Consider the following 55,306-nt stretch of genomic DNA (forward strand, 5'->3'; position numbering starts at 1 on the left):
CGGAAAGCCGGCACACCCTTCGGCGGGGATCGCCGCACTCTGGTCCGCGTCCCGTGACCGGATGGACGCCCGCACACCTCGGCGGCAGGACCCGCTCCTTCGTGCGGCCGTGTGGGATTCGTTGCGGACGTCTCTGTACGTCGGTGTCGCGACGGCGATACGCACACTGTGGCCGCGCCCGACTCCCGGTGTCACCTGGTACGGGCAACAGGAGGCACATCGGGTCGCGTACTACGACACGGTCCGACGCTTCGGCCTCGCGAGCTTCGAGTCGCGCGACGACGACCTCCTCGATCTTCAGGCCGCACTGGTCCGCGCCACCGGGTGGTGGTGGGCGTTCGGCGGAGTCTGCGTCATGGCCGAACGGCCTACCGCACTACACACCGAACCCACACCCGAGGGCGTCCACAACGAACGCCGCTTACACCACCCCGATCGTCCGGCACTCGAATTCTCGGACGGCAGCCATGTTTTCGTGCATCACGGCACCATCGTTCCCGATTGGGTCGTCCTCGATCCCACCGTCGAGCGGATCAACGACGAGCGCAATATCGAGGTCCGCCGATGCGCCATCGAGCGAATCGGCTGGGACAGGTACATCGACATGGCTGCGCTCGCACTCGTGGACCGTGCCGACGATCCGGGAAACCCGGGATGCACGCTCGGACTGTATGCATCCCCGACCGGTTGGGGTCGGCACGGCCGGATCCTGCTCGTCGTCAACGGTTCCGCCGAACGCGACGGGCAACGGCGCCGGTACGGCCTGCACGTCCCCGATTGGGTTCCCTCCGCACTGGACGCCGCGGGCTGGACCTACGGCATCAGCGGTACCGACTATGCCCAACTCGTTCGCCGAACCTGAACTCCACCAAGGTGATCCCATGCATTCCGAACTCGCACTGTCCGAACTCACACTGTCCGATCTCACGACTCTCAGCGGGTTGGACGTCCTCGACCACCTGGACCGGGAGGTCACCGTCCCGGTGACCGGTGGTCTCCAGGCTCAAGGCGATCTGATCGTCATCCCCTACCCGGTGGTCGGTGCCGCCGTCGAACGCACACCGTGGGCGCGCTCCCTCCGGGTGCCACGGTCGGGAGTGGAGTTGCTGCGGAGCGCCGCCGGCGGCAACCCGCACTCCCTCGTCGCCGACGAGGGCACCTGCACGTGGACGACCCCCGTCCGGGACACCATGGGTCTCGCTCTGGGCATCGTCGAGACCACCGGGACGGCGTATCTTCTTCACCCCGAGCACGGGGCGACGGGGATCGCTCCGGGTTGCTACGTGATCCGTCGACAACGCGAGCACGGCGCAGGACGGTACGGGTCGGCGCGACTGGTCGCCGATTGACCTGTACACGTCGCTCGATCGACGTCGCCGACCTGACGCGTCGCCGGTCCGCGCGGTCCGGAGGTGTGGCGAGCTCGCGGCGGTAGTCTCGGTGATCGTGATGGTGACCGGGAGCGTGGTCGCAGACGCCGGATGGGGCGAGTGCGTCCGCACCGGCACGCAGTGTCTGCCAGGGTTCGACCTGCTGGTGGCCGCATGGGCGGCGGCGGGAGTGTTCGTGCTGGTGTGGCTGGCCGCGGCATCGGCGGCCACCGTCGACGTCGCCGGCCTGCCGACTGGTGCAGGTCGCAACCGGAGGATTCCGACCGGATCATGAGAATCCCACACTGTGTCGACAAGGCTGTGTCGACATGACACAGGGCAGCTCTCGATTCAGAAGTGCCAGCCCAGTGTTGCGGGGCGGGCGACGTCGAATGCGCGGTCCAGGCCGGCGATGTCACCGGCGCTGTGCGCCTCCACCCGGCCGGCGGCGGCAAACGTGCGGGCCTTGTGCGCGCCGAGGTACAACGCGGACAGCGCGTCCAGGTCCAGCGTGATCACCGGCGCCGCGTCGGTGCGGACGCACCGGGCCCGGCCGTTGCGGACCGTCAGCGCGAAAGTGGCCCCGGCGCTGCGGAACGGGTCACGGACCGCCAGCACGGTGTCCAGGTCGGCGGCATAGTCGCGGGCGGTCAACGCGGCCGGCACGTCCATGATCCGCAGCCACAATTCGTCCACCCGGGCGGTCGTGCGCGGCAGGCGGTAGTCGGTCAGCAGCAGGCGCAGCGGATCGTCGGGATGCTGGACGGCTTCGATGCGGTGGGTCAGGTCCAGTCCGCACAGGGTGCGCCACAGCGCGGCGTGGGCGTCGTCGGTGATCGCGACCAGCTCCTCGACCACCGCGACCGGCTCGGCGTCGGATCCCTTGCGGCGGAAGGTGGCGTACCCGTCGGGGTGAACGAGGAAGAACAGCGCCGAGGCGCCGTCGCGGCGCTCCTCGGGATCGGCAAAAGTGTAGTCCCACTCGGCTTTCGGACGGGCCTGCGCTCCCGGCGTGCACAGCCGCCACCGGTCGTACAGTTCCGGCAACCGGACCGCCGCCGTCGCAGCGTCGGCAAGGACCACCCCGCCGGGATCGGGGGCGTCCTCGCGGAAGCGGGCGAAGCGCCGATCGACGGTGACCTCGGTGGCGACGGTGGCCGGACCGTATCCGAAACGCCCGTAGATGCCGGCGTCGCTGGCGGTCAAGGCGGCCAGCGGTGCCCCGGTCGCCTCCATCCGGCGGTGCAGCTCGGTGAACATCGACCGCAGCACGCCGCGGCGACGGTGCGTGGGAGCGACCGAAACCCAGCTGACACCACATGCCGGGACCTGGTGCCCGCCGGGCACAGTGATCTCCATGTCCAGATACAGCGCCTGACCGATCGGCGCGCCCCGCTCGGTCGCCACCACGATGTTCTCCGTGCGGAACATCGGACGAAGCAGTGTCCGATCGGCATCGATGGGGTGATACCCGAACGCCACCGAGTCGAGCAACTCCAGGGCCGGCCAGTCGTCGTCGGTGGCGGTACGGATGGTGAGGGCGTCGTGCACGGTCATGTCCGAGAGACTGACACAACCGGCCCCTCGAACGCGAGTGATTTGTCCGGTTCGGGCTCGGTGCGGAGACAGCCGCGTTTCCTCGGCGACGGACGCGGCGAGGCGCGCTCACGGCGGTTCCCCGTTCGTGGCCGGGAGGGTCATGTCGACGACCCGGTCGGAGATCGCATCCACCACGGCGCCGTCGTGGCTGATCATCAGCAGGGATATGCGTTGTGTTCGTACGAGATCGGACAAGATGTCGAGCACCCGCTGTCGGGATGCGGGATCGAGTCCCGTGGTGACTTCGTCGCAGATGAGCAGCGACGGCTCGACCGCCAGGCCACGGGCGAGGGCGGCGCGCTGGGCCTCGCCGCCGGAAAGGGCGGACGGATGCTGCCGGGTGATCCGTTCGGCCAGACCCACCTGGTCGAGCGCGCGACGGGCCGCCGCGGCCGATTCCGGGCCGGTGGCACCGCGCAGGCGTGCCGGACCGCGCAGGATCTGCTCCCACACGCTGCGATACGGGTCGAAGGCCGCCTTGGCGTCCTGGAAGACGTACCCGATCGCCGCCGTCTGGTGCCGGGTCCGTCGCCGTACCGATGCGGCCAACGGGTGACCGTCGAGAAGAACCCGTCCGGCCGTGGGTGGGTGCAAGCCCGCGACGACCCGGGCCGCGGTGGTCTTGCCGCAGCCCGAGGGGCCGTGAAGTGCCAGACATTCGCCGGGCTGGAGCGAGAGCGAAAAGCGTTGCAGAACCCGGTTGTTGCGGTACCCCGCCGAGACGGCGTCCAGGATCAACCGGGCGTCGGCCCGGGTCGGGCGGCGATCCGCAGTGTCGGCGCGTGTCTGCGGGATCCGCGGGGCGGCGACCGGCAGGATCCCGGCGTCACCGGTCTCGAGCACCCGGCCGCCGCCCATGACGATCACACGCTGGGCGACCGCGCGGACCGCGTCCAGGTCGTGGGTGACGAGCACGATCGTCAGGCCCTGCCGGGCAAGTCGGGTGATCTCGTCGAGGACCGCCGTCCGACGAGCCGGGTCCTGCCCGGTAGTGGGTTCGTCGAGGATCAGGCATGTCGGGTCGGTCAGCAGAGCCTGGGCGATGACCAGTCGTTGTTGCTGTCCGCCCGACAGTTGATGCGGGTAACGGCGCAGCATGCCCGGATCGTCGGCGAATCCCGCACGTTCGAGTGCGTCGGCCACGGTCACCGGATGCCCGTGCCGTCGGCCGGCACGAGCGATGTCGTCGAGCACGGTACCGATCCGCAGGGCCGGGTTCAGCGCCGAGGAGGGGTGCTGGGGCACGTACCCGAACCGTGCCCCGCCCGTGTCCAGAACGGTCGTGGTCACGTCGACCCCCGGGCGGCGCTCGCCCATCAATGCCAGCGCGGTGGTGGTCTTGCCGCTCCCGGAAGCCCCGACGAGCGCGGTGACCACCCCGGCGGGAATGTCCAGGTCGACGCCGTCGACCAGGAGCCGATCCCGTGTCCGTGCGGTCAGACCGCGCACTCGGATGGTGCTGCTGGGCACAGCGGCGGCCGGGGCCGCGGGGATTACCTCGGTCATCGCCACTTCCTCGTCGACACCTCGCGTGTTGCCGCGCGAGCACCGGAGTCGAACAGCAGATTCACCCCCATCGCCAAGGCGATGATCAGGGCCGCGGGCAGGACGACACCCCACGGGACGAGGGCGAGGCCCGCGCGGTTGCGGTCGATCATCACGGCCCAGTCGGTGCCGGCGGAGTCCGCGCTCACCCCCAGGAAGCTGGCCGAGGCGACCAGGTAGATCGCCCCGACGAACCGTAGCCCTGCGTCTGCCGCGAGGACCGGGAGCAGCGATCGTCCCAGATAGCCGAGGTGCCGGCGCCACCAGGTTTCGCGTTGCAGGAGCAGCGCCTCCATGGCCGGGGTGTGCGGTGTGCAGCGCCGACGCCCGCACCAGACGCGCCGCATCAGGGAACAGCAGCACCGCCACGGTGACTGTCAGAACGACCAGGTCGGCGTCGGTGAGCGCCACGGCCAGCAGCAGCACCATGATCGACGGCAGCGACAGCAGCAGATCCAGGGGGCGCATCAGCATCTCGTCGACGATCGGTACCCGAGCGGTCGCGGCAGCTATCCCCCACGGCACGGCGAGGAGGTACGTCAGGGCCACGGCCGCCGCGGCCACCAGCACCAGCGAACGCCCCCCGAGCAGGACCTGCGTGAGCAGGTCGCGCCCCTCGGAATCGGTTCCCAGAAGCCACTGGTCCCCGTAGGTGAACGCCGGGCCACGGGCACCGGGTTCGGTGAACAAGGGCCCCAGCAGCGCGACCGCGAGCGGGACCGCCGTCAGGGCAGCCCCGACGCGCACCCGGGACCGCCCACCCGCACGCTCGAGAAACGTGGAGCCGGTCACGATGCCGATCCGGCCGTGGGGTTGAGCTGGAACGCCGCGATGTCCGCGACCGTGTTCACCGCCACCGTGATCACCGCGAACACCGTCACCAATCCCATCAACAGCGGAATGTCGCGGCTGCTGACCGCGCTGACCAGCAGCTGCCCGAGACCGCCGAGCGCGAACACCGCCTCGACGACCACGACCCCGCCGAGCAGCCAATCGGCGACCCGCGCGAGATGCTGTGTCGCCGGGGTGAGCGAGCCCGGCAGGGCATGCCGCCAGATCACCCGCCGCACGGGCACACCGAGGCGACGGGTGTGCCGGATGTATTCGGAGTCCAGGGTGGTGATCAGCGACGAGCGCACCAACCGCGACAGCGAGCACACCGGGCGGATCACCAGCACCAGTACGGGCAGCACCCACAGCTCCGGTTGCATCAGCAACGGACCACCGGCGCCGACCGCGGTGGGCGCGAACCATCCCAGCCCGACCGCGAACACTGCCACCAGCACGATCGCCAACGCGAATTCCGGTGCCGCGTAGAACGCTACGGTCAGGGCGGTGACGGCCCGGTCGATCCGGTGGCCGCGGCGCACCGCGGCGACCACCCCGAGGAGCAGTGCCAGCGGGACCAGCACCACGAACGCCAGGGCGGCGAGGGTCAGCGTCGGCGCCAGCGCCGAGCCCAGCATCGCGGTGACGGGGCGGCCGGATACCACGGAGGTGCCCAGGTCGCCGCCGAGCAGATCGGTCAGCCAGTCCCCGAACTGCACGGACAGCGGCCGGTCCAGCCCGAGGAGTTCGCGTAACTGCGCAATCCGCCGCGGATCTGCGTCATCGCCCGCGATCACCACCGCAGCGTCCCCCGGCAGCAGGGCGGCGATCGCGAAGACGACGACGAGTACGCCCAGCACCTGGGTCAGTCCCACCGTGAGGCGGGTACCGGCGTAGCGGGCGAGCATCACGAAAGCCAGGCCTTGTCGAAACGGGCGTACCCGAGGGTGTTGCTGGGCGCATTCTCGGCCATCCCCGCCAGATGCGGCGCCATCCCGTGCAGGCCGTCGGAGAAGCCCCACACCAGCAGACCGCCCTCGCTGTGGAGCTGCGACTGCATCTGCTGATATGCGCGGGCCCGGACGTTCTCGTCGGTGGTTTCGCTGGCGGTGGCGAACAAGGCGTCGAACTCGGGGCGGCGCCACTGGGTGTAGTTCTTCGCCGAGGTCGACAGCATCCGCTGCGCGAGGTGCGTTTCGATGGGCATGGCCCCGGAGCGGAAACTCGACAACACACCCTCGTCGAGGGTGCGCGTCCAATAGGTCGATCCCTCACCGACTTTCACATCGATCTTCAGTCCGGCGCGTCCGGCCTGCTCGGCCAGGATGTTGGCGGCCTCGACGAAGCCGTTGGTGGCGCCGGTGGTCTGCAGTTCGATGGTCGCGTTCCGGGCGCCGGCCTTGCGGATCAGGGCCTCGGCCTCGTCCAGATCCAGGGTGCGCTGCGGCAGGTCGGCCGCGTAGTACTTGGCGTCCTTGCCGAACAGGTCGTTGCCGACCACACCGGTGCTGCCCAGCACGGTGGTGACCAGCTCGTCGCGATCGACGAGGGCGAACATCGCCCGCCGCAGATCCACGTTGTCGAAGGGGGGCCGGTCCACCTTCATCGCGAACGCCGACATCGCGCTGCGCGGCGACCGCAGGATCTGCATCCGGGCATCGGTTTCGTAGGTGCGCGCCGAGGTGACACCGAGGTCGTCGGCGTAGTCGACCTGCCCACCGAGCAGGGCGTTGATCCGTGCGGTCTCGTCCGGAGCGGTGAGGATCTCGAGTTCGTCCACATGGGGGGCACCGTCCCAGTAGTCGGGGAATCGCGCGGTGACGAGCGAGCGCCCCGGTTCGAACGAGACGAACGTGAACGGCCCGGAGCCGATCGGACGGCTGAAGTCGGTGGTGCCCTCCGGGATGATGTAGGCGCCGAACGCGGCCAGCACGTTCGCCAGTTCCCCGCACGGGCGGGCGCAGACGAACTCGATCGTGTGGTCGTCGAGGGCGCGGGAGCGGGCGATGTCGATCACCTCGAGAGAGGCCCGCGGGCGCAGTGCGTTCACCGGGTCCAGGATCCGCCGGTAGGAGTACAGCACGTCGGCGGCGCGCACCGGCCGGCCGTCGTGGAAGACCGCCGGGCGCAGCTCCACCGTCCAGGTGGTCGCGTCGGCGTTCGGATGCCAGGCGGTGGCGAGCCGCGGTACCGGGCCGAGGTCGTCGCCGTATTCGACGAGCTTGTCGTAGAGCGCGTTCGCGCGGGCGACGTCGGCGTACAGGTTGGTCTTGTGCGGGTCCAACACCTCCTGTGCGCCACCGCCCGCGAACACCGCTCGCAGTCGGCCGCCGTCCCGGGGCCCGGCGGTGGCCGCGGGGGCGGTCTCGCCGCTCGTGCTGCATGCCCCGAGCAGTACGGCGCCGGCGGCGGCGCCGAGGCCGAGGAACGAGCGACGGCTCAGGTGCGGATGCGGAGGCAGGGCAATCGGATTCATCGGGGTATCTCCTCGGGCAGTGGATCGAGCGGGTCGGGGTGAAGAGTGGGGGTGAGTCAGACGGCCTCGGCGATCACGTGCAGCCGGTCGCCGCAGAGCGCAGTACCGCCGAGATCGGTTCCTTGCCCCGGCCAGCCGGTCTCGGTGCGGGGTCCGGGTGTGTCGAACAGTGCCCGCACCACGAATCCGGCGCGCTGCAGGTGGCCGGTCAGCTCCAGCGGAAACAGCAGCCGCCACGCCGAGGTCTGGACGAGGGGCTCGGCGGACTCGGGGATCTGCCACCGCCGGCGGCGGCGTAGCAGCTGCGCCGCGTGGTCGATCCACAGGGTGGTCTCCGCCCGCCAGGTGTGGCCGTGCCAGGAGAAGGACGAGCGGGTGGGCCCGTCGAGGAGTTCGGTGTTGCCGAGGAAGAAGGCGCCGTTGCGCATTTCCGCGATCAGCAGCCCACCGGGCCGTAGGTGCCTGCGGCAGCAGCGCAGGCACGATTCCAGCTCGACGTCGGTGTGGCAGTACAGCAGGGCACTGTCGAGGCAGACGATGGCGTCGACGCTCGCGTCGACCTCGAAGGTGCGCAGGTCGCCGACCGCGGCTCTCACGCCCGGATACTGTTGTTGCGCGTACCGCACCATCGCCGGGGACTGGTCGATGCCCAGGCAGCGGTATCCCCGCCGGGCCAGGTATCCCAGGTCGCGGCCGGTGCCACAGCCCAGGTCCAGCACTGTCGCGGGGTGTGTCCGCGGCGCCGGATCGTCGGAGGTCAGGTAGGTCGCGAGAATGTCGTCGACGAACCGGGCGGCGCTGTGGTCCGGGTCGGGGAATCGTGCCTCGTACAGAGCGGGGTTGTCCGTCAACAGGTTCCGAGCCCCTGCAGCCGCGGTCATGTCCGCGCTCCGGCCGGGTCGGCGAGCAGGCCGCGGCGGTGCAACAGCCAGATCCCGGTGGCCGAACCCCATGCGAGGGCGACGCACACCAGCGCTCCGGGCCACCCGTTGCCCAGGTCGAGGCCGTATCCGATCAGCGCATTGCCGCCGGCGGCGGCCACCCCGGAGACCAGGTAGAACATCCCGAACAGAGTTCCGGACATGTTCGACGGCCCGTATGCCGGGATCAGTTCCATCACGAACGGCTGCGCGATCAGGATGCCCGCTTCGAGGATCAGGGCGGAGAGCAACAGCGGTGCCAGCGTCAGGGCGATCCGTCCCGCGCCGTGGGAGGGTTCGCCCCACAGGACCGGCAGTGCCACCACGAACGCGGCGCCCATCAGCATCAGCCCCGCCGTGATCGCGGTGCCCCGGCTGGTGTGGCGATCGAACCATCGGGTCAGCCGCACCTGAGCGAGCAGACCGAAGACGGTGGTGGACAGGAACAGCACCGCCACTGCCCCACTCCAGTCGGTGATCCGCCCGGCCAGCACCGGATACACCAGATACATCTGCGTCTGCAGGGCGAACATCCCGAGCATGGTCACGGTGAACAGCACGAACCGGCGGTCGGCCAGCACCGCACCCCAGCCGCGGAGCACCGTCGTCTCGGCGCGGTCCACCGGGTGGGCGGGCAGAAACCGCAGCTGCGCCAGGGTGAGGGCGGCGAAGACGGCCGCCGCGGCGACGGCGACGGTACGGAAGTCCACCGTCAGCAGCGCGCTGCCGATCAGCGGCCCGGACAGTGCCCCCGCCTGTGCGAAGGCATTGAAGACCGCGAACGCCTCCGCCCGGCGCCGGGGTTCGGCGACGGCGATGTAGGAGCGCACGGCCGGATTGAACAGAGCCCCAGCCAATCCCGACAGAACAGAGGCGAGCAGCAGCAGCGGCACGCTGGTGCCCACAGCGAACACCGCGAAGCCCACCGACCGTAGTGCGCAGCCGGCGATGATGACCCGATGGGGTCCGAGCCGGTCGGCAGCGGTGCCCCCGATCAGGAACAACCCCTGCTGGCTGAGGGTGCGCGCCCCGAGGACCAGGCCGGTGATCGCCAGGGACAGACCCAGGTTCCCGGTCAGATGCATCGACAGGTACGGCACCAGCATGTAGAAGCCGGTGTTGACGCCGTACTGGTTGAGCACCAGCAGTTGTACCGAGCGGGGGAAGCTGCGCAGCAGAGCGAAGGTCCCTGCCGGGGAGTCGGTGGCGGTCATCGCGTTTCCTCGTTGTCGGGTCGGTACACGCCGAGTCCGGGCAGGCCGCTCGGGCGCAGCTTTCCGTCTCCGCCCCCGAGGCCGGCCCACGGGTCTCGGGCGAGCAGCAGGTGCCCGTCCAGGTCGCACCATCGGGCCAGGGACGCCAGCTGAACCGCGGGGGCGATACCCAGCGAGCTGCACACCAGGCAGCCGAGCATCACCTCCATTCCGCGCGCGCCGGCCGCCTCGGCCAGTGCGTGGGCGCGGTAGATGCCGCCGCACTTGGCGAGTTTGATGTTCACCACGTCCGCGAGGCCGGTCAGCTCGTCCAGGTCCGTCAGGTCGTGGACGGCCTCGTCCGCGACGAGCGGAAGATCGGTGCGGCTGCGCAGCTCCCGCATTCCGTCGCGGTCGTGCACCGGCAGCGGTTGTTCGAGCGCGACGATCGGCAGACCACCGCTGTCGGCGAGTACCGACAGCGCGGTGGCGGCGGTCCACGCTTCGTTCGGGTCGACGATCAGGTCCACGCCTGGAGCGGCAGCGGCGATGGCGGCCAGCCGCCGTACCGATTCGGTCGGGTCGGCGTCGGTCTTGACCTTCAGCAGAGCGAACCCGCACCCGGACAACTCGGCGGCCTCGGCGGCCATGTCCTCGGGCGCACCGATTCCGAGGGTGCGGGAGATCGGGATCTCGGCGGGCAGCGGCAGCCCGAGGTGCGCAGCGACCGTCTGCCTGTTCACGCGTGCCCGGTAGTCGGCGACGGCGGACCACACGGCGCCGGCGACCGCCGGGTGCACGTGTGCCGGAATCGTTTCGGGGATCCCTCGGGCACCGCAGCACGCCGCGACCGCCCGCAGTTGGGCCTCGACGAGGTGCACGTCCAGGCCCGCGAACACGGAGGTGACGACCTCGCCGCGGCCGCACGATCCCGTGTCGGGATCGGTCACGGTGACCGTGATCGCCTGGCGGGACGACATCACCGCCCGGCTGATCCGGAACGGCCGGGCCAGGGCGAGGGTGCTCACCGACCAGGTCAGGCTCATCGCGCCGTCTCCATCCGGTCCCTCGCCCCCGGGTGCGGGGCCCGCACGGATTCGCACCGCGTCCAGCACTCCGCCGGGTCACCGCACTCGGCGATCTCGTGCGGATGTGTTCGCGGCGGAGCGAGCAGGCTGTGCCGAGCACACCAGTCGTCGTCGAAGATGGTGCGCAGGTAGCGGTCGGGGCCGTCCGGAAAGACGGTGACCACCGAGCCCGGCCAGCGGGTGGCCGCCCACCCGGCCACCGTGGCCACCGCACCCGTCGACCAGCCGCCGGTGTGGAACCCGTCCCGCGCCAGGCTGCGGCAGGCGTGCACGGCCTCGCGCGGGCCGACCCAGTGCACCTCGTCGAACATCTCGTATCGCACATTGCGCGGATGCACGCTGCTGCCCAGTCCCCGCATGACCCGGCAGGCGGCGGGCTGTCCGAAGATCGTCGACCCCACCGCATCGACCCCGATGATCCGCAGGTCCGGCCACGCCTGGCGCAACCGCAGACCCACTCCGCTGCTGTGGCCGCCGGTGCCCACACTGCACACAAGCACCTCGGCCCGCTCGATACCCTGTGCGGCCAGGCCCGCGACGATCTCGTCGGCGAGCCCGTGGTAGCCCACGGCGTTGTCGGGATTGTCGTACTGGTTGGGCCAGTACGCATCCGGGTCGGCGGCAAGAATCCGGTGCAGGACGTCGAGCCTGGCCTGCTGCCACCCGCCTTCCGGGTGCGGACGGTCCACGATCTCCACGGTGGCACCCAGCGCGCACAGCAAATTGCGCATGGCGGGTTCGAGCTCGCAGTCCACCACCAGGGTCACGGGGTGGCCGAGTGGCTGTGCCACGTATGCCAACCCGACTCCCAAAGTGCCGCTGGTCGATTCGACGATCCGCGCGCCGTCCCGCAGTTCCCCGCGTCGCCGGGCGCCGACCAGCATCGACAGGGCCGACCGCGCCTTGAGCCCACCGAGGCCGAGCGCCTCGATCTTCGCGAAGTAGCCCGGATGCCGGGTCGGCACCGGCGTGAGGATGCGGACGAGTGGGCTGTTCCCCACCCGCGCCGGTAGATCGATCACAGTCATCGTGCCCTCGACCCGTGGTACAGGTAGATCGGGCCGGCGTCCCCGGTCAGCCAGAAGAACGGGTACGGCTCGGCCGAGAGTGCGTCGATGCCGTGTCCGAGCAACTCCCGGGCGACCGCGGCGCCACTCTGGGCGAACATCGTGATCGGAATCCGCCGGCCGGACGCCGCCACCCGCGCGAACAAGGTGTCGACGGTGCCGTTGCCCAGCATCATTCCGCTGGCCAGCACCGCATCACACTCGTCGAGATGCTCGGTGAAGTCGGTAACGATCGGCTCACCCCACTCGGTGGTGCCGCCCTTCAGATCACACGGCACGTACCGCAGCCCGCGCTCGCGCAAGCTGACGAGCAGCGAGTTGACCACTCCGATCACCAGCACCCGCCCGCCGGGTGGTGCGTCGACCAGCCCGGTCACGTGATGCGCCCGGGCCAGCGAGCGCTGCAGCGAATCCCCGGAATCCAGCTGCACCGTCACTGCGCGGGGCTCATCCGAGTGCGGGCGCTGGTGCGTCAGGTAGGCGTCGAGTGCGGCGATCTGCACGGCGATCTCGGCATGGTGCAGCAGATCGGCCACTGCCACCCCTGCGCAGGCGTGCACGATCTCCGGATCCACCGAGCCCGGCTCGACCGCGCACGAGCCCGTCGCAGCCCCCACCCGCAGCGAGATCACCTGGTTGCGGTAGCCGCCACTGCGCCCGCCGTGCCGTACCCCCTGTGACGTGGTGAACGCAACCGACACCACCACGTCGCGCGCGGGACGCCGGGCAGGGTCGGTGCGGTAACACTCGAGAAGCGCAGCCAGGCGCCCGTTCGTCGCGGTATCGATCGCCGAGGTGGCGGTCACGACGCCGGCTCCTCGCCGTATGTGGCGGAGATCGACGACAACAGGCGCTCCGCCAGCGGGCGGGCCCCGGACCGCTCCGGCGAGATGACGACGACGCTGCCCAGGTAGCTGTTGTTGTCCATTCCCGGCGTGGTTCGGTGACCGGGCCCCTTGAACGCCGCCGAGACCACCGACGGATCGGCTGCGACGGTGTCCACTCCCTCGATTCCGGTGACGACACCCGCCCTCGTCGGCACCAGCATGCTCACGGCTGCGCTCGAGGGCCGTCCACCGTCACGGTGCTCGTCCGGGACCGCCGGGACGATCGGCTCGCGTCCCAGTGCGAGTTCGACCGCCACCCGCGGCAGGTCGACTCCGCTCACATGCCGGATCAGCTCGGTGATCTGATTGCCGGCCGGCCGTGGATTGATCTCGATGATCCGCGGCCCGGCGGCGGTCAGGCGCAGTTCGGTGTGCACCACACCGTGATCGAGGCCCACCGCGTCGATCGCCTCCTCCGCGGCGGCCACCACCTTCGCGCGGTCCCCCTCAGCCAGGTCGGCCGGAAACATGTGCCCGGTCTCCACGAAACCCGACGTCCCACCCAGGCTCTTGTCGGTCACGCCGACCGTGTGGACCTTTCCGCGTGAAATCCAGCTCTCCACACTGAATTCCGGTCCGGCGAGGAACTCCTCGAGCAACACCACCGGACTCCGCCGCTGCCCGCGCGCATTGATCTCGAACCCGCGCAGCGCGTGCACCGCCGACTCGACATCCAGCCAACTGTCCGCGCGTCGCACGAACATTCCCGCACACAGGTCGGTGGGCTTGACCACCAAGGGGAATCCCACCAACTCGGCCGCGGTACGGAGCCGGATCGGGTCGTCGACCGAGGCGGTGGTGTGCCGCGGCCCCGGGACACCGACGCAATCCAACACCGCCCGGGTGCGCGCCTTGTCGCAGGCGGTCTCGATCGCCTCGGGTGTCGGACCGGGAAGTCCGAGCGCGGCGGCAATTCGCGCGGCCGTCGGCAGGTAGTAGTCGCAACTGGTGAGGACGCCGTCGATCCTTGCCTCGGCATCGATCCGCCGCGCCGCCTCGAGTGCGGCAGCCGGATCGTTGGTCTCGGCAGTCGCCACCGCGCGACCGAGACGCAGCGGATGCGGGGAGCCGTCCGGCAGGATGTCCGGGTAGTGCCCCGGTCGTCGGGTCAGGAATGTGAACTCGACTCCCAGGTCGGCAATCGCTCTCGGCAGCAACGTTCCCATTGCCCCGACCCAGCTCTCGACCAGCAGTAGGTGTGCCACACGTGGCCTTCCGCTCGCATCCTCCGTAGTACCCAGCGCCACAGAAGCTACTGATAATCGTTATCGTTAGCAAGACTGGTTGTGCCGGACGATTGCGAGGCCGATGAGAACGGTGGCCCACGAAGGTCCGGCAGCTCGTGCCGATCCGCCGATCGAGCCGGGGCTCGATCCCAGGCCGGTCGGCGACCCCGGCGACGCCGGGAAAGCCCGGAACAGCGGTGCGAACGGGATCGCGACGAACGATTGGCGGGCTGCTCACTCGGCCGGGTCACGGACCCCTTCCTCGTCCGAGGAAGTCGCACGGGAGATCTCGGTACGGACCGCCCGGACGGCGTCCCGATGCGCCGCATCGGTGGCGTCGTTGCAGCCGAGCGCAAGGCCCTCGAGGAGAAGACCTCGATGGGCCGCGAGGATGCGCGAGGCGACGGACCGGGCCGCGCCCGGTGACGCGCCCGCGGCCTCGATCGCCGTGGCCATGGGGTCGAGCCATTCGGTCACCACCGGGACGAGGAATGTCTGCTGCAGCTCGGGATCCCGCGTCGCCGCGGTATAGATCTCGAAGAACATGGCGGTTCGCCGGCGCCCATCCGGGGTGTGCGCTTCCGCCCAGGCCAGCTCGAGCCCACCGCACCGGCGGGACGTCGCTGTTCACGGCGCGTAAGGCCGGCGCCGGCGGCAAGGCCGGAAACAGCATCGGAACCTACATGTGCAGCAACTTCGCATGCTCACTGTATGTGCGGGAGCTGGCGCCTCTGCCCGGCAATCAGCCCGATCGAGCACTGCCCACCGAGACTCGGATCCGCCGGCTCGGGACTCGACTCGGTGGCTTCGTCGGGCGCGTGCTCGACGAGCAGGAACCCTGACCGCGCTGTGCACTACCCGAGCGGCGCCGTCACCCGAGTGCCTTCACGCGAAGGACCACAGTCCCAGACTGTCGCGCAAGGTGGCCCCGGGGTATGCGGTGCGAAACAGGCCGCGGCGTTGCAGTTCCGGGACGACGAGGTCGACGAAGTCGTCCAGCGAATCCGGATACGCCGGACACATCAGGTTGAATCCGTCGCAGGCGCCGGCGACGAACCACTCCTCGATCCGATCCGCGATCGCTTCGGGCGTGCCGATCATCGTCGCATGTCCTCCTCCGGCCGCGAGGTAGCCGAGCAGTTCACGCAGTGTGGGCCGGTGCGTTTCGATGATCCGTTGTACCGTCGCGTAGCGGCCCTGCGGGCCGGAGAACTGATCGAGGGGCGGCAGGTCGTCCACCGGCGCGTCGAGATCGTGGCCCGTGTAGTCCTGACCGGTGAAGACACCGAGCTGGGCGAGCGCGGCGTCGATGTCGAGCAACGCGTCCAGGGTCGCCTTCTTCGCCCGGGCCTCGTCCTCGGTGCGACCGACGTAGGGGACGAGGCCCGGCAGTATCGCAATCGACGCGGGATCTCGTCCGGCGGCGGCAGCGCGGCCACGCAGATCGGTTGCGAAGTCGAGCGCCGCGGCCGAATCCCACGACACCGAGTACACCGCTTCGGCGTGCCGCGCTGCGAGGTTGCGTCCGGTCTCCGACGCGCCCGCTTGGAACAGCACCGGACGCCCCTGCGGACAACGCGGCACGGTGAGCGGCCCGTCGACGCGGAAGTGCTGACCGCGGTGGTCGATCCGACGGATGGCATCGGCGTCGAGGTATCGACCGGCCGCGCGATCGACGAGGATGCCGGCTTCGTCCCACGAGTCCCACAGCGCAGTCAGCACCTCGATGAACTCCTCGGCGCGGCCGTAACGCTCGGCATGGTCCGGCAGCGCGTCGAACCCGTGGTTGCGCGCCTCCGCGTCGAACATCGAGGTCACAATGTTCACCCCGGCCCGTCCACCGCTGATGTGGTCCAGCGAGGCGAGCATCCGCGCCGCATGGAACGGTGTATGGAAGCTCGCGGACACCGTGGTGACCAGCCCGATGCGATTCGTCCTGCGCGCCATGGCGGACAGCGCGGTCAGGGGTTCGAGAAACCACGTGGTCCCGGCCGTGTAGCCCGGGTTCACGCAGTGTCCGTCGGCGAAGAACACCGCATCGAGGCAGCCGCGTTCGGCGGTCCGCGCGAGTTCCTCGTAGTAGGCGATGTCGCCGATTCGCTCCGCCGCGGACGATGGATGCCGCCAGGCCGCCGAATGGTGGCCGACACCGTGGAGAAAGGCGTTCAGATGGAGGGTGCGGGGCTCCGGCATCAGTTCATCACCAGTCCACCGTCGACCACCAGGTTCTGGCCGGTCACTGCTCGCGACCAGTCGGAAGCGAAGAACAGGACGGCGGCGGCGACGTCCGCCGGGGTGGTGACCTTCCGCAGGGGCGTGGAGGCGGCGATCAGGTCGAATACTTCCTCGGGGGTCGCTGCCGATGCGTCGGTGGTGCGCAGCAGCCCGCCGGAGACCATGTTCACGCGGATGCCTTCGGGCCCGAGGTCTGCCGCGAACGTGCGGGTCAGCGACAGCAGTGCCGCCTTGGCGGCGGTGTAGTCGTGATACGGCACCACCGGGTTCTGGAACAGGTTGGTGCCGATGTTGATGACGGTGCCGCCGCCGGCCTCGCGCATGCCGGGCAGGGCCGCCTGGATCGTGTTGACAGCGCCGCCGACGATGCCGTCGAGTTGAGCGGCGAAGTCGCCGTAGCCGATCTCGTCGGCTCTGCGGCGCGCGTCGCCGTTGAAGGAGAAGTCGGGCAGCGCGTTGTTGACCACGGTGGTGACCGGCCGGCCGAACTGTTTCCGGGCCTGCGTGAACAGGACGTCTACCTGCGCGGCGTCGGTCACGTCGGCGGGCAGGGCGATCGCACGGTCCGGGCCGATCTTCTCGGCGAGGGCGTGGGCGGCGTCGCTGCTGTTGCGGTAGTTGACCACGACGGCGGCGCCCTCGTCGGCGAACGCCTGCGCGAGGTGGCGACCGAGACCGCGCCCGGCGCCGGTGACGAGGACAGTCTGGTTCTGCAGGAGCATTGTCTGTTCTTTCCCTTCGGTGGGAAGGGGTTCACCGCAGCGACGGACCACACGGCCGCGCCGGCTCGGCATCCCTTCGCTCGCATGATCGAGATCAGGTTCGACGGGTCTGTCTCTCAGCCGTTTCCGGCACCCCGTGTCGAGTCCGTCGCAAGACTACCCCGGCTGTGCCTGCACGTCGAACTTCGATGTCACATCGGACAACTCGGCAGGCTGCGAAGGATCCCCGCCCGGCACGAGGACGATCCGGCGGCAGTGGGTCGCCTGAACATGGTCCAGAAGAAGCGCTGCCTGTCCTCCGGAATCCGAACCGGCAACGGACAACACTCGCGGCGGTGGACAAGCAGACATCGTCGTTCGGACATCCCTTCGCTAGTACGAACTAGAGCAGGTTCGACGAGTGTGATCTCAGCCCTCCTCCAGGGCACCCCGTGTCGAGAGGATCATAAGGCGTCGACGTCGTTCGGCGGCTCGGTGGGGCCGCGGGAGATGGACGGGTTCGGTGGCGAGCCGGCCGGGGCCACGCCGTACACGGTGCGGTCCGCTTCCCGCGGGTGTGTCGACCTGTGGTGGCGTGCGTGGGGCCCGAAAGCGTTCGTGCGGAACGATCTTGCTCAGGCAGTGTGCCGGTCGACCCACTTCTCGGCGAGTGTGCGAGATTGTCGACGAATTCCGCATTCGTGACGGCCGCAGACGGCAGGGGCCATGGTGTGGCTCACACTCCTGACGGTAGGCTGGACGGCGTGAGTAAGGCCAGTTCGGCACGCCAACGGTTGCTCGCTTCCGGTTCCGGTGAAGACTTGTCGCGCCGCGCCCGATTGCTGAGCGACGTCCACGACGCGGTGATGTCCGGTCGGACGCCGCCGGTACCGCCGCGCGACGTCGTCGCCCGGTCGTGGTCGCGTCTTCGGGCAGACGGTGTCAGTCCCGCCCGGTGTGAGGACGTCGTACTCGCGGACACTTCCGAACTCGAGGCGCGCCGTGCACGAAGTGCCCTGAGATCGGTTCTGCCCGAGCTACGCGGCACCCTGACCGAGGTGGCGAGCGACGCGAACTTCATCGTGGTCGTCGCAGACTCGGACGGGGTGGTGTTGTGGCGAGAGGGTGCACGCGACGTGCAGAGGGAAGCCGACGTCCTCGGATTCGTGGAGGGCGCCCGGTGGTCGGAGAAGTCGGTGGGCACCAATTCGGTCGGCACGTCGCTGGTCGAGGACGCTCCGGTGCAGCTCTTCTCGGCCGAACACTACGCGCGGTCCCACTACGGCTGGTCGTGTACGGGGTCACCGGTCCACGATCCACGCTCCGGCGAGGTACTCGGGGTACTGGACATCAGCGGGTCCGCGATGTCGGTGCATCCGGCCACCGTGGCCCTCGTGCAGACGGCTGTGCGATTGGCCGAGTCGATGCTCTGGCGCGAGCATGCCGCCCACCTCGACAGGCTCCGTGCCGATGCGGCACCGGTGCTCGCAGCGACGTGTGGGCCTGCCGTCGTCGTGGACGGTCACGGCTGGGTCGTGGCAGCCAGCGGAATCGGCGTTCCCGAACGACTGGCACCGCCGGGCGGCGACCGGCCGCTGCTCGTGCCCGGTCTCGGACTCTGCGTGCCCGAACCGCTCGGTGACGCATGGCTGGTGCGGCGCCGAGCGGAACGGGCGGCCGTCGAACTCGAACTCGACCTGGGAGCGGCTCCGCGGGCGACGGTGCGGGGGGAGACGGAATGGACGCGCGCCCTGTCACCGCGGCACGCGCAGATTCTGCGGGTATTGGCACGTACCCGGTCGGCCGGTATCGATGCCGCGTCGTTGAGCGAGGCCCTGTTCGGCGACCGGGACCACATCGTTGCCGTCCGTGCCGAGGTCTCCCGCCTGCGTAAGAGCCTCGGTCCCGTGCTGACGCCCCAGCCGTACCGGTTCGCTGACGGTGTCGAAGTTCGTGTGGTCAGGTGAGATCCGCCTGTGCAGATCTCGCTCGGAGCTCCCGCCGTCTCCGCGTCGACGAATCCGGGTAGGAGCGGCACGCGCGCCCTGCTCCCCGGGACTCACAGCGGGGCGGACCGGGCTTCTCTCGGAACATCGTCCCTCCGGGTCGGCGCTGATTCGGCGGCGCGCGGGACAACGGTGCGCGCAGCGACGAAGTTGCGCAGGTCCGCGCGCAGTCGGGGGTGCAGCCGTATGGCGGCGGGGCTGTCGAGGATCTCACCCAGCCGGGTCAGATAACCCGCGGGGGTCATACCGAATTCGACGAGAAGGTCTCCGGGACTTCCGCCCCCGTAGGGCAGCCAGCGGCGGGCGAACTCGACGATGCGGTCGTCTTCGACGGCGGAACTCATGTGGTCACTCTCCTGGCGGGTGCGCTGCGGCGAGACGGCTGAGAGCAGCCGCGAGTGGACGGCGGTGGTGGGCCATGGCGTCGGCGTAGAGGCGGCCGGCGCGATACGAGGAACGCACGAGCGGCCCCGCCAGGACGCCGGCGAAACCGATCTCCTCGGCGGCCTTCGAGTGCTCGACGAATTCTTCCGGCGCGACCCACCGCTCGACCGGGTGGTGCCGCGGCGAGGGACGCAGATACTGGGTGATGGTGAGGATGTCGCAGCCGGCATCGTGCAGGTCGGTCATCGCCTGATGCACTTCCTGTGGGGTCTCTCCCATGCCGAGGATCAGATTCGATTTGGTGATCAGGCCGAAGTCGCGGGCGGCGGCGAGCACGCCGAGCGAGCGTTCGTAGCGAAACGCGGGGCGGATCCGCTTGAAGAGCCGCGGCACGGTCTCGAGGTTGTGGGCGAGCACCTCGGGCCGGGAGTCGAACACCTCGGCCAGTAGGTCGGGCTTTCCACTGAAGTCGGGGACGAGGTTCTCGACGCCGGTGCCGGGGTTGAGGGCATGGATCTGCCGGACGGTTTCGGCGTAGAGCCAGGCCCCGCCGTCGGGCAGGTCGTCGCGGGCGACCCCGGTGATGGTGGAGTACCGAAGTCCCATCGCGTGCACGGACTCGGCGACGCGGCGGGGCTCGTCCCGGTCGAGGTCGGCGGGTCTGCCGGTGTCGATCTGGCAGAAGTCGCAGCGGCGCGTGCACTGCCGACCGCCGATCAGGAACGTGGCTTCGCGGTCTTCCCAGCATTCGAAGATGTTGGGGCAGCCGGCTTCCGCACACACCGTGTGCAGTCCTTCGCGTTCGACCAGGCTCTCGAGTTCGGCGTACGCAGGACTCGTCTTGACGCGGGCCTTGATCCAGTTCGGCTTGCGTTCGATGGGGGTCTGCGCGTTGCGGACCTCCAGTCGAAGCAATGTGCGGCCCGACCGGGCCGGCGCCTCGGGTGATGTTCCAGGGGTGGGATTCACGTTTCGTTCGATTCCTGGGCGTGGGGTTCCCGCCGAACCACGGTCCCACGCGGGTCCGCGGTTCGGCGGGGCTTGCTACATGTTGATCGGGCGGCCGAGTGCGGCCAGAACCGATTCGTGCATCGCCTCCGACAATGTCGGGTGCGCGAAGACGACCTCGGCGAGATCGTCGGCGGTCGCCTCCACGGATCGAGCGATACCGAATCCCTGGATCTGCTCGGTGACATCCGGACCGACCATGTGGGCACCGAGGAGTTCACCGCTGTCGGCGTCGAAGATCGTCTTCACGAAGCCGTCGGCTTCGCCGATCGCGAGCGCCTTCCCGGACGCCTGCAGGTCGAACTGCCCGATCTGGAGGCGGCGGCCGGTCGCACGCGCTCGTTCTTCGGTGAGACCGAGGCTGGCGACCTGCGGCCTCGCATAGGTACAGCCCGGAACGTAGTCGCGGTCCAACGGCCGGACGTGATCCGCACCGGCGAGCCTGTCCACACACAGCACGGCCTCGTGGCTTGCCTTGTGGGCGAGGCAGGGTGCGCCCGCCACGTCACCGATCGCGTACACGCCGAATGCGGTGGTGCGACACCACTGGTCGGTGGTGACGAATCCGCGATCGACCTCGACGCCGAGTTCCTCGAGGCCGAGGTCCTCGACGTTGCCCTGGATTCCGGCCGCAACGAGAACCCTGTCCACGGTCGACTCGTCGATCGTTCCGTCGGCCGACCGGACGGCCACGGTGACGGCGTTCGTGCCGACCGTCAGTTCGGACACCGAGGCGCCGGTGTGAATCCTGATGCCTCGCTTCTCGAACTGCCGCCGTACGTGGCCCGCGACGGCGGCATCCTCGACCGGCATGATCTGCGGAGCCACCTCGACGAGGGTGACGTCGGTGCCGAGATCGTTGTACAGACTCGCGAATTCGACGCCGATGGCGCCGGAGCCGATGACCAGCAAGGACTTCGGAAGCTCCGACGGGACCAGAGCCTCGAAGTATGTCCAGACCCGGTCGCCGTCGGGCACGACACCGGGAACCGAACGGGGCCGGGCCCCGGTGGCCAGGATGACATGGTCGGCCCGGTACTCGGACACCGACTCGTCCGCGGCCGTCACGGCGACGACTCCCTTGTCGAGCAGCCGCGCCGACCCCCGGACGACGTCGATGCCGTTCTTCTTCATCAGGTAGCCGATGCCGTCGGACAGTCGCCCCGACACCGACCGGCTGAACTCGACGAGGCGTGCCATGTCGAATTCCACACCGCTGGCACTGAACCCGAGCGGCCGAAGGTTCGCCAGCGTGTGGGCGACATCGGCACCGTGCAGCAACGCCTTGGTAGGGATGCACCCCCAGTTCAGGCAGATCCCCCCGAGCCGGTCCCGCTCGACGACGGCGGTGCGCAGACCGTGCTGCGCGGCACGGATGGCGGCGACATAGCCACCCGGCCCGCTCCCGACGACGATGACGTCGTACTTCTCTGTCATGGTGTACCTCTCAGACGAGCATCAGCGCGGGTGACTCGACGAAACGCCGGAGTTCTCGCAGGAAGGTGGCGCCGAGCGCGCCGTCGATCACCCGGTGGTCGCACGAGAGCGTGACGGTGAGCATCGTGCGCGCAACGACCTGACCGTCGACGACGACGGGACGCTCCTGTCCGGCACCGACTGCGAGGATGGCGCCCTGCGGTGGGTTGATGATCGCGTCGAATTCCCGCACACCGAACATGCCGAGATTGGACACCGTGAAAGTGCCGCCCTGAAACTCGTCGGCCGTCAGTTTCCCGGTCTTGGCCTTGGTCACCAGCGACTGCACCTCCCCGGAGATCTCGGCGAGAGTCTTGCCATCGGCGCCGCGCACGATCGGGGTGATCAGACCCGACGGCAGTGCGACAGCCACCGAGATGTCGGCACTTGCATAGCGCAGCACCGACTGTGTCGCCTCGTCGAACTGAACGTTGACATCGGGCACCTTCCGCAGCGCCGCGGCACACGCCTTGACGACGAAGTCGTTGACCGACAGTTTGACGGCGGGCACGGTCGCATTGATCTTCGTCCGCAAGGCGAGAAGGTCGTCGATCTGCAGGTCCGCGGTGAGCCGGAAGTGCGGGGCGCTGCGCTTCGACTCCTGCAACCGCTGCCCGATCGCCTTGCGCATCGCCGTGAACGGAATCGTCTCGAACTCCGCCTCCGCGACGGGTTCGGGCGCTGGGACGACTTCCGGTTGCAGCCGGAACCGGCGCTCGGCCTCGCGAACGTCGGCCTCACACACCCGGCCGCGTGAACCGGTGGCGCGGCAGTCGTGCAGATTGATCCCGAGGGATGCGGCCAGACGTCGGGCCACGGGGGTGGCCGGGACGGCGGTGTCGTCCTCGAAGGAACGTCCCGGAATACCTGACGGCGTCGGCGACGGCTGTGGTGCGACGGTTCCACCGCCCGCCCGGATCGTGTCGTGGATGTCGGCAACGGAGATCCGGCCGCCCCGGCCGGTCCCTGTCACACGGGCCAGGTCGATCGACAACTCGTCTGCCAGGCGGTGGGCGTGCGGGGTCGCAAACACGTCACCGTTCGTCCGTCCGCGCAGGGCATCGGGAACGATCGTCGCACCGGGACGCTGACGGGACCCGGTGGCCGCCCCGGTCACCGGTACCGATTCGTGGGCCGCCGGCGCCGGTGGGCTGCTCTCGAGATCCGACGGCGCGACGGTGGGCTGCCCGCCCGGTGACCGCCCCGACTCGGCCGGTGCCGGCACCTGATCTGCCCCGATGCCGGCGAGGAATTCCTCGATTTCGGCGTCCGAGACCGCGGCCTCGGCCGACACCGCCAGCACCGCACCGACCGGCAACGTCTCCCCCGCCTTGGCGACGACCCGTCGGAGCACCCCGTCGAACGGCGCCTCCAACTGGTTGGCGATCTTGCTGGTCTCGATCTCGCAGATCAGGTCGCCCTTCGAGAAGGACGCTCCCTCCTCGACCAGCCACTCCGCCACGGTGCCTTCCTCCATGGACAGGCCCCACTTGGGAACTTCGATCAGTTTGATCTCACTCATGTCAGGCACTCACAACCTTGCGGACGGCGGCCTCGATCCGAGCGGCGTTCGGCAGCCACGCCTGCTCGAGGACCGGGGAGAACGGCACCGGAGTGTGCGGCGGGGTGACCAGTTCGATCGGCGCCTTCAGTGACCCGAACGCACGCGTCGCGATCAGCGCGGCGACGTCGTGACCGAACCCGCAGCGCGCCGCGGACTCGTCGGCGATCACAACCCGGCCGGTGGAGGCGACGGATTCGAGGATGCCCTCCTCGTCGAGCGGCGACACCGTGCGGGGGTCGACGACCTCGACGGAGATCCCCTCGGCTGCCAGCTTGTCCGCGGCGGTGTTGGCGGCGTTCACCATCGCCGACAGCGCGATGATCGTGACGTCCGTGCCCTCACGGGTGTAGTTGGCGACACCGAACGGGATCGTGTACGGCTCGTCCGGAACCTCGCCCTTGACGTCGTAGAGTGTCTTGTGTTCACAGAACACGACGGGATCATCGTCGCGAATCGACTGGATCAGCAGGCCTTTGGCGTCGTACGCATTCGACGGGGCGACGACCTTGAGGCCGGGAACGGCGGCGAACACGTTGTACGGTGACTGCGAGTGCTGGGCGGCGGCGGAGAATCCGGCGCCGATCATGCCCCGCACCACCAGCGGGGTACGGGCCTTGCCGCCGAACATGTACCGGAACTTCGCGGCCTGGTTGTAGAGCGCGTCGTAGCAGACTCCGAAGAAGTCCATGAACATCAACTCGGCCACCGGTCGCAGCCCGGTCAGAGCAGCGCCGGCTGCCATGCCGATGATCGCGGACTCGGTGATCGGGGTGTCGATGACACGGTCGGAACCGAACTCGGTCCACAGACCCTTCGTCACCCCCAGCACACCGCCGAACGCCTCCACCTTCCCGGACTCGAGTTCCGGATTGGTGCCGGCGTGACCGCCGCGCAGGTCCTCACCGATCTGCACGACCGTCGCGTCCCGCTGCATCTCCTGTGCGAGTGCGGCTTTGATCGCTTCGCGATATGTCGTCTTCGACGTGGTCATTTTCGTTCTCTCTCTCAGTACGACACGTAGACGTCGGTCAGCAGGTTCGTCAGCGGCGGGTATTCGGCAGCGCGCGCCTTCGTGACGGCGACCTCGACCCGTTCACGAGCCTCGGCGTCGATCGCATCGAGTTCCTTCGCGGTGACCTTCTTGCCGTCGACCTTCGCGCGGAACTTCACCAGCGGATCGTGGGTTCTTCGGAGTTCGGCGACCTGGTCCGCGGTGCGGTACAGCTGGGCGTCGCCCTCGAAGTGGCCGTGCCAGCGGTGTGCCACCGCCTCGATGGTGGAAGGACCGCCTCCCCTGCGGGCGCGCTCGACCGCCTCGCGCGCCGCCTCGTGGACCTCGAAGAAGTCGGTACCGTCGACGGTGGTGGCGGGCATCCCGAACGACGCGGCGCGCGCAGCGATACTCGGTGTGCCGACCGCATAGTCGCGGCCGGTGGCCTCACCGAATCCGTTGTTCTCGATGACGAAGACGATCGGCAACTCGAGCACGACCGCCATGTTCATGGCCTCGAACACGGTGCCCTGATTGGATCCGCCGTCGCCGGTGAACGAGGCCGCGACACCGCCGTTCCCCAGGGTCTTGGCGCTCAGCGCAGCGCCGATCGCCAGCGACGGGGCACCGCCGACGATCGCGTTCGCGCCGAGCATGCCCACCGACAGGTCGGCGATGTGCATCGATCCGCCCTTGCCGTGGCACAATCCGTCGTTCTTGCCGAAGATCTCGGCCATCATCCCGTCGAGGTCACACCCCTTGGCAATGCAGTGGCCGTGCCCGCGGTGGGTGGAGCCGATGTAGTCGGTGTCGTGCAGGTTCTCGCACACACCGACGGCGATCGCTTCCTGCCCCGAGTACAGATGGATGAACCCCGGGATGTCGCCGGTCGCGTTCTCCTCGTGCAACCGGTCCTCGAACTCGCGGATCTCCGACATCTTCCGATACGCGCTCAGTAATGCACTCTTGTTCAGCGCCATTGCTCTCCTCTACTTTCTGCCTGAGGGCCTGCCGCACAGGGCCGAGCCCCGAGCGTGACGAGACTTCGGGACGGTCCTCGTCTCACGCCGTGTAACCCGGGTCACGAATGTAGGGAGAGGGAGCGAGCCCGCTCAACGTTGCGGCGGATTGCAGCCCGGGCTCGGCACGAACACTCGCGGTCGCAGCCGGGTCGGTTGCCGCACGGAACGCGCGCGGGCTGGATACCGCGCATGGAAAAGCGGGAGAGCACTCGGGAAGGGGGCGGATCGATCCGCAGCCGTGACAGGGTCCCCGTGAAGATGACATCGCCGACGACACTTCGATGTGCCCGGTTTGCCGGATTTTTTGTGTCCCTGGTGAATACCGTGGTTCTCCTGACGAACTCGACGTTCGATGGCCACCCGGCGCGTAGCGACGGCCACAGCAGCGAGAATCTGGTGTTTCCGCCGATGCGGTGACCACCGCTGCTACCCGACCGGCCCACGGTCACCCGAGTCTGCTCCCGGACCAGCCCGGGACCGCACAAGCGCCGGGCCCCGGCGCGGGCACGGGATCTACGTTTCCCGCCGCGGCAGCGGATCCGGCAGAGCCGTCCAGCCTGCAGGCCCGGCAAGAAACTCGTCGTCATCGAGGATGCACGCATCCAGCACGTCCTGCAGCCGGGCAGGATCGAGGTCGACGCCGAAGAATGCGATGTCCTGGCCGAAGGCGAGCGATTCCTCCGCGCAGGCGTCGGTGTCGGTGTGCATGGCCGTGAACTGCAACGCGGTGGCACATTGATCCCACAGCACCACCGTGTGGGGGCGCGATGCAAGCTGGCAGAAGCCCACCGCCCGTACCACATTCGCCCCGACAGGCGAGTCCGGACCTGCATCGAACAACGCAGCCAGACGGCCGGGATGAAGCGGGGAAGATTCTGATACCGGAAGGTGGACACCCGTGCGTGGACACTGCGCGGGGCGAAGGTGTCGCTGAGCACGTGCATCCAGCCCGCGCGGTTGAGGCTCGCCTCGGCGACGTCGAATCCGTGCCGATCGAGCACCAAGGGGGCGTCGGCTCCGAGCAGCACCACCGTCGCCGCCGGGTTCAGGTGCCCGACCAGCGCCACGAGCAGATGGAGATCGTCCACTGCCAGCGATGTCCATGCGGTGAACACCACGACGGTGGCGTGCTCGATCTGCGTCGCGGTCGCCACGAGCGACGCCCCCGGGTTTCGCCTCCGCTACAGGGCAGGGGCAACCAACATATCCCACAATGTCAGGGCGTCGACGGTTGTGACGACCGAGGCGAGGGCGAGGCCCCGGGGATGTTCGTCGCGGGCAGAGACGAATTCGGAGATCACGTGCGGCGCGCCGGCGTCCCCGCGGCACTGCAACAGCGCGTCGGTAGCGGTGACGTCCGCGGCCGAGCGCAGGTGCGGCACGAAGGCGTCGAACTCGACGAGCCGGTCCGCAGCCGACGGGCCCAGAGCGCGGCGCAACGCGACGGCTGCCGCCGGTTGCGTGAAGAAGAGGTGCACGCGCAGATAGCGACATCGGCGATCTCGATCACCATCCGTGCGACCGGGCCGCCGGCGACGGCCAGGGCCGGGGCCGGGGCCGGGGCCGGGGCCGGGGCCGGGGGCATCGTCGGTCCCGTCCCGACCATCGCCACCACGCACCCCGTTGGAGTCGGTGTGCGACGTCGAGCGTGGCCTCGGACCTCGCCCTGCGATTCGTCGACCCCGAGTTCGGCGGCGGCCGCTGTCGCCCTCCCCGGAGTGGGCCGGTGCCGTGGTTCCCAGACCATGAATGGAACTCACAGCGAGTCGAGCAGATCCAGCGCCGTCGGAACGGCGGCCGGTGTCAGCACTCCGAGGCCGAACGAGGCCACCGATGCTCCGATCGGCCGGTGGAGCAAAGAGAACACCGCGATACCCAGCAGGATCAGCCAGGCGCCGACCACCGCGACACGGATCGGCGTGACCCCCAGCAGTGCCCCGATGCTGCAGATCCCGCCCGGCAGCACCCATCTCCAGTGCAGATTGCGCTCACAGAACTCCCGGATGCGCGGGTCGGTTGCGCCCCGGGGCGAGTCCTGCCGGTCAGTGGTCGTCGTAGTGCCCCTCGTGCGCGGCGTGCCGGTGCCCCTCGTGGATGTAGTCCATGTGGTCGCCGTGCGGAACGGCCACATGCCCGCAACCCTCGCCATGGGTGTGGTCGTGGCCTGCATGCTCGCGGTGGTCGGTCTCGGTCATCGCAGAACTCCTCCGTCGGGAACCGTCACCCCTCGTCCAGTATCCCACCGCGACCGGGGGCGGACACCCGACTCAAGCACTCACCTCGGGCACTGTTCGCGGGCCGGGACGGAGCGAGGGGTCCGTAGGGCACCGACGCGGCACGCGTCGAAGCGGGACCCTCAGGACGAGACCGGCACGAAGCCCACCACCGCAGCCAACTCGCGGCATGAGGCCTCGAACAAGTCCCTCAGAGCCACTGACCGCTCTGGACCGACAGCAACCGGTCCATCGCGTCCGGGGACCACGTGCTCTCGGGCGGTTCGGGCGCCCGGCGGCCCCGGCGCGGGGCGCCGAGTTCGGGGTAGAGGCTGCGGGAGACCTCTCGGGCGGCGTCCACCACGAGGGGTGCGACCCGCTCGAGCTGCGCGGTGCGGGCGTCGCCGCACAGCGAGATCGCGGCGACCGGACCGTCGTGCCCGCGCACAGCGACGGCGACGCACGCGACGCCGCGCACGGACTCGCTGCGCTCGAACGACAGGCCGCGCCGCTGCCGGATCCGGCTGAGTTCCTGGTGCAGGGTCGCGAGGTCACCGATGGTGTGCTCGGTGCGGCGGGCCAGGCGCCGCTCGTACAGGTCGTCGACGCGCTCGGGTTCGAGCCAGGCCAGCATCGCCTTGCCACCGGCGGTGGTGTACGCCGGGGCCCGGCCGCCGACCCGCGAGGGCAGCGCCGCGGCGAAGCGGCCGCCGACCTTGTCGAGGTAGACGCTCTCGGCGCCGTCGAGGACGGCGAGGTGGACCACCATGCCGGTCTGCATGTGCAGCTCGTGCAGGAGCGGCGCCGCCGACGCCCGGATCTCCCCGTGGCCACCGTCCCCGCCGCCGAGACCGAGCGCCCGCCGGCCGAGGCAGTAGCCGAAGGATGCGTGGTCGACCCAGTTCAGCTTCACGAGCTGATCGAGGATGCGGTGCACGGTCGAGCGGGGCAGCCGGGTACGGCAGGCCACCTCCTCCAGCGTCAGGCGCGAGGACCTGCCCTCGAACGCGTCGAGGATGAGCGTCATCCGTTCGACCATCGACGGCGGCACGTCGCGCCGCGGGGCGGTGGTAGCTGTCGGTTCCGTTGCTTCGACGACTGCCATCTGCGGCCTCCCGATACTTCTGCCCCGGATGGGAGCGGGAAAACTGAAATGAATTCTGAAAGTGTATCAGCTCACTCTCGCCGCCAGTAGTGATCGGCGGCGCGAATCTCCCCCTGCGACCCTGACGCGCCTCGCGTCCGCGGTCGACGCGGATCCCGCTGATCGGAACGTCGGCCGCGACGAAACGATGCCGTCCGGTACAACGGACCGACACCCTCCCAGTCCCGGCAGCGGAGAGGCTCGCATGCGCATCGGAATCGTCAGCCCCGTCGTGGTCCAGCACCCCGGCGTGCACTCAGCGTGGGAACGCACCGCCGGCATCGACGACCTCGCCCGGGTGGCCCGGGCCGCCGATCGGCTCGGCTTCCACCATCTGACCTGCAGCGAACACGTCGCCGTCCCGGTGGACGTGGCGGCCACCCGCGGCGGCACCTACTGGGATCCCCTCGCCACGCTCAGCTATCTCGCTGCCCGGACGCAACGCATCCGGCTCGCCACTCAGGTGCTCGTCCTGGGTTACCACCACCCGCTCGAGATCGCCAAGCGCTACGGCACCCTCGACGTCCTCAGCGGCGGCCGTCTGACGCTCGGCCTCGGGGTGGGCAGCCTGCGCGAGGAGTTCGACCTCCTCGGCGCACCGTTCGAGGACCGGGGCGCCCGCGCCGACGACGCCCTGGCCGCGTTGCGCGCCGCACTGTCCCGACGCCTGCCGGAGTACCACGGGTCCTATTACGAATTCCAGAACCTGCTCGTCGAGCCGCACGCCGTCCAACCCCGCGTCCCGCTGTGGATCGGGGGCCGCACGCTGCGCTCGCTGCGCCGCGCCGTCGCCCACGGCGACGGCTGGGTGCCGTTCGGCCTGCCCCTGCCCGACCTGACCGCGATGCTCGGCCGGGTGGACCTCCCGGAGGGCTTCGACGTCGTCCTCGACACCGGTGCACCCCTCGACCCGCTGGGCGCGCCCGAGCGCACCGCCCGGTCGCTGGAACGCCGTCGCGAGGCCGGCGCCACCGCGGTCGGAGCGACCGTCGCCGCGACCGGCGTCGAACACTACTGCGAACAACTCGAGTGCCTGCGGGCACTCGGCACCGACCTGGGGCTGGACTTCGCCCCGGCCGAACCATCCGAACAGGAGACCCCATGACCGACACCGCAGAGACCGACACCGCAGAGCTCGTCCGGTCCCTCCTCGCCCGCGTCCAGCTCCTCGAGGACAAGATCGCCGTCCAGGAGATCGTCACCGCCTACGGCCCGGCCGTCGATGCCGGCGACGCCGACGCGGTGGGCGAACTGTGGACCGAGGACGCCGTCTACGACGTCGACATGCGCACCATGAACGGCCGCAAGGAGATCATGGAGATGGTGCGCACGCGGCCGCACCAGGACTACATCCACGAAGGATGCGGGCACCTCCTCGATCCCGTGCACATCCGGGTCGAGGGTGACACGGCCGTGGCCACCTGCCATTCGCAGTTGCTGCGCCACGACGAGAACGGCTTCCGGGTCTGGCGCGTGACGGCCAACCGCTTCGAACTCGTCAAGAACGACGGCCGGTGGCGGATCCGCAGACGCACCGCCCGGGTGCTCGACGGCCGCGACGAGTCGCGCGAGCTGCTCGCCCGCGCCGGTCGCTGACCCGCCCCGGACACCGGGAACGGCCGGCCCCGAATGCGGGGCCGGCCGTTCCTCGTCCGACGACGTCAGGCGTCGACGGTCGCGTTCTCGAGCGTCGCCCTCGCCCACCGGTAGTCCGCCTTCCCGGCGGGCGAACGCAGCACCTCGGGAACCGGCACGATCGTCTTCGGGATCTTGTACCCGGCGATCAGGGTCCGGCAGTGGTCGGCCAGTTCCGTGGCCGTGGGCGCGTCCACACCGGGACGGAACTGGACGGCCACCGAGACCCGCTCGCCCAGAAGCGGATCCGGGATCCCCGCCACCACCGCGTCGAGGACGGCCGGATGGCTCTTGACGGCTTCCTCCACCTCCTCCGCGTAGACCTTCTCGCCGCCGGTGTTGATGCAGGCCGACCCGCGGCCGAGCACGACGATCGCACCGTCCGGCTCCACGGTGGCCAGGTCCCCGAGCAGGCACATGCGCACACCGTCACACTCGGGGAACGTCGCCGCGGACTTGTCCGGGTCGTTGTAGTAACCGAGCGGGACGTGGCCGATGCGGGCGAGGTAACCGATGGTCTCCGAGCCGGGCTCGACCTCGGCCAGATCCGTGTCGACCACCCGCAGCGTCGGCGACGGGGAGATCCGCGCACGGCCGTCGGAGCCGGCGTCGAGGGTGCCGGTCGCGCCCGCCTCCGACGAGCCGAAGGAGTTGCGCAGGTAGACGTTCGGCAGCAGCTCCGCCAGGTGTGCGCGCACACTCGCCGACCACAGCGCCCCGCCGGAGCCGATGACCAGCAGAGAGCTCAGATCGAACTCCGTGCCGCGGGCGGCGACCGCGTCGGCCAGCGGCCGGCTGATGGCGTCGCCGACCACCATCACGATCGCGATCCGGTGCCGGTCGATCAGGCGCAGCGCCTCGATCGGATCGAACGACCGCATCAGCACCTGCTTCGCACCCGTGAACAGCCCCATCAGCACCGAGTACATCGCGGCCCCGTGCATGAGCGGCGCCGTGACGAGATAGGACATCGGGTGCTCGTTGGCCGCGGCGGCCGCGGCGAGATCGGCAGGGCTGCGGTGCGGTTCGCCGTAGGGGTTGCCGCCGGCCAGCGCCGCGAAGTAGAAGTCCTCGTGCCGCCACATCACGCCCTTGGGCATGCCCGTCGTGCCGCCGGTGTAGAGGATGTACCGGTCGTCGCCGTTCCGCGCACCGAAATCCCTCTCCCCCGAGGCGCTCTCCACCGCCTCCGCGTACCGCGCCACGGTCGCGTCCACAGCTGCCGCGGCCTGCTCGAGCGCCGCCGTCTCGGCGCTTCCGACGACGGTGATGTGCCGCAGCCGTGAGGTGTGCGGCACGGCCTGCGCCGCGACGTCGGCGAACTCGTCGTCGACCACGAGTGCCACGAGGTCCGCATCGGTGTAGAGGTGCACGAGCTCGGCACCCACGTAGCGGAAGTTGATGTTCACGGGCACCGCGCGAATCTTCAAGCAGCCCAACATGACCTCCAGGAACTCGAGGCTGTTGCGCATGTGCAGGCCCACATGATCACCTGCCGTCACTCCGACGGCCGCGAGGTGGTGCGCGGCCCGATTGGCGCGCGCGTCGAACTCGGCGTACGTCCGGGACTCGTCCCCGCAGATCAGGGCCGTCCGGTCGGGTATCGCATCGACGACGGCCTCGGTGAGATCGGCCAGGTTCAGAGACATCGCGGGTCCTTCCGGGGTTCGTGGGTGGGGCAGGACGCGCACGACCACGCGATCGTCGCGGGTATGCCGCGGATCACAGCAAATTCAGTAGAACATATTCCTGTTCCGGGATCAACGGCCGGATGATGACGCGAAGGCCAGGCCCCACGGTTGCCTGCGGACTTACGGGAACACCCTCGGCTCGCGAGAGTGCGGCCGGAGAACACCCTTGTGCAGGTACTAGAATGAATACTAGTTTTCAGTCACCGTTCTGCACTCCCGCACGGACCCAAGGAGCCCATCATGACCCAGAACCTGACCCTCGACGGCCGCGCCGCCGTCGTCACCGGAGCAGGCGCCGGCCTCGGCCGTGCCGAAGCCCTCGCCCTCGCCGACGCCGGGGCCGCCGTCGTCGTCAACGACATGGGCGCCGCCGCCCACGACGTCGTCGACGAGATCCGCGCCGCCGGAGGCCGCGCCGTCGCCGTCACCGGCGACGTCTCGGACTGGGCGCTCGGCGAGGAACTCGTCCGCACCGCGGTCACCGAGTTCGGATCGATGGACATCCTGGTCAACAACGCCGGCATCCTGCGCGACAAGATGATCTTCAACCTGTCCGAGTCGGACTGGGACGACGTGATCCGGGTGCACCTCAAGGGCCACGCTGCGACGTCGCGCGCCGCGGCCGTGCACTGGCGGCAGGCGTCGAAGGACGCGAACGGCCCCGTCTACGGCCGCGTGATCAACACCTCCTCCGAGGCGTTCCTGTTCGGCTCGGCCGGGCAGCCCAACTACTCGGCCGCCAAGGCCGGCATCACCGCCCTGACCCTGTCGACCGCCCAGGGCCTGTCGCGGTACGGGGTGCGGGCCAACGCCATCTGCCCGCGCGCCCGCACGGCCATGACTGCGGACGCATTCGGCGAGAACAACACCGGCGCGTCGGGTCTGGACCCGCTCGCGCCCGAGCGAGTGGCCACCCTGGTCCGGTACCTCGCCTCCCCCGCCTCCGACGAGGTCAACGGTCAGGTCTTCGTCGTGTACGGCAAGATGGTCGCGCTCATGGAGGCCCCCAAGGTCGAGCACCGCTTCGACGCCGCGGGCTCCGCGTTCACCGTCGACGAACTCGGTGACCAGCTCTCGTCCTACTTCTCCGGTCGCGGCCCGTACGAGACCTACGCCGCCTACAGTGTGGCCGAACTGGAGAAGGTCGCGCTCGCCACGGGCGACCCCGTCGGCGCATGAGTGGAAGGGACGTGGCCGTGAAACTGCGCGGGAAGACCGCCGTCGTCACCGGCGGTGCGGGCGGGATCGGCCGCGCGGTGACCCGCGTGTTCGTCCGCGAGGGCGCCCGCGTGCTGTTCGTCGACGTCGACGACGATCGGGGGCGCGCGCTCGAGTCCGAGCTGACCGGGGCCGGCGGTGAGGCGAAGTTCCTGCAGGCCGACATCTCCCGGCGCGAGAGCGCGGACCAGATCCGCGACGCCGCCGTCGCGGCGTTCGGCGGCATCGACATCCTGGTCAACAACGCGCACGCGTCGCGCCAGGCACTGCTGGTCGAGCACACCCCGGAGATGTTCGAGCTGTCGTTCGGCACGGGGTTCTACCCCACCGTGCACCTCATGCAGGCCTGCTACCCGCAGCTCAAGCAGGCCCGGGGTTCCGTCGTCAACTTCGGCTCCGGGTCCGCCCTCGACGGCATGCCGACGCAGACGTCGTACGCGGCGGCGAAGGAGGCGATCCGGGCGGTCAGCCGGGTGGCCGCGAACGAATGGGCCGCCGACGGCATCCGCGTCAACGTCGTGTGCCCGTTCGCCGCGACCGAAGGCGTGCAGGCCTGGCAGCAGGCGTTCCCCGACCGGGCGGCCGCCGCGGCGGCGAAGGTGCCGTTGCAGCGCATCGGCGACCCGGAGACGGACATCGCGCCGGTGGTGGTGTTCCTCGCCTCCGACGACTCGAAGTACATGACGGGGCAGACGCTGATGGCCGACGGGGGCAGCATCAAGCTGCGGTGAGCGGGGTTCCCTCGCGCCGGGTTCCATCGCACTGAGTGGGACACCCGATCGACAGGGGCGGTGCCGCGTGGAAATCTGCGTCCTACAGGCCCGCCGGCCGGTGTCGTACCCGGCCGGCGGGCCGCTTCCATACCCGGTCTGCCGCACGGCAGCCACGTCCGTACCGTCCGAGAGAGGGTTTCGACCGCATGGCTTCCTCCTCCCCGCTCTTCCGCCCGCTCCGTGTGCGTTCGCTCGAGTTGGCGAACCGCATCGTGATGTCACCGATGACGCGGTCGTACTCGATCGACGGTGTGCCGGGTGAGGACGTCGCCGCCTACTACCGGCGGCGGGCCGCGGGTGGGACGGGCCTGATCGTCACCGAGGGTGTCGCCATCGATCACCCGACGGCCGTGGACAATCCGCGTGTTCCGCGCATGCACGGCACCGAGGCACTCGCGGGGTGGCGCCGGGTCGTCGACGAAGTACACGACGCCGGGGGCCGGATCGTCCCGCAGTTGTGGCACGTCGGACCGTTGTGGGGCGCGATGAGCGCGGTCGATCCCGCACTGAAGCCGATGCGTCCGTCGGGCAGCTGGGGCACCCTGGGCATCACCTCGTACCCGGAGGACTACGTCGCGTGGGCCACCCGGCCGACGGAGGCGATGACCGAGCAGGACATCGCCGACGTGATCGCGGCCTACGCTCGCGCCGCCGCCGCAGCCGCCGAGGCCGGATTCGACGGCATCGCGCTGCACGGCGGGCACGGCTACCTGCTGGACTCGTTCCTGTGGGAGGGCACCAACACCCGGACCGACGCGTGGGGCGGTGACCTCGAGCGGCGCACCCGATTCCCCGCGGCCGTCGTGGCGGCCATCCGCGCCGAGATCGGCGACGATCTGCCCATCGTGTTCCGCTTCTCGCAGCACAAGCAGCAGAACTACACCGCGCGCATCGCCGAGACGCCCGACGAGCTGAAGGTGATCCTCGGCGCTCTCGTCGAGGCCGGCGTCGACATCCTCGACGCGAGCATCCGCCGTTTCGACACCCCCGCCTTCGAGGGCAGCGACCTCTCGCTCGCCGGCTGGGCAAAGCAGCTGACGGGCGTGACCACCATGGCCGTCGGCAGCGTCGGCATCGGCAAGTCGCTGCGGGAGAGCCGGATCAGCGGCTCGGCACCGATCGACGACAACGTCCACGAGGTGGAACGACGGATCGACAGCGGCGAATTCGACCTGATCGCCGTCGGCCGCCTGCACCTGGCCGACCCGGCCCTCGCGACCACCCTGCAAGCCGGGGGGCCGCTGCCCGAATTCGACCGCGCGATCCACGAAGCGTCGCTGACCTGACCCGAACGGGGCGGGTGCGCGGCGGTGACGACAGGAGGCCTCCATGGGATCCTCGTTCCCCGAGCAACTTTCCGCTGTGCTCGATCGGCAGCGCCGGACGCCGTCCACGGCGTCGGCCACCGATCCGGGCCACCGGGTCCGGCCCGTCCGCGCCATGATCGATCTGCTCGTGCAGCACCACAAGCCGCTCACCGAGGCGGTCCACGCCGACTTCGACGGACAACTGCCGACCCACGTGGTCATGGACGACATCCTCACGTCCCTGACGGCACTGCACCGGGTGCGGGAGTCGTTGGAAGGCTGGGGTAGCGCCGGTCGGCCCACCTACCGGATATCCGGACCGTCGGGGGCGCTGTGGCACTGCGGCCCGCACCACGACGCCGGGACGGTGGCCATCGTGGGAAGCCGCACCGCACCCCTGTTCTCGCTGCTGGGACCGTGGGTCAGCGCGATCGGCACCGGCCACCGCGCCGTGCTGATGCCGGCCCACGGGCTGCCGCGCACGGTGCGGGTGCTGGCGGACGCCGCCGAGTCCCTCCTCGACCCCGCCCACATCGCGGTGCTCGTCGGGATCGAGAACCACGACGATCAGATCACCGCCGACCGCTTCGACCACGTCGTGGTCACCGGCGAGCACCACGCGTCGCCGCCCGGCGGGACCGCGACGACGTCCGTGCTGCGCCCCGGCGCTGCGGGACCGGTGAGTCCGCACCGACGCACGTTCGCCGACGCGCTTGCGACGACGTACGCCGCGCTGCTGCCCGCCGTCACCGACCACCCCGGTCTCGTCGTGACCGTCGCCGACCACCCGGGCAGCTGCCCGGTCCTGCGCTTCACCCGCCCCGGAGCGGCCTCGTCGCCGACCGATCAGTGGGACGACGAGCGCGCGCCGGACGTCGAGCGATGGAGAATGCCGGCATGAGCAGCCCACTCGAGGATCGCCTCGCGCTCACGGACGTCGTCGCACGGTACGCCCGTGCCGTCGACCGCCGCGAGCCGGCCGTGCTGCGTTCGCTCTTCACCGACGACGCCGAGTTCGTGCAGCCGCCCGGGCTGGTCCGTCGCGGACACGACCCGGTGCTCACCGGTGCCGGACCGATCGCCGACGGGGTGCTCGCCGCGGTCGCGCACCTGCACTCCACACGCCACGTCCTCGGCCAGCACGTGATCGACCTCGACGGCGACCGCGCCCGGGGCGAGCTGTACTGCGAGGCGCACCACGTGTACCCGAGCGGCGACGGCTACCGGGACTACACGGTGTCCGTCCGCTATCGGGACGAGTACCGGCGCGAGCCGGACGGCTGGCGCATCTCGCGCCGGGAACTGGTCGTCGATCTCACCGCCGACCGTGAAGTGACGTTGCTCCGATCCGAGTGAGGGGGAAACCTTCGTGACACAGACCGACGCGGGCCTGACACCGAGCGCCGCGGAACAACTGCTGGCCGTCGAGGAGATCAAGCGGCTCTTCGCCGCACGGCTGCGGGTGATGGACACCAAGCAGTGGGATCTGTACCCCACCCTGCACACCGAGGACGTGGTGAGCGAGACCTGGGGCGGTCTGCCCGAGGACACCCAGCCGCGCACCGGTGGACGGTCCAATCGGGTCGTGGGCCGCGAACCGTTGCGGCGCGCCATCGAGAACCTGCTCGACGGAGGCACTCCGGTCACCAGTGCGCACCACGGTCACACTCCCGAGATCACCCTCACCGGCGACACCACCGCGACCGGCATCTGGGCGATGGAGGACGAACTGTGGTGGACGAACGGGACCGTCGAGGAACACCTGCACGGCTGGGGCCACTACCACGAGGAGTACCGGAAGGTCGACGGCGTGTGGTTGATCAGCTACCGCAAGCTCACCCGGCTGCGGCAGGTGCACACACCCGGGTTCTTCGACTTTCTGAAGCCGCTCCGGTAGGACTTCGCCGGTTGCCGTCTCGGGGATCGAGATGGTGACGGAGCGCCTTTCGCGGTAACGCGTCTCGTCGGTTCACCGGCTCTCGGTCCTCGTCGACACGCCACGGATGGCTCAGCAATTCTCTTGCGGAGCCGAGGGCAGCGCACGTGGAACGGCTTCGTGACGTCTCTGGCGGAAATCGTCCCAGAGCAACGGAATTGCTGCCACCGAGCACATTGCGCTCGCCCCTACCTCCCCAGTCTCCGCTGCGGCGGAACAGGCTTCGGCTCTTCGACCACTCGAAGAAGTGCGTGGTACCCCTGACTTCGGAACTGTTCGGGAACCTGCAACCAGGACGGATGCGACTCTGCGGCCAATGCGTCGGCCAAGACCCGGACCCGTCCACGATCACTGCCTTCCATGCGTAGGCTGTCGCCCAACGGATCGTTCATCGCACACGCCGACACCACCGCGTCGTCGAGGTGCCGCGCTCGGTCCCGTGCGTCCTCCTTGTAGGCAGCACCTTTCAGCACCAGCGCACCGAGGACGTCAGGAACGCTCAGCCGGATCGATCCGTCGTCGTACTCGACGATGCAGTCGACGGTCTTGCGGAGAGCCGAAGTTCCTGCAGGCACGGCGAATACCTCACGGCCGGCCACCTTCGGTCGATGACGGGGCGCGAGATCGTCCGGGACAGTTCCGCTACCTGGGGCCACGGCGGCGTCCACCCGCCGACAGGAGCCGGCACTTCCCATCTCGGCCGGTCACCGGACGTCATCGAGCAAATTCTGTAGCACCCGCGTGCCGGCGCTACGCTCGCGAGTGTCGAGAGAGTCCATCAGATCCACTGCGACAGCTGCCAGCGGCACCTCTCCCCCACGAAAGGCATCCGCGATCGTCACCGCCCGCACAGTGATGTCACCATCCCCGTCGACGGTCAAACCGAAGTGATCGACAAGACCGTCGTACTCCTCCGCCAGTACATATCCGTCGATCCCTCTCCGGCTCGCAGCCAAACCGAACTTGCTCGCGACGGGGCGTCGTACCAGCGCGCTTGCGCCGGTCAGCACCAGATACTCGGAGAGGTTCGCCGCGCTGCCGGCCCATCCACGCATGCGATGAACCGCCGCACGGCGACGCGCGAGAAATGCGACTTCCTGCGCGCTGGATCGCCGGAGCCGGTGCTTGAGCCGGGCCATCTGCGCCGCCGGTATCCAGTCCACGTCCTCCCCGGACAGCAGCGTCAACGCCGCCCAGGCGACGTCTTCGTTCCAGGGCCGCCCGCGGACCGGGCGCAACTGTGCACGACGGTGCACCGAGCCGGCATCCAGGAGCAGCATGTCACCGATCTCACGCGCTACCACCACTTCGCCGGCGCGAGCCAAGCGGGCGACCTGTCGCCTGCTGACTCCCAGTTCGACAGCTGCGGCCGCTACGGACATCTCCTTCACTCATATATAGTCTCGACTGCGACCATATAACGCAATATTTCCACTTCAATCCCGTTTCTATTCCACCTCTGCAGCGCAGGCGGATCCCCACTCGCACCGGGCCGTCGAACATGGCACGACATGGGGGATGCCACGCGGGAGCGCCTCGATCGCGGCACCGGTCGGGACGAACCGGGGGTCACGCCAGATGCTGCCGGGGAGCGAGCTTCCGGTCGGCTCGGTCCACGGCGGCCCACACCGCGCCGATCTCCTCGTCGTCGGGATCGATGCGCCCCTCGCACGCGAGCAGGTTCAGCTCAAGGAAGCCGTCCGACCGGTTCGCCGGGCCGGCCGCGAACACCATCGGGAGCAGACCGCGGACGCGGTCGGCGCCTTCGTGGAGTGCACGTCGAAAATGTCGCACCGGCAGGATCAGGGCACCGAGCCCTCGTAGCACCCTTCGGACAGATCGGCGTGGCATGCGCGTCAGGTGTATGAGGCAGGAGTCGGCCCTGTAGGCGTGCCGGCGCGGGCCTGCCGCCGCAGCGTCTCCAGGTTCTGTCGCATCTGTGGCCGCATGTCCTGGTGCTGCGGATGCAGGCGGGAGTAGAGCGCGAGCAGGGGGCGGTACGGCAGTACGTCGATCCGGTACGAGTGCGTCACCCGGGTCCCGTCACCGTCGGTCCGGAACACGTAGGACCAGGTGGTCGAGTCGTGGTAGAGCGGGTTGCGCCGGTCCGAGACGGTGTGGAATTCGAACCTCTCGCCAGGATCGGCGGCGGTCACCTCGCAGACCCGGGACCAGCGTATGTGATGGGCGCGGTTGCGTCCGCGGAAGCGGGCCCCCACCGTCCCCGGCGATCGTCCCGGCGGCCACTCGCAGCTGCGGCACTCGGGGCTGCGCTCCCCGATGCGCGTGACGTCGGCGACCGCGTCGTACAGCTGCCGGGCCGGGGTGTCGATCCGCAGTTCCACCGACCCCTCGGTGCGGGGCGGCCGGTGCAGCCGCGGGCCGACATCGACGTCGGCGCCCCACCGAGCGGCGCATGCCCGCCGATACGGTCGTGCGAACGCATGCCGCAGCAGGAACCGAGTAGCGGGGCCGACCTTGCCGACGGCGACGTCGTAGTCTTCCCGATCGACCCCGTCGACCACCCAGTGAGCTTCGATCCCCAACTCCCGCTTCGTCTTCGAGGCAATGAACACCTTCTGCTCCACCTCGTCCCACTGACGACGGGTCAGGGTCCGGGCGACGACCGGCATCATCTCGTCCTCTTCGCGCTGCAGATGCGGCAGCAGTACCTGTTCGAGTGCGGTGAGGGCATGCACCAGATCTTCTCGGGCCGCGGGATCGGCACGGTAGTCGGTGGCCGCAGCGGTCACCCGTTCGATCTCGGGGCCGATCCGCGCATGGTCGGCGTCCATCTCGTCGAGCAGGGCCTCGGCGGCCGGGTTCACGGCGCGCACCAGGGGCCACAGTCCCTGATCCTCGCCGCTGTGGTGCAGGTGCAGGAACTGCATCATCCACACCAGATGATCGGCCAGGGCGACCCGCTGGGTCCGTTCGGGCGCAGGCGCGGTACGCAGTACCTGGGCGGCGCGCGTCAGATCGCGGCGCAGCGCGCTGTGCACGACACGCATGATCCGCGTGTCGGCGGGGGGCAGAGTGTCGGTTGTCATGTTCGTCTCCAGCCATGGGCACCCGAGTCTCACCCCGGGCGATCGAGAATTTCTTCGATGCGGTCGATGAGCCACGCCTCGTAGCGGACCCGACTCCAGCCGCATCCTTCGATGAAAAGGGCGTAGACCTGGTCCCCGGCCTGAACCCACAATTCGTCGACCTGACCGGGATCCGGGTGGCGGCCCAGAATCACGCCGACGACGTCGGCGATCGAGAGCCTGCGTTGCCGCTCCAGATCGGCAACCACCGCGGCGAGCGCGGGATCGACCGTCGCCCCCTGGCGCAGTGCCGCGGCCAGGCGATGGAGGCGCGCGTTGATCAGGGCAATCATGCGCGCGGTGATCTCGATGCGCTCGCCGGTCGTGCGCCCGGCACCGATCGCCGTGTAGGCGGGCCGGGCGGCCAGTGGCACCGGCGCGTCGTCGCCGACGACGGCGACGTCCAGCGCCGACTTCAACAGATCCGCCTTGGATCCGAACGTTGCGTAGACGGTTTCGACGGACACCCCGGCGGTCCGCGCGACCTCGCGCATCCCGGTGCCGACCCAGCCGCGCTCGGCGAACAAGCGGGTGGCGGCCTCGAGCACGACCCTCCGCGTCTGGGCTGCCTGCATCCGGCGCAGCGAAGAGCGGTACCGGCGAGTTCCGGAGCCGCCGGCCGTCGAGTCGTACTCGACCGTGGCCATACCCCGATTCTAGAACGTACGCGTTTTCGATACAATACTGTTCCAGTGATTTCCGGGCCCGTCCGAATCCGAATACATCCCCAGCACCACCCCTTTCGTCACCCTGGGCGGCACACTGGTCCGGGACGGCCGAACGGACCATCGACTGTTCGACGGCCGTCCGACTGCAATCCCGTTCGCACACAGTGACATACACTGCACCACGCCGGTGCAGCAACAGATCCGTGGTGATCGCCGGCTCCCCGATCGGGGTGCCGAACTCGAACTCACGCCCCGCGGCCGAAGGGTGGTCGCTGTCGCCGCGGCCGGTGCCCTCGAGCGTCGGACCCCACGGTGAGCGCCAGACAGTTCCGGACGTCCGTAGACGGAGCGATGCACGTCTGCGCCGTCATGTTCGGGACGAACGGTAGTCTCGAACCGTGCAGGAGGCTGCGAGGTTTCACGTGCGGGAACCGGAGCCCGCCGATGCCGAGGCGATCGCTCGAGTGCAGGTCGCCACCTGGCAGGCAACCTACGGCAGCCTCCTCCCCAGCTCGTACTTCGACGCCACCGCGCTCGAGCAGCGCACAGCCATGTGGCGCTCCGTACTGAACGGGCTGCACCGTCCGCCACGACTCCGCGTCGCCGAAACACACGGAGACATCGTCGGGTTCGCTGCTGCCGGCCCACCGATCGAGGACGACGACCCCGTCCGAGACCTCCAGCTCTACACCCTCTATCTCCTCCCCGAACACCACGGAAGCGGTGCCGGGCAACTACTTCTCGATGCCGTTCTCGTCGGAGAACCCGCTCAACTGTGGGTTGCCGAGGACAATCCCCGCGCCCACAGCTTCTATCGCCGTAACGGGTTCATGCCCGACGGTACGGAGAAGATCTTCCCGCACGCCCCTCTGGTCGCGGTCCGACTCGTCCGATAGCTGCCCCTCATACCGAGCAAGTGATGCGCACACGCCGCCCGATGCGGGCATCACTTGCCACCGCACATGCAACAACGACTCCGCCCCGAGTGGCGGTGGCGCCCCGCCGACCGGCTCGTAACACGTGGACGTGATTGCGAACTGGACGCTTGTCACGATCACCGGACGGGGGCCCGGCACGGCCGGTACCGGCCCGAGTGGCCCGGTTCCGACGACTGCACCTGTCGCCTACGCAATACCCGGCCGCTGGGACACCGATCCGGTGCGACAATCCAGGTGTCGAAGGGAGGCGCGAGATGACCCAGACACGATCGGTGATCGGGGACAGCGTCGAGGAGTCGATCGGCGGCGGCGAGGACGTCGCGCCGCCGCGGCTCGGGGCGGCCGTCGGTGCCCTGGCCGACGTGTTCGGTCACGGCCGGACCGTGGCCCGGCACGGCGCGGCGTTCGGCAAGGAACTGGCGAAGATCGCCGCCGGTCGATCCACGGTGGCCCCCGCCGAGGGGGACCGCCGGTTCGCCGATCCGGCGTGGAGCACGCACCCGGCCTACCGCCGGCTCGAGCAGACCTACCTGGCCGCCACCGACGCCGTCGACGGCGTCGTCGCCGACGTCGGCCGCGGCATCGACCCACGCCGGGCCGCCGAGGCCAAATTCGCCGCCGACATCCTCACCGCCGCCCTGGCGCCGACGAACTACCTGTGGACCAACCCCGCCGCGCTGAAGGAGGCGTTCGACACCGCCGGCCTCAGCCTGGTGCGCGGCACGAAGCACTTCGTCTCCGATGTGGTCGAGAACCGGGGCATGCCGTCGATGGTCCGACGCGGCGCCTTCACCGTCGGCACCGACCTGGCGGTGACCCCGGGGGCGGTGATCTCCCGCGACGAGGTCGCCGAGGTGCTGCAGTACACCCCGACCACGGCGACGGTCCGCCGCCGGCCGGTGCTCGTGGTGCCCCCGCCCATCGGCCGGTACTACTTCCTGGACCTGCGCCCGGGACGCAGCTTCGTCGAGTACAGCGTCGGCCGGGGCCAGCAGACCTTCCTGCTGTCGTGGCGCAATCCCACCGCCGAGCAGGGTGACTGGGACTTCGACACCTACGCCGGGCGGGTGCTGCGCGCGATCGACGAGGTACGGGAGATCACCGGCAGCGACGAGGTGAATCTGATCGGCTTCTGCGCCGGCGGGATCCTCGCCACCACGGTGCTCAACCATCTGGCCGCCCGGGGCGACGACCGGGTGCACAGCATGGCGTATGCGGTGACGATGCTCGACTTCGGCGATCCGGCACTGCTCGGCGCGTTCGCCCGGCCTGCCCTGATCCGGTTCGCCAAGGGCCGGTCCCGCCGCAAGGGCCTCATCAGCGCCCGGGACATGGGCTCGGCGTTCACCTGGATGCGCCCGAACGATCTGGTGTTCAACTACGTGGTCAACAACTACCTCATGGGGCGCACCCCGCCGGCCTTCGACATCCTCGCCTGGAACGCCGACGGCACCAACCTGCCCGGCGCCCTGCACGGGCAGTTCCTCGACCTCTTCCGGGACAACCTGCTCGTCGAACCCGGCGCGTTCACCGTGCTGGGCACGCCCCTCGACCTGACGTCGATCACCGTACCCACCTTCGTCTCGGGCGCGATCGCCGATCACCTGACCGCGTGGCGCAACTGCTACCGCACCACCGAGTTGCTCGGCGGCGACACCGAGTTCGTGCTCAGCTTCTCCGGGCACATCGCCAGCCTGGTCAACCCGCCCGGCAACCCGAAGGCGCACTACTGGACCGGTGGCACACCGGGCCCGGACCCCGATGCCTGGCTGAAGGGCGCCGAGCGGCAGCAGGGCAGCTGGTGGCAGGCCTGGGCCGACTGGGTGCTCGCCCACAGCGGGGAGGAGATGCCCGCGCCGAGCGCGCCCGGCAGTGCCCGGCATCCCCCACTCGAGGCCGCCCCCGGCCGATACGTACGCGACCTACCCCCCGACTGAACGTGTCTCTCACGGATCACATCTCGGTGACGACACGATGCATGTCGGGGCCGAGGGGCCGTCGGTGATGTCGCGGTAGCGCCGGCGTCACGGCCGCGACGAGCCGTGCTCACCGTGGAGGTGGGCACGCTCGCCGTCGTGGTCGAAGATCGTGAGAATTTCCACCGGACCGTCGTGGGCACCGATGACGTGCGGGACCATCGTCGAGAACGCGGCGGCCTCGCCGGTCCGCACCAGCACCGTCCGCTCGCCCAATTGCAGCCGGGCCGTGCCGGCGAGCACGGTGAACCACTCCCGGCCCGGATGCACCGCCGCCGCACCGGTTCCGGTGGGCCGGTCGGGGGTGATGCGCATCTTCGCCACCGTCACGCCGTGCAGGGCCCGCTCCCGGGACAGCAGCCACGTCGTCACCCCGGGCATGTGCTCGGGCTGCGGCCGGATCACCACGTCCTCGTCCTCGGCGGATTCGACGAGCTGATCGAGCGTGGTGCCCAGGGCCCGGGCGATCGGCACCAGTTGATCGAGAGCGATCCGGCGGTTGCCGGTCTCGATGCGGCTCAGCGTCGACGGGCTGAGCCGGCAGCGGGCCGCCAGCGAATCGAGCGACCAGCCGCGGGCCAGGCGCAGGCTGCGGATGCGGCGGCGGATCACGGCGTCCAGATCTTGCGTCATACGCAAGATGGTATGCGTTATAGGCACCACGGCCGCTACCGTGAGCGACATGACGCACCACACCCACTCTCCGGGCCACCCGCACACGCATCACGAGGCCGGGCTGGCGGACCTCCTCGACCTCGACGCCGAGGTGCTCGGCGCGTATCTGGACGAGGTGACGGCGTGGGCCGAACCGTACGCCCCGGCCCGTCCCCGGGTGATCGCCGACGTGGGGGCGGGAACCGGAACCGGCAGCGTGGCTCTCGCCCGCCGATTCCCCGACGCGGAGATCGTCGCGGTCGACCGGTCGGCATCGATGCTCGACCGCGTCCGCGCCACCGCCCGCGAACACAGCCTCGCCGAACGCATCCGGACCGTCCTCGCCGACCTGGACACCACCCGGCTTCCGGTCGACGAGGTCGACCTCGCGTGGGCGGCCTCGTCGCTGCACGAGGTCGCCGACCCGGATCGGGTGCTGCGCGACCTCCACGCCGGCCTGACGCCCGGCGGGTTGCTCGTCGTCGTCGAGATGGACGAGCTGCCGCGCTTCCTGCCCGACGACACCGGACAGGACCGGCCCGGCCTCGAGGAGCGCTGCCTTCGGGCGCTCACGGAGGCAGGGTGGAACGCCCACCCCGATTGGCACGCCCACCTCGAGCGCGCCGGGTTCGAGGTCGCCGACCGGCAACGATTCTCGACGGAAGCCACTGCGGCACAATCGAACACGGTGCGGTACGCATCGACCTACCTGGCCCGCATCCGCGACGCGCTCGACGATCGGCTGGACAGGGACGACCTCGACCGGCTCGATCGCCTGCTGTCGCCCGGCAGCCCCGAACACCTGGCGCGGCGACCGGATCTGACGGTCCGCAGCGTCCGCACGGCGTGGGCCGCCCGGCGGCCCTGACCCGACACCGTCCGGTTCGGACGGCGAACAGTGCGCGACTACTTGCGTGGCCTGTCCCCGAAGGGCAGCACACCGTCGACGTCCGCGATCTCGAAACCGAACCGCACGTCGTCGCCTCGTCGGGCGGCGTACACCTTGCGAATCCCGGCCGGCAACGGCGGCAACGGAACCCGCCGAGCCGCGACGACCGGTACGAGCAGGCCGTAGCAGCGCAGGCGCAGCAACTCCACGTAGGCGACGTCGTCGACGACCGCCCCGTCCACGACGGCGCTGACGTTCAGCCGACGGTGATCGGCGCGGATGTCGTCCCCGTGACTCAGCCGCCACGGCGTGTCGAGGGAGTTGAACCAGTCCAGCACGACGGTGATCGGTGCGACGCCCTGCACGTCGAGACGCGCCGCGCTGATCCGGGTGGACAAGCCCGGCACGATCCGCAGCCCGTGTGCGGTCACCGTCAGGCTGTCGATGCGCCGGTCGTCCCAGTCGAGTCGGCTCAGCCGCACGCGGGCGCGCAGATGCGCGCGGTCACGACGGATTCGGACGCCGTCGACGACGGCACGTAGCGGCGCTCCCTGCACGGTCGTCTCGACCGGACGGCCGGCGTACCGGAGGGCGAGACCGCGGCCGAGCAGGTCGACGAGGGTGTCGGGAACCAGCGCGGTGACAGTGCCCGCGCCGAGTTCGGCGAGCGGCTGCATCCATGCACGTTCCACCCCGGCATGATGCCACCGCACCGCAGGTCGTGGTGGGACCGTCGCTCTAGGCTGCCGCCTCCCGCAGCACCGTGACGAGCGTCCCGAGCCGGTCCGCGGCCCGGTCCGGATCGGGATGCACCATGGTCAGCGGGACCATCACATCGGTGACGCCGACGGCAAGGAGCTCTTTCACCGCCCGAGCGGTCTCCGGCACGGCGATCTCGCCGCTCGCCTCGTGCACCACCTGCAGCCGCCCGCGGATCTGCAGGTGGTCGGGGTCGCGTTCCTCCCGCTCGAGCGCGGCACGGAGCAGGTCGCGGCCCCGCTGCAGCTCGTCCGGTCCGGCACCCATGATGGGAATCCACCCGTCGCCCCAGCGGGTGAGCCGGCGGATCACCGGTTTCGACAACGATCCCGAGACCCAGACCGGGATCCGCCGGTCCCCGGGGCGCGGCGAGCAGTACACCTCGGTGAAGGCCACGCTGGGCCGCTGCACCGAGGCCGGGGCGTGCTCCCACAGGGCCCGGCAGGCGGCGAGCGTGTCGTCGAGCAGCGGCCCGCGCTCGCGGAAGCTCAACCCGGCCGCCTCGTATTCCTTCTCCTGCCAGCCGGTTCCGACGCCCAGGTCGAGCCGCCCGCCCGACAGGTGGTCCAGGGTGGCCGCGGTCTTGGCGAGCACGGCCGCGCCCCGCAACGCCGCGATGATCACGCCGGTGCCGAGGCGGATCGTGCGGGTCCGGCCGGCGATCACCGCCAGCACGGTCATGGGTTCGAGCCACATCGCATCGGGTTCGGTGGCGAACGGTCCCCACGCGTAACCGGAGGTGTCGGACCCCATCACGACGTGGTCGGTGACGTCGACCCGGTCCACCCCGCTCTCCTCCGCCCGGACCGCGACGTCCACGAGGTGGGCGTAGTTGTCGCGGGCCAGCACGTCGCCGAAGTTGGGGAGATTGACGCTCAGGGTGGGAGGATTCACGCGAAAGGTCCTTCGGTGGTAGGGATCAGGGCGCGAGGGGACGATTGGTCCACGACCCGTCGGCGCGGGCGAACCAGCCGCCGGCCGCGTAGCTGCCACCGTCGACGTGCACCGTGGACCCCGTCACGTAGCGGGAGAGGTCGGAGGCGAGGAACAGAGCCGGCCCGGCGACGTCCTCGGGCCGGCCCGGACCGCCGAGCGGCGCCCAGCCCGGCCAGCGGTGCCGGTCCGCCTCGGGCACGAGCCGCTCGTACGGCACCTGCGGCGTCTCGATCAAGTCGGGTGCGATCGCGTTCACCCGGATGCCGTGCCGGCCGACCTCGAGGGCGAGACTGCGGGTGAAGTGCCGCAGCCCGGCCTTGTACGTGCCGTACACGACGTGCCCGGGAATGCCCCGGTGCGCCTCGACCGTGGTGACGTTGACGACGGAACCGCCCCTCCCCCGGTCGATCATGCCGGGAAGGACGGCGCGGGTCATCCGCAGGGCGTGGTCGAGGTTGACGCGGGCGAGGGCTTCCCACTCGGATTCGTCGGCCTCCGCGAAGGGCGTCGCGGCGCGGAGGAAGTCGCCGACGTTGTTGACGAGCACGTCCGGGTCATGGGCGGCGGCCTCCGTCGCGACCGCCGGGTCCGCTGCGTCACCGACGATCGGAACCGCGGCGGGCACTTCGGCGGCGAGCTGCTCGGCCGCCCGGCGATCGGTGTCGACGAGGACGACGCGGGCACCGTGCTCGGCGAACAACCGCACGACGGCCGCGCCGATGCCGTTCGCTCCTCCGGTGACGACCGCGGTCCGTCCGGACAGCAGTGGATGCGACGGAGTGTTCGAGCTCGGCACGGTGGTCACCGTCGCGACGGTAGCCGTCCCGCCCCGGCGGCATCCGGCGGTTTCCCGGTGGCCGGGAACGGCGCCGTGCCCACCCCTTACGGAGCGAAGGCCGGGGGTGGCACGCGCAGCCCGGTCTCCCGCCAGATGCGCGTCGCGTCGTAGTAGTGGTCGTGGCCGGCGAGATCGATGTGCCGCTCCGTCAGTCCCCGCTCCGCCGCGAGGGCCACGGCCTCGTCGTACCCGAGACTGGTGCTGGGCAGGTCGAATCCGGCGTCGCGCGCGACGGCCGAGGCGAGTGCGCGCACACTCACCGGCTCGGGGTGGGCGGCATGCAGGACAGCGCCGCCGGCCCCGGGACGGGTGCCGCGAACCGCGAGTGCCGCGATCAGGCGGCCGAGATCACCGACCGAGATCACCGACAGCAACGGGCGTCCGTCCTCGACCCACGCACCGAGACGAGTGAGGATCTGCGCGATTCCGGGCACGAACCAGCGGTCTCCGGGTCCGTGGACGAAGGCGGCGCGCACCACCGTGCCCCCGTAGTCCCGCACGGCCAGCTCGGCCGCGAGCCGGCTCGCACTGAGCACCGAGACCGGGTTCGGCACGACGGCGTCCTCGGCGACGCCGCGGTGCGGGCCCGGTCCGTAGACTCCGATCGTGCTGACGTAGATCACGTGGGGCCGGTGCTGCCGGTTCGCTGCCGCCAGCAGGTTCTCGGTCCCGGCACGGTTCACCTCGTCGCACGTCTGCGGGTCCGATCCGGTGTACGAGGCCGCATGCACGATCACGTCGGCGGCGGCGATCACGGTGCCCAGGGACGGCGGTTCGGTCAGGTCCGCCGCGATCCGTCGCGTCGCCGCGGCGGGCACGTCGTCGGGTCGTCGCGCGACGGCCATGCAGGGCACACCCGCCTCCGTGAGCCCGGCCAGCACGGCGCCGCCGACGAAGCCGGTCGCGCCGATCACCGCGATTCGCGGGTGCTGCGCCGAAGGTTCGTCGCGGCGGCATTCCGGGGCGGCGGGTACGATTCGGCCGGGTGGGGGAAACCCGATGGGGTTCGTCACGATGCACCTCGTCGGAACACAGGGTGGGAACGGAGTGAGGACGGATGGCTCAGCAAGCGCGGGCGGTGGCTACCAGGCAGCAGATCGTCCTGGGCGCGGCAGAGAACTTCGAACGATCGGGCTACGAGGGCGCGAGCCTCGGGGCGATCGTCGAGAGCTCGGGTATCACCAAGGGTGCTCTCTACTTCCACTTCCGGTCGAAGGACGAGCTCGCGCAGGTCGTGATCGAGGAGCAGCATCGCATCTCGATCGCCGCGGTCGAGGCCATCGCGAACCTCGACATTCCCGCGCTGGAACAGATCGTGATGCTCTCGCACGAGATGGCGCGCCAGATGATCGACGAGCCGATCGTGCGGGCCGGAATCCGTCTGACCCTCGAACTCAGTGCCACCGACGGGCCCACCGGTCCGTACCTGGACTGGATTGCCGCCTGCGAGAAGCTCACCGAGCAGGCGATCGCCCAGGGCGACATCCTCGACACGATCGACGCGGCCATGCTGGCCCGGTTCGTGATCTCCGCCTACAACGGTGTCCAGCTCGTGTCCAACGTGCTCACCCACCGGCAGGATCTCGAGCAGCGCCTCGACGAGATGTGGATCCTGCTGCTGCCCGCCGTGATGCCCGCCGACCGCCACGGTGAGATGCCGCGGATCCGCGCGGCCCGCTGGACGCCGCCGTCCGGCGACTGAACGACGGTCGCCGGCGGTCAGCATCGCGACCGGTCCGGCGCGAGCCGCACGACGCCGCTCGCCAGGACCTCGCCCCACTGCTCGACGGTGGTGCGCACGATCCACGGATCGTGCGCATCGATTCGCGCCACCACGTTCGCGGGCTCGTCCAGTTCCACGAACCGGTGATAGGTGGCCTCGATGAGCGCGATATCCGCGTCCGGACACCCGCACGCGGCGCGGGCGCTCTGCCGGAACGCTTCGAGGAGGAGCATTCCGGGCACGTGGTCGCTGGGATGGTCGAACAGGACGGGGTGCCGATCGTCGACCCGCAGACGCCAGCGGTTCTCGGCGTACTGCGGTCCGAGGACGACGTCCACGGGCCGGGACTGGCCGACGACGACGGGGGAAATCGACGGGGGGCAGACGGGATCCCCGATCCGGCGGGGGCCGGCGCCGTTCCAGCGCAGCCGCTGGTAGGCGTCCGGGGTGAGGACGTTGGCCACCCCCTCTCCCGTGCCCACCCGCTGTCCGTCGATCGCGAACACCACCGTGAGGTCGAACTGGGAGAGCAACCCGCCGCGATAGACCGGGTCGTCGAGGGAGGCGTCGAGCACGACCTCTGCGGCTCCGGCCCCGATGGCCAGCGCGTCCACCGCCGCGTCCACCCGCAGGGTCTGCATGACGAACGGATGGCCGAGCGGCACACGATACTGCGTATGCCCCAAGTAGATCGCCGTCTGGCGCAGAGTCTCGGCGATCAGCATGGCGTCGTAGCGGCCGGTTTCGGTCCGGTAGAAACCGTGCAGCCGTGGCCATTGGGCACCCAGAAGGAATCGGTGGGCGACGCCGACGGACGTGCAGTCCGTCAGGAACACCTCCGACACCGATTGCCGATGGACGTACCGCCTGGGCACCGTCGACTCGAAACCGAGGACGGGACTGTTCCGGGGCACTGCGTCCGCATCCACGGTCATTGTCGCTTCTTTCATTGCAAACCGGCCGGACTGCTTTTATCGAGGGACTATAGACGACCGGGACGAATCGGGAGACGCTCGCGTCCGGTAGCCGGCACCCTCGTGGGGAACGGTTTCCGTCCCCCGTCGATCGCTCGGATGAATTCTTCGAACTCCACAAACCGATCGACCGGTTTATGCTAACGTGTAGTGCAGTCGGGAAACAAAAAGGGTCGGCCGTGGAGCACGCGGAGGGGTGTTTCCGATCGACCCGAGATCACGGATCACGGCACCTCCGCGTCGCCGGGACTATACGAGGGGTAGTCCCAGCGGCGCGGAGGCGTGTCTGCCCCCCCGCATCGAGCCTGTACCCGCCCGGCCGGAACCCGGTGCTCCAGTTGCCCCGGGTGCTCTAATTACTCGGAATCCGGCTCCGCGCTTCGGCGAGCTGATCCTCGAGGCAGACGATGCGGCACGCCGCGTCCACCGCCGTGCCGCTGTCGACCAGTTCCCGCACCCGCGCGACGATGCGGAGCTGGTTGCGGGAGTAGCGGCGGTGGCCTCCCTCGGAACGGTGCGGAACCACGAGGCCGGGGGCATCGAGACTACGGAGGAAGGCGGGGGTGACGCCGAGTGCCGCAGCGGCGCGGCCCATGCTGAAGGCAGGGTAGTCATCGTTGTCGAGTTCGTTGGTGACCGCGGGAGTGCGGTCGTCGGTCGGATCCACGTGCCCTTCGTTGCTACGAGAGGGAACCCCGGCACGTGCAGCGCCGGGGTTCGTGACGGTTATGACAATGCCGGCCTCGACCGGCACGAGGAAATGACATACACGAGTTCGCAATCCCGATGGATACGCATCACCAGCCTCTCGCTCTGTTCTCCGGTGGCGACGTGGTCGGCCTCCCAGAGTCCGCCCCGTCGCGCCGTCGGGGTGGAGCCGCAGAACCGAGTGCGGCTCCACCCCTCTGCAACTTCAACTTCGCCGGCAACCCGTCGGTTGCCCCTCTTCCGGATCCTTCGCGTTGACGCCCTCGATATTATCGGCCGCGCTATCGAAAGTCTACTGTTGCGACTGCAGTTTCTTTCGGCTGCCGCAAGGCCGCCCTTCGATCCTGTCGGACCGGTGCGGCACCATGAGCGCACCGCCGCCGGAAGGAACGCTCATGCCCGAGATCCTCGACCTGGCACCGGCCGCCCACGAGATGGCACGGCTCGTCGGCGCGCTCACAGACGAGCAACTGGCCCGTCCCACCCCGTGCGCGGGCACGACCGTCGGGGACCTCGTGGATCACGTGGGCGGGCTGTCCCTGGCGTTCACCGCCGCCGCGGGTAGAGCTGTCGGCGATCACAGACCGTCGGCGGATGCCTCCCGGCTCGGTGACGACTGGCGCGTCAGGATCCCCGGCCAGGTCCTCGCCCTCGCCGAGGCGTGGCACGACCCCGGCGCATGGACCGGAACCACCCGGGCCGGCGGCGTCGACCTGCCCGGGTACGTCGCGGGAGTCGTGGCGCTCGACGAACTCGTGATCCACGGCTGGGACATCGCGACCGCCTGCGGCCGGAAGTTCTCCTGCGATCCCGCCGCGCTGGCCGCGTGCCTGACGTTCGTCGCCGCGACCACCGACGAGGAACGCGCAGCCGGCGGGCTCTTCGGGCCGGCCGTCGCGGTTCCCGACGACGCCCCGGATCTCGACCGCCTGATCGGGCTCAGCGGACGCGACCCGTCGTGGCGTCCGCCCCACGACCGCCGGGAGCCGACCCCGCGCGACGGTCCGGACTAGGCTCGGCGGGCGCCCCGACCACAGTCCGCCCGCCCAGAAAGGCACGCATTCCTTGCCCGACCACCCCACTCCCCGCCCGGAACTACTGGCCGACTGCGCCGACTGCTTCGGATTGTGTTGCGTGGCTCTGCCGTTCGCCGCGTCGTCGGACTTCGCGATCGACAAGGACGCGGGCCGGCCCTGCCCGAACCTGCAGGACGACTTCCGCTGCGGCATCCATCGGGACCTGCGGAGCCGGGGCTTCACCGGGTGCACCGTCTACGACTGCTTCGGTGCGGGCCAGAAGGTTTCACAGCTCACCTTCGGCGGGGAGGACTGGCGGCGCTCGCCGCAGCTCGCCCGGCAGATGTTCGACGTCTTCCCCGTCGTGCGCCAACTGCACGAGCTGCTGTGGTATCTCGACGAGGCGGCCGCCCTGCCCACCTCCGGGCCGATCCGCACGGACCTGCGCGCTGCGCGGGCCGCGACCGACCGGCTGAGCAACGGCGACGCCGGCGCGCTCGCCCGCCTCGACGTCGCGGCACACCGGCAGCAGATCAACACCCTGTTGTTGCATGCGAGCGAACTCGCCCGGGCCACCGTGCCCGGTCGCAGGAAGGACCGTCGCGGTGCGGACCTGGTCGGCGCGAAACTCCGCCGGGCGAACCTGCGGGGCGCCAGCCTGCGGGGCGCCCTCCTCGTCGCCGCGGATCTGCGCGAGGCCGACCTGCGCCGCGCCGACCTCATCGGCGCCGACCTGCGCGATGCGGATCTGCGCGGCGCCGATCTCACCGGCAGCCTGTTCCTCGTCCAGTCCCAGCTCGACTCCGCGCGGGGCGACGGCCGCACCCGGCTGCCCGCCACAGTGACCACGCCGAAGCACTGGTAGCGCAACGGGCGAATCGGGCCCGTTGCCCGCGAAAGCCCTCGATCCGGCCGCGATCGGGTGTGCAATAGGTCCCATGAACATCCCCGACCTCCTTCCCACAGACCGCCGCCGGATGGCTCGTGCTGCCGTGGATTCGCTGGGTACCCAGCGCAGTGACCACGCCCTCGTCCGCGTGAAGTGCCCCGCCAGCCACAACGTCGCCACCGTCTACCGCACGCCGGAGGGGCCGGTGCTCGTCGCCGGCGGTGGGCCGACGGCACACGGCAATCGCGACCGCTCCGAGACCGCACATCACGGCGGCTCCCTCGGCTCCGAGTTCGTCGACACTCTCGAGACGACGCAGTTCGAGGACGACGACGTGCCCGCGCGCTGCGCGTGCGGCCCGCACACCCTGTCGCGCCAGGACCTGCAGGACGCGGTCCGCTCGCACACCCGCACGGTCACCCTGGCCTGAGCCGAACCCGATGAGCACCGCCGACAGCGCGCGAGACGTCGAGCTCGAGCTCCGCGACGTGGCCCTGGCCGGCACCCTGACCGTCCCCGCCGGTTCGGACGGCCTGGTGATCTTCGTGCACGGCAGCGGCAGCAGCCGGTTCAGCCCGCGCAACCGGTACGTCGCCGGGGAACTGAACGCCGCCGGTCTGGGCACGCTGCTGTTCGGCCTGCTGACGGCCGGGGAGGAGGGCGACCGCACTCTCGTCTTCGACATCGAGCTGCTCGCGGGCCGGCTCGGCGAGGTGACCGACCTCGTCCGCACGGAGGCCGCGTGGATCGGTTACTTCGGGGCCAGCACGGGCGCTGCCGCGGCGCTGTGGGCCGCTGCGGACCCGGACCGGGAGATCGCCGCCGTCGTCTCCCGCGGCGGACGGCCGGATCTCGCGATGCCTCGGCTCGGCCGGGTCCGTGCCCCCACGCTCATGCTCGTCGGCGGCCTGGACCGCACGGTGATCGAACTGAACCGGCAGGCTGCCGCGGCCCTGCGGTGCGAACACGACCTGCGGATCGTGCGCGGGGCGACGCACCTGTTCGAGGAACCCGGCACGCTCGAGGTCGTGGCGCAGCAGGCGCGGGACTGGTTCCTCGACCACCACCCTCCGGCCTGACCGGCGCGCAACATACATGGTGTCGGAAACCTGTGCAGCTGCGACGAATTCGGACATCGAGGACGGAACACCCGCGGACGCGGCGTCGCCCCACCGGGCTGTGCTGGGTAAACACGGGTACGGTGGACACGACGGCACAGTCCTCGTACTGTGACGGAGGACACAAGACCGGGTAGCTGCCGAACCGGCGGGGTACCCGCACTACAACGAGTTGACACACGCCCAGTGGCGACACCTCAGAGGCGGACAATTGACGATCGAAGCACACCGTGACATCCCCGCGGTACGACGCCTGACGGCACTCGACACCGCGCAGACCCTTCTCCGCTCCGCACGGGGCCGCTCCTACAGCGAAGACCAGGCGTTCGACGAACTGCTCGACGCCTCGATGCGCTTCCACGTCGACATCGTCGACCTGTGCGAAGCCCTCACCGACCTGACCACCACCTCCGACACCGTCCCGGCACAACGGCGCGCCCACACCGTCGCGACCGACCTGTGGGGTGCGCTGATCGACCGGAGTGCCACCACCGTCGAGAACTGATCACCGGACGCGGAAGCTGAGCGTGCGACGGACGAGGTCACCGACCTCGTCCGCCCACGCGAGAATGCCGAGCGTCGAGTCGATGTTCCCCGGTGGCGTCCGCACGAGGGTGTCCCTGCGGAT

60 protein-coding genes, 1 pseudogene and 2 riboswitches (2 of these 63 only partly in view) are annotated in these 55,306 nt (G+C 69.9%); of the genes and pseudogenes, 22 read left to right on the forward strand and 39 right to left on the reverse strand.

Features of this window, described 5'->3' with window-relative positions:
* The 3 genes from RR3_RS25285 to RR3_RS20490 form a co-directional block, all read left to right on the forward strand.
* Positions 1-862: the 3' portion of a DUF6745 domain-containing protein gene (locus RR3_RS25285; protein WP_010593434.1), read on the forward strand. 281 nt of this gene lie to the left of the window's left edge; 862 of the gene's 1,143 nt are visible here — the last part of the coding sequence; its start codon lies off the left edge, out of view; it ends in the stop codon at positions 860-862.
* 19 nt (positions 863-881) lie between these two features.
* Positions 882-1,349, forward strand: a complete 468-nt coding sequence (locus tag RR3_RS20485; protein WP_010593435.1) for a DUF8820 family protein — start codon at positions 882-884, stop codon at positions 1,347-1,349.
* A 100-nt stretch (positions 1,350-1,449) separates the two neighbouring features.
* Entirely contained in the window at positions 1,450-1,665 is a 216-nt protein-coding gene (locus RR3_RS20490) for a hypothetical protein (RefSeq protein ID WP_234420217.1), read from the forward strand.
* 56 nt (positions 1,666-1,721) lie between these two features.
* Here RR3_RS20490 and RR3_RS20495 read toward each other — a convergent pair whose 3' ends face one another.
* The 12 genes from RR3_RS20495 to RR3_RS20550 form a co-directional block, all read right to left on the reverse strand.
* The gene (locus RR3_RS20495) at positions 1,722-2,927 is read right to left on the reverse strand and encodes an enhanced intracellular survival protein Eis (RefSeq protein ID WP_064065689.1); all 1,206 of its coding nucleotides are present in this window, start codon (positions 2,925-2,927) and stop codon (positions 1,722-1,724) included.
* 108 nt (positions 2,928-3,035) lie between these two features.
* Positions 3,036-4,475 (reverse strand): ABC transporter ATP-binding protein, encoded by a 1,440-nt coding sequence (locus RR3_RS20500; RefSeq protein ID WP_064065769.1) that lies wholly within the window; start codon positions 4,473-4,475, stop codon positions 3,036-3,038.
* Entirely contained in the window at positions 4,472-4,810 is a 339-nt protein-coding gene (locus RR3_RS25215; RefSeq protein ID WP_234420118.1) for a hypothetical protein, read from the reverse strand. Before RR3_RS25215 ends, RR3_RS20500 begins: the two co-directional genes overlap by 4 nt.
* A gap of 492 nt (positions 4,811-5,302) precedes the next feature.
* The gene (locus RR3_RS20510) at positions 5,303-6,250 is read right to left on the reverse strand and encodes an ABC transporter permease (RefSeq protein WP_064065688.1); all 948 of its coding nucleotides are present in this window, start codon (positions 6,248-6,250) and stop codon (positions 5,303-5,305) included.
* Positions 6,250-7,818 (reverse strand): ABC transporter substrate-binding protein, encoded by a 1,569-nt coding sequence (locus RR3_RS20515; protein ID WP_064065687.1) that lies wholly within the window; start codon positions 7,816-7,818, stop codon positions 6,250-6,252. The genes RR3_RS20510 and RR3_RS20515 overlap by 1 nt, the downstream gene beginning before the upstream one ends.
* Before the next feature lie 56 nt (positions 7,819-7,874).
* Positions 7,875-8,699: a class I SAM-dependent methyltransferase gene (locus tag RR3_RS20520; protein ID WP_026137565.1), complete on the reverse strand. Its 825-nt coding sequence runs from the start codon at positions 8,697-8,699 to the stop codon at positions 7,875-7,877.
* Entirely contained in the window at positions 8,696-9,952 is a 1,257-nt protein-coding gene (locus RR3_RS20525) for an MFS transporter (protein ID WP_064065686.1), read from the reverse strand. Before RR3_RS20525 ends, RR3_RS20520 begins: the two co-directional genes overlap by 4 nt.
* The gene (locus tag RR3_RS20530; protein ID WP_026137564.1) at positions 9,949-10,977 is read right to left on the reverse strand and encodes an enolase C-terminal domain-like protein; all 1,029 of its coding nucleotides are present in this window, start codon (positions 10,975-10,977) and stop codon (positions 9,949-9,951) included. The genes RR3_RS20525 and RR3_RS20530 overlap by 4 nt, the downstream gene beginning before the upstream one ends.
* Complete coding sequence (locus tag RR3_RS20535; RefSeq protein WP_010593446.1) at positions 10,974-12,047, reverse strand: PLP-dependent cysteine synthase family protein; 1,074 nt, start codon at positions 12,045-12,047, stop codon at positions 10,974-10,976. Before RR3_RS20535 ends, RR3_RS20530 begins: the two co-directional genes overlap by 4 nt.
* Positions 12,044-12,892, reverse strand: a complete 849-nt coding sequence (locus RR3_RS20540) for a hypothetical protein (RefSeq protein ID WP_017679851.1) — start codon at positions 12,890-12,892, stop codon at positions 12,044-12,046. Before RR3_RS20540 ends, RR3_RS20535 begins: the two co-directional genes overlap by 4 nt.
* Complete coding sequence (locus RR3_RS20545; RefSeq protein ID WP_026137563.1) at positions 12,889-14,178, reverse strand: ATP-grasp domain-containing protein; 1,290 nt, start codon at positions 14,176-14,178, stop codon at positions 12,889-12,891. The genes RR3_RS20540 and RR3_RS20545 overlap by 4 nt, the downstream gene beginning before the upstream one ends.
* Positions 14,179-14,433: 255 nt before the next feature.
* Positions 14,434-14,793 (reverse strand): TetR family transcriptional regulator, encoded by a 360-nt coding sequence (locus RR3_RS20550; protein ID WP_325051604.1) that lies wholly within the window; start codon positions 14,791-14,793, stop codon positions 14,434-14,436.
* Between RR3_RS20550 and RR3_RS20555 the strand changes: the two genes are divergently transcribed.
* Positions 14,691-15,041 (forward strand): FBP domain-containing protein, encoded by a 351-nt coding sequence (locus tag RR3_RS20555; RefSeq protein ID WP_082752478.1) that lies wholly within the window; start codon positions 14,691-14,693, stop codon positions 15,039-15,041. The genes RR3_RS20550 and RR3_RS20555 overlap by 103 nt on opposite strands.
* 43 nt (positions 15,042-15,084) lie before the next feature.
* On the opposite strand, the gene RR3_RS20560 is transcribed toward RR3_RS20555, so the two are convergent.
* Positions 15,085-16,392 (reverse strand): LLM class flavin-dependent oxidoreductase, encoded by a 1,308-nt coding sequence (locus tag RR3_RS20560; protein ID WP_040274195.1) that lies wholly within the window; start codon positions 16,390-16,392, stop codon positions 15,085-15,087.
* Complete coding sequence (locus RR3_RS20565) at positions 16,392-17,156, reverse strand: 3-oxoacyl-ACP reductase (protein ID WP_040274193.1); 765 nt, start codon at positions 17,154-17,156, stop codon at positions 16,392-16,394. Before RR3_RS20565 ends, RR3_RS20560 begins: the two co-directional genes overlap by 1 nt.
* A gap of 54 nt (positions 17,157-17,210) precedes the next feature.
* Positions 17,211-17,303, reverse strand: a riboswitch (TPP riboswitch).
* Positions 17,304-17,503: 200 nt separating this feature from the next.
* Positions 17,504-17,598, reverse strand: a riboswitch (TPP riboswitch).
* Positions 17,599-17,974: 376 nt separating this feature from the next.
* Between RR3_RS20565 and RR3_RS20570 the strand changes: the two genes are divergently transcribed.
* The gene (locus tag RR3_RS20570; protein WP_010593452.1) at positions 17,975-19,102 is read left to right on the forward strand and encodes a GAF domain-containing protein; all 1,128 of its coding nucleotides are present in this window, start codon (positions 17,975-17,977) and stop codon (positions 19,100-19,102) included.
* Positions 19,103-19,194: 92 nt separating this feature from the next.
* Here RR3_RS20570 and RR3_RS20575 read toward each other — a convergent pair whose 3' ends face one another.
* The 11 genes and pseudogenes from RR3_RS20575 to RR3_RS20620 all read right to left on the reverse strand — a co-directional run bounded on the left by RR3_RS20575 (position 19,195) and on the right by RR3_RS20620 (position 28,904).
* Positions 19,195-19,485, reverse strand: a complete 291-nt coding sequence (locus RR3_RS20575; protein ID WP_010593453.1) for a DUF3263 domain-containing protein — start codon at positions 19,483-19,485, stop codon at positions 19,195-19,197.
* 4 nt (positions 19,486-19,489) lie between these two features.
* On the reverse strand, positions 19,490-20,494 hold the full coding sequence (gene lipA, locus RR3_RS24715) for a lipoyl synthase (RefSeq protein WP_043804964.1): 1,005 nt from the start codon (positions 20,492-20,494) through the stop codon (positions 19,490-19,492).
* A gap of 75 nt (positions 20,495-20,569) precedes the next feature.
* The gene (gene lpdA / locus RR3_RS24720; RefSeq protein WP_040275012.1) at positions 20,570-21,970 is read right to left on the reverse strand and encodes a dihydrolipoyl dehydrogenase; all 1,401 of its coding nucleotides are present in this window, start codon (positions 21,968-21,970) and stop codon (positions 20,570-20,572) included.
* Positions 21,971-21,980: 10 nt separating this feature from the next.
* Positions 21,981-23,531, reverse strand: a complete 1,551-nt coding sequence (locus RR3_RS20590; protein ID WP_064065684.1) for a dihydrolipoamide acetyltransferase family protein — start codon at positions 23,529-23,531, stop codon at positions 21,981-21,983.
* Position 23,532: 1 nt separating this feature from the next.
* Entirely contained in the window at positions 23,533-24,564 is a 1,032-nt protein-coding gene (locus RR3_RS20595; protein ID WP_017679840.1) for an alpha-ketoacid dehydrogenase subunit beta, read from the reverse strand.
* 14 nt (positions 24,565-24,578) lie between these two features.
* Positions 24,579-25,544 carry a thiamine pyrophosphate-dependent dehydrogenase E1 component subunit alpha gene (locus RR3_RS20600; protein WP_010593458.1) on the reverse strand — a complete coding sequence of 322 codons (966 nt, stop codon included), beginning with the start codon at positions 25,542-25,544 and terminating at the stop codon, positions 24,579-24,581.
* Positions 25,545-26,099: 555 nt separating this feature from the next.
* Positions 26,100-26,690: a CobW C-terminal domain-containing protein gene (locus RR3_RS25225; protein ID WP_234420119.1), complete on the reverse strand. Its 591-nt coding sequence runs from the start codon at positions 26,688-26,690 to the stop codon at positions 26,100-26,102.
* A gap of 77 nt (positions 26,691-26,767) precedes the next feature.
* Positions 26,768-27,064, reverse strand: coding sequence for a hypothetical protein (locus RR3_RS25230; RefSeq protein WP_017679837.1), 297 nt, complete (start codon positions 27,062-27,064; stop codon positions 26,768-26,770).
* Between the two features lie 278 nt (positions 27,065-27,342).
* Entirely contained in the window at positions 27,343-27,552 is a 210-nt protein-coding gene (locus tag RR3_RS20610; protein ID WP_010593460.1) for a hypothetical protein, read from the reverse strand.
* 76 nt (positions 27,553-27,628) lie between these two features.
* Positions 27,629-27,757: pseudogene (locus RR3_RS20615) on the reverse strand (zinc transporter permease); the annotation flags it as partial.
* Positions 27,758-28,010: 253 nt separating this feature from the next.
* The gene (locus RR3_RS20620; RefSeq protein WP_010593462.1) at positions 28,011-28,904 is read right to left on the reverse strand and encodes an IclR family transcriptional regulator; all 894 of its coding nucleotides are present in this window, start codon (positions 28,902-28,904) and stop codon (positions 28,011-28,013) included.
* 244 nt (positions 28,905-29,148) lie between these two features.
* On the opposite strand from RR3_RS20620, the gene RR3_RS20625 reads away from it, so the two are divergent.
* The gene (locus tag RR3_RS20625; RefSeq protein ID WP_017679835.1) at positions 29,149-30,048 is read left to right on the forward strand and encodes a TIGR03619 family F420-dependent LLM class oxidoreductase; all 900 of its coding nucleotides are present in this window, start codon (positions 29,149-29,151) and stop codon (positions 30,046-30,048) included.
* A complete protein-coding gene (locus RR3_RS20630) occupies positions 30,045-30,539 on the forward strand; it encodes a nuclear transport factor 2 family protein (RefSeq protein WP_010593464.1) in 495 nt (164 codons plus the stop codon). The genes RR3_RS20625 and RR3_RS20630 overlap by 4 nt, the downstream gene beginning before the upstream one ends.
* A 65-nt stretch (positions 30,540-30,604) precedes the next feature.
* Here the strand turns inward: RR3_RS20630 and RR3_RS20635 are convergent, their stop codons facing one another.
* Positions 30,605-32,227: an acyl-CoA synthetase gene (locus tag RR3_RS20635; protein ID WP_017679834.1), complete on the reverse strand. Its 1,623-nt coding sequence runs from the start codon at positions 32,225-32,227 to the stop codon at positions 30,605-30,607.
* A gap of 282 nt (positions 32,228-32,509) precedes the next feature.
* On the opposite strand from RR3_RS20635, the gene RR3_RS20640 reads away from it, so the two are divergent.
* From RR3_RS20640 to RR3_RS20665, 6 genes are all read left to right on the forward strand, one after another.
* Complete coding sequence (locus RR3_RS20640) at positions 32,510-33,448, forward strand: 3-oxoacyl-ACP reductase (protein WP_010593466.1); 939 nt, start codon at positions 32,510-32,512, stop codon at positions 33,446-33,448.
* Positions 33,449-33,465: 17 nt separating this feature from the next.
* The gene (locus tag RR3_RS20645; RefSeq protein WP_026137560.1) at positions 33,466-34,218 is read left to right on the forward strand and encodes an SDR family NAD(P)-dependent oxidoreductase; all 753 of its coding nucleotides are present in this window, start codon (positions 33,466-33,468) and stop codon (positions 34,216-34,218) included.
* 188 nt (positions 34,219-34,406) lie between these two features.
* A complete protein-coding gene (locus RR3_RS20650) occupies positions 34,407-35,546 on the forward strand; it encodes an oxidoreductase (RefSeq protein WP_017679832.1) in 1,140 nt (379 codons plus the stop codon).
* Positions 35,547-35,589: 43 nt separating this feature from the next.
* Positions 35,590-36,468: an aldehyde dehydrogenase family protein gene (locus RR3_RS20655; protein ID WP_064066563.1), complete on the forward strand. Its 879-nt coding sequence runs from the start codon at positions 35,590-35,592 to the stop codon at positions 36,466-36,468.
* A complete protein-coding gene (locus RR3_RS20660) occupies positions 36,465-36,923 on the forward strand; it encodes a nuclear transport factor 2 family protein (RefSeq protein WP_010593471.1) in 459 nt (152 codons plus the stop codon). Before RR3_RS20655 ends, RR3_RS20660 begins: the two co-directional genes overlap by 4 nt.
* Before the next feature lie 13 nt (positions 36,924-36,936).
* Complete coding sequence (locus tag RR3_RS20665) at positions 36,937-37,464, forward strand: nuclear transport factor 2 family protein (protein WP_064066562.1); 528 nt, start codon at positions 36,937-36,939, stop codon at positions 37,462-37,464.
* 227 nt (positions 37,465-37,691) lie between these two features.
* Here RR3_RS20665 and RR3_RS20670 read toward each other — a convergent pair whose 3' ends face one another.
* From RR3_RS20670 to RR3_RS20690, 5 genes are all read right to left on the reverse strand, one after another.
* Positions 37,692-38,078: a hypothetical protein gene (locus tag RR3_RS20670; protein ID WP_234420120.1), complete on the reverse strand. Its 387-nt coding sequence runs from the start codon at positions 38,076-38,078 to the stop codon at positions 37,692-37,694.
* A gap of 129 nt (positions 38,079-38,207) precedes the next feature.
* Complete coding sequence (locus tag RR3_RS20675) at positions 38,208-38,885, reverse strand: hypothetical protein (RefSeq protein ID WP_225222675.1); 678 nt, start codon at positions 38,883-38,885, stop codon at positions 38,208-38,210.
* Between the two features lie 187 nt (positions 38,886-39,072).
* A complete protein-coding gene (locus RR3_RS20680) occupies positions 39,073-39,297 on the reverse strand; it encodes a hypothetical protein (RefSeq protein WP_244213182.1) in 225 nt (74 codons plus the stop codon).
* A 62-nt stretch (positions 39,298-39,359) separates the two neighbouring features.
* On the reverse strand, positions 39,360-40,553 hold the full coding sequence (locus RR3_RS20685; RefSeq protein WP_064066561.1) for a hemerythrin domain-containing protein: 1,194 nt from the start codon (positions 40,551-40,553) through the stop codon (positions 39,360-39,362).
* Between the two features lie 29 nt (positions 40,554-40,582).
* Positions 40,583-41,239: a TetR/AcrR family transcriptional regulator gene (locus RR3_RS20690; RefSeq protein ID WP_064066560.1), complete on the reverse strand. Its 657-nt coding sequence runs from the start codon at positions 41,237-41,239 to the stop codon at positions 40,583-40,585.
* Positions 41,240-41,658: 419 nt separating this feature from the next.
* Here RR3_RS20690 and RR3_RS20695 point away from each other — a divergent pair, with 419 nt between their 5' ends.
* Together RR3_RS20695 and RR3_RS20700 are read left to right on the forward strand one after the other, a co-directional pair.
* Entirely contained in the window at positions 41,659-42,156 is a 498-nt protein-coding gene (locus RR3_RS20695) for a GNAT family N-acetyltransferase (protein WP_230831744.1), read from the forward strand.
* A gap of 296 nt (positions 42,157-42,452) precedes the next feature.
* Positions 42,453-44,135, forward strand: a complete 1,683-nt coding sequence (locus RR3_RS20700) for a PHA/PHB synthase family protein (RefSeq protein WP_017679825.1) — start codon at positions 42,453-42,455, stop codon at positions 44,133-44,135.
* 87 nt (positions 44,136-44,222) lie between these two features.
* Here RR3_RS20700 and RR3_RS20705 read toward each other — a convergent pair whose 3' ends face one another.
* The gene (locus tag RR3_RS20705) at positions 44,223-44,807 is read right to left on the reverse strand and encodes a helix-turn-helix domain-containing protein (RefSeq protein WP_010593480.1); all 585 of its coding nucleotides are present in this window, start codon (positions 44,805-44,807) and stop codon (positions 44,223-44,225) included.
* 49 nt (positions 44,808-44,856) lie between these two features.
* On the opposite strand from RR3_RS20705, the gene RR3_RS20710 reads away from it, so the two are divergent.
* Entirely contained in the window at positions 44,857-45,696 is an 840-nt protein-coding gene (locus tag RR3_RS20710; RefSeq protein ID WP_064066566.1) for a class I SAM-dependent methyltransferase, read from the forward strand.
* A 38-nt stretch (positions 45,697-45,734) separates the two neighbouring features.
* Here RR3_RS20710 and RR3_RS20715 read toward each other — a convergent pair whose 3' ends face one another.
* The 4 genes from RR3_RS20715 to RR3_RS20730 all read right to left on the reverse strand — a co-directional run bounded on the left by RR3_RS20715 (position 45,735) and on the right by RR3_RS20730 (position 49,263).
* Positions 45,735-46,409, reverse strand: a complete 675-nt coding sequence (locus RR3_RS20715) for a hypothetical protein (RefSeq protein ID WP_234420121.1) — start codon at positions 46,407-46,409, stop codon at positions 45,735-45,737.
* A 46-nt stretch (positions 46,410-46,455) separates the two neighbouring features.
* On the reverse strand, positions 46,456-47,370 hold the full coding sequence (locus tag RR3_RS20720) for a TIGR03619 family F420-dependent LLM class oxidoreductase (protein WP_064066559.1): 915 nt from the start codon (positions 47,368-47,370) through the stop codon (positions 46,456-46,458).
* A gap of 25 nt (positions 47,371-47,395) precedes the next feature.
* Positions 47,396-48,217 carry an SDR family NAD(P)-dependent oxidoreductase gene (locus tag RR3_RS20725; RefSeq protein ID WP_017679820.1) on the reverse strand — a complete coding sequence of 274 codons (822 nt, stop codon included), beginning with the start codon at positions 48,215-48,217 and terminating at the stop codon, positions 47,396-47,398.
* Positions 48,218-48,294: 77 nt separating this feature from the next.
* Positions 48,295-49,263 carry an NAD-dependent epimerase/dehydratase family protein gene (locus tag RR3_RS20730; RefSeq protein WP_096824255.1) on the reverse strand — a complete coding sequence of 323 codons (969 nt, stop codon included), beginning with the start codon at positions 49,261-49,263 and terminating at the stop codon, positions 48,295-48,297.
* Between the two features lie 44 nt (positions 49,264-49,307).
* On the opposite strand from RR3_RS20730, the gene RR3_RS20735 reads away from it, so the two are divergent.
* Positions 49,308-49,952, forward strand: a complete 645-nt coding sequence (locus tag RR3_RS20735; RefSeq protein WP_026137557.1) for a ScbR family autoregulator-binding transcription factor — start codon at positions 49,308-49,310, stop codon at positions 49,950-49,952.
* 17 nt (positions 49,953-49,969) lie between these two features.
* Here the strand turns inward: RR3_RS20735 and RR3_RS20740 are convergent, their stop codons facing one another.
* Positions 49,970-50,908 carry a ScbA/BarX family gamma-butyrolactone biosynthesis protein gene (locus RR3_RS20740; RefSeq protein WP_064066558.1) on the reverse strand — a complete coding sequence of 313 codons (939 nt, stop codon included), beginning with the start codon at positions 50,906-50,908 and terminating at the stop codon, positions 49,970-49,972.
* 391 nt (positions 50,909-51,299) lie between these two features.
* The gene (locus RR3_RS20745) at positions 51,300-51,614 is read right to left on the reverse strand and encodes a helix-turn-helix domain-containing protein (RefSeq protein ID WP_010593488.1); all 315 of its coding nucleotides are present in this window, start codon (positions 51,612-51,614) and stop codon (positions 51,300-51,302) included.
* Positions 51,615-52,050: 436 nt separating this feature from the next.
* On the opposite strand from RR3_RS20745, the gene RR3_RS20750 reads away from it, so the two are divergent.
* The 5 genes from RR3_RS20750 (at position 52,051) to RR3_RS20770 (ending at position 55,183) form a co-directional block, all read left to right on the forward strand.
* Positions 52,051-52,668, forward strand: a complete 618-nt coding sequence (locus RR3_RS20750) for a TIGR03086 family metal-binding protein (protein WP_010593489.1) — start codon at positions 52,051-52,053, stop codon at positions 52,666-52,668.
* Between the two features lie 121 nt (positions 52,669-52,789).
* A complete protein-coding gene (locus tag RR3_RS20755; protein ID WP_017679817.1) occupies positions 52,790-53,536 on the forward strand; it encodes a pentapeptide repeat-containing protein in 747 nt (248 codons plus the stop codon).
* A 112-nt stretch (positions 53,537-53,648) separates the two neighbouring features.
* Positions 53,649-53,990 (forward strand): hypothetical protein, encoded by a 342-nt coding sequence (locus tag RR3_RS20760; RefSeq protein WP_081005064.1) that lies wholly within the window; start codon positions 53,649-53,651, stop codon positions 53,988-53,990.
* A gap of 10 nt (positions 53,991-54,000) precedes the next feature.
* Complete coding sequence (locus RR3_RS20765) at positions 54,001-54,639, forward strand: dienelactone hydrolase family protein (protein ID WP_064066500.1); 639 nt, start codon at positions 54,001-54,003, stop codon at positions 54,637-54,639.
* Positions 54,640-54,889: 250 nt separating this feature from the next.
* Complete coding sequence (locus tag RR3_RS20770; protein WP_064066501.1) at positions 54,890-55,183, forward strand: ANTAR domain-containing protein; 294 nt, start codon at positions 54,890-54,892, stop codon at positions 55,181-55,183.
* On the opposite strand, the gene RR3_RS20775 is transcribed toward RR3_RS20770, so the two are convergent.
* Positions 55,184-55,306 carry the final stretch of a hypothetical protein gene (locus tag RR3_RS20775; RefSeq protein ID WP_043822247.1) on the reverse strand. Its footprint extends 1,488 nt past the window's final position, so only the last 123 of its 1,611 coding nucleotides appear in the window; the start codon falls outside the window, past its right edge — the gene reads right to left on this strand; it ends in the stop codon at positions 55,184-55,186.

The sequence above is a fragment of the Rhodococcus ruber NBRC 15591 genome, from assembly GCF_001894945.1.
Lineage (GTDB): Bacteria > Actinomycetota > Actinomycetes > Mycobacteriales > Mycobacteriaceae > Rhodococcus > Rhodococcus ruber.

Excerpts from the sequence above, each read along its gene's own strand:
- RR3_RS20485 (WP_010593435.1), top strand. The coding sequence starts at position 882 with ATGCATTCCGAACTCGCACTGTCCGAACTCACACTGTCCGATCTCACG.
- RR3_RS20490 (WP_234420217.1), top strand. The coding sequence starts at position 1,450 with ATGGTGACCGGGAGCGTGGTCGCAGACGCCGGATGGGGCGAGTGCGTC.
- RR3_RS20495 (WP_064065689.1), bottom strand. The coding sequence starts at position 2,927 with ATGACCGTGCACGACGCCCTCACCATCCGTACCGCCACCGACGACGAC.
- RR3_RS20500 (WP_064065769.1), bottom strand. The coding sequence starts at position 4,475 with ATGACCGAGGTAATCCCCGCGGCCCCGGCCGCCGCTGTGCCCAGCAGC.
- RR3_RS25215 (WP_234420118.1), bottom strand. The coding sequence starts at position 4,810 with ATGGAGGCGCTGCTCCTGCAACGCGAAACCTGGTGGCGCCGGCACCTC.
- RR3_RS20510 (WP_064065688.1), bottom strand. The coding sequence starts at position 6,250 with ATGCTCGCCCGCTACGCCGGTACCCGCCTCACGGTGGGACTGACCCAG.
- RR3_RS20515 (WP_064065687.1), bottom strand. The coding sequence starts at position 7,818 with ATGAATCCGATTGCCCTGCCTCCGCATCCGCACCTGAGCCGTCGCTCG.
- RR3_RS20520 (WP_026137565.1), bottom strand. The coding sequence starts at position 8,699 with ATGACCGCGGCTGCAGGGGCTCGGAACCTGTTGACGGACAACCCCGCT.
- RR3_RS20525 (WP_064065686.1), bottom strand. The coding sequence starts at position 9,952 with ATGACCGCCACCGACTCCCCGGCAGGGACCTTCGCTCTGCTGCGCAGC.
- RR3_RS20530 (WP_026137564.1), bottom strand. The coding sequence starts at position 10,977 with ATGAGCCTGACCTGGTCGGTGAGCACCCTCGCCCTGGCCCGGCCGTTC.
- RR3_RS20535 (WP_010593446.1), bottom strand. The coding sequence starts at position 12,047 with ATGACTGTGATCGATCTACCGGCGCGGGTGGGGAACAGCCCACTCGTC.
- RR3_RS20555 (WP_082752478.1), top strand. The coding sequence starts at position 14,691 with ATGTCTGCTGCAGCTCGGGATCCCGCGTCGCCGCGGTATAGATCTCGA.
- RR3_RS20560 (WP_040274195.1), bottom strand. The coding sequence starts at position 16,392 with ATGCCGGAGCCCCGCACCCTCCATCTGAACGCCTTTCTCCACGGTGTC.
- RR3_RS20565 (WP_040274193.1), bottom strand. The coding sequence starts at position 17,156 with ATGCTCCTGCAGAACCAGACTGTCCTCGTCACCGGCGCCGGGCGCGGT.
- RR3_RS20575 (WP_010593453.1), bottom strand. The coding sequence starts at position 19,485 with ATGAGTTCCGCCGTCGAAGACGACCGCATCGTCGAGTTCGCCCGCCGC.
- lpdA (WP_040275012.1), bottom strand. The coding sequence starts at position 21,970 with ATGACAGAGAAGTACGACGTCATCGTCGTCGGGAGCGGGCCGGGTGGC.
- RR3_RS20590 (WP_064065684.1), bottom strand. The coding sequence starts at position 23,531 with ATGAGTGAGATCAAACTGATCGAAGTTCCCAAGTGGGGCCTGTCCATG.
- RR3_RS20595 (WP_017679840.1), bottom strand. The coding sequence starts at position 24,564 with ATGACCACGTCGAAGACGACATATCGCGAAGCGATCAAAGCCGCACTC.
- RR3_RS20600 (WP_010593458.1), bottom strand. The coding sequence starts at position 25,544 with ATGGCGCTGAACAAGAGTGCATTACTGAGCGCGTATCGGAAGATGTCG.
- RR3_RS25225 (WP_234420119.1), bottom strand. The coding sequence starts at position 26,690 with ATGGACATCGCTGGCAGTGGACGATCTCCATCTGCTCGTGGCGCTGGT.
- RR3_RS20620 (WP_010593462.1), bottom strand. The coding sequence starts at position 28,904 with ATGGCAGTCGTCGAAGCAACGGAACCGACAGCTACCACCGCCCCGCGG.
- RR3_RS20625 (WP_017679835.1), top strand. The coding sequence starts at position 29,149 with ATGCGCATCGGAATCGTCAGCCCCGTCGTGGTCCAGCACCCCGGCGTG.
- RR3_RS20630 (WP_010593464.1), top strand. The coding sequence starts at position 30,045 with ATGACCGACACCGCAGAGACCGACACCGCAGAGCTCGTCCGGTCCCTC.
- RR3_RS20635 (WP_017679834.1), bottom strand. The coding sequence starts at position 32,227 with ATGTCTCTGAACCTGGCCGATCTCACCGAGGCCGTCGTCGATGCGATA.
- RR3_RS20640 (WP_010593466.1), top strand. The coding sequence starts at position 32,510 with ATGACCCAGAACCTGACCCTCGACGGCCGCGCCGCCGTCGTCACCGGA.
- RR3_RS20650 (WP_017679832.1), top strand. The coding sequence starts at position 34,407 with ATGGCTTCCTCCTCCCCGCTCTTCCGCCCGCTCCGTGTGCGTTCGCTC.
- RR3_RS20655 (WP_064066563.1), top strand. The coding sequence starts at position 35,590 with ATGGGATCCTCGTTCCCCGAGCAACTTTCCGCTGTGCTCGATCGGCAG.
- RR3_RS20660 (WP_010593471.1), top strand. The coding sequence starts at position 36,465 with ATGAGCAGCCCACTCGAGGATCGCCTCGCGCTCACGGACGTCGTCGCA.
- RR3_RS20675 (WP_225222675.1), bottom strand. The coding sequence starts at position 38,885 with ATGTCCGTAGCGGCCGCAGCTGTCGAACTGGGAGTCAGCAGGCGACAG.
- RR3_RS20685 (WP_064066561.1), bottom strand. The coding sequence starts at position 40,553 with ATGACAACCGACACTCTGCCCCCCGCCGACACGCGGATCATGCGTGTC.
- RR3_RS20690 (WP_064066560.1), bottom strand. The coding sequence starts at position 41,239 with ATGGCCACGGTCGAGTACGACTCGACGGCCGGCGGCTCCGGAACTCGC.
- RR3_RS20700 (WP_017679825.1), top strand. The coding sequence starts at position 42,453 with ATGACCCAGACACGATCGGTGATCGGGGACAGCGTCGAGGAGTCGATC.
- RR3_RS20705 (WP_010593480.1), bottom strand. The coding sequence starts at position 44,807 with ATGACGCAAGATCTGGACGCCGTGATCCGCCGCCGCATCCGCAGCCTG.
- RR3_RS20710 (WP_064066566.1), top strand. The coding sequence starts at position 44,857 with ATGACGCACCACACCCACTCTCCGGGCCACCCGCACACGCATCACGAG.
- RR3_RS20735 (WP_026137557.1), top strand. The coding sequence starts at position 49,308 with ATGGCTCAGCAAGCGCGGGCGGTGGCTACCAGGCAGCAGATCGTCCTG.
- RR3_RS20740 (WP_064066558.1), bottom strand. The coding sequence starts at position 50,908 with ATGACCGTGGATGCGGACGCAGTGCCCCGGAACAGTCCCGTCCTCGGT.
- RR3_RS20750 (WP_010593489.1), top strand. The coding sequence starts at position 52,051 with ATGCCCGAGATCCTCGACCTGGCACCGGCCGCCCACGAGATGGCACGG.
- RR3_RS20760 (WP_081005064.1), top strand. The coding sequence starts at position 53,649 with ATGGCTCGTGCTGCCGTGGATTCGCTGGGTACCCAGCGCAGTGACCAC.
- RR3_RS20765 (WP_064066500.1), top strand. The coding sequence starts at position 54,001 with ATGAGCACCGCCGACAGCGCGCGAGACGTCGAGCTCGAGCTCCGCGAC.